We start from the raw sequence: 57,671 nt of genomic DNA, 5'->3' as shown, positions 1-57,671 counted from the left end.
GATACGCAAGAAGTGAAAGATCCTGTTCAAACAGATACGTATGAAGCTGTGCTCTTCAACCAGCAAGACCTAGGGGAGCACCTGCAAGATCAGGCGTTGTACAAGGCCTACCAGCAGCTCACAGACAAACAAAAAATGGTCTTAACCCATATTTATGTTGAAGGTCAAACAATGAAAGAAATAGCCGACCGGCTAGGCGAAACGAGACAAAACATCTCAAACATCCACAAAAAAGCGCTCAACAAAATAAAAGAAGAAACAGGGGGAGATGTCCGTGAACGAAGAAAAAATGACCAATGGGGAAATGGAAGAACTCATTGAAACCTTCACACCCATGATCAAAAAGAAACTACAAAACACGGCATATCAAGAAAGAGAAGACCTCGAACAAGAACTCTATATCAAACTCATCGAAAAAGTAGACTGGCTGATTTACCAAGAGGGACCTGGCTTTTGGGAGTTTATTGTGGAATATATGACGAAGTTGTAAGAGGAACTGATGGTGCGAATGTGAGGTGAACATAAAATCCCTGGAACATTCGCACCTTTTTATTCGACAAAACTGGGTAAAAATGTATATTTCGTGAAGAAGAAAACAAAATTCTTTATTGAAAGTTGAGGATTTTACCTATCATTTCCTAAAAAATGTTACAATTAGGGCAGAAATCGCAGTCGCACTCTACATGAGTGCGTGGATTGAAATTCGCCCTTTTTGTCGATCTTATAGCCTAAGTCTTGTCGCACTCTACATGAGTGCGTGGATTGAAATTTGAAAGCAACACTTCTAGTCTGTTTTGCTTTAAGGTCGCACTCTACATGAGTGCGTGGATTGAAATTTTACAAATAGTTTCTCCTGCAGCTTGTAAATATGTCGCACTCTACATGAGTGCGTGGATTGAAATTTGAAAGCAACACTTCTAGTCTGTTTTGCTTTAAGGTCGCACTCTATATGAGTGCGTGGATTGAAATAACGCTGAGGATGCACCAGAAGGAAAGAAAGACGCGTCGCACTCTACATGAGTGTGTGGATTGAAATACAGTAGCCGTATTAATTACAGGTCTTATATTTGTCGCACTCTATCTGAATGTGAGGAATAAAATTCTTGTCAGTAGGTAGCTTGAAAGATTTATTGACATTGCGCTTGAAATAGGTGTGAAAAACATAACTCTGTCTCAGCCATTTTATTAATGAATTCAAAGATGTTGATGAAGCAGCGAAATAAGTATGATTATCATCAGTAATAGTTTTTAATTAAATAGGATTAAGAGAGATTCGGTGCGAATGTCAGGTGAACATAAAATCCCTGGAACATTCGCACCTTTTTATTCGACAAAATGGGTAAAAATGTATATTTCGTGAAGGAGAAAACAAAATTCTTTATTGAAAGTTGAGGATTTTACCTATCATTTCCTAAAAAATGTTACAATTAGGGCAGAAATCGCAGTCGCACTCTATATGAGTGCGTGGATTGAAATCCCCAACTTTGTACACCGCCTATTGTTGGTAAGTGTCGCACTCTATATGAGTGCGTGGATTGAAATATGCTGTTTCCAAAGTCAATATTCATACGAGAAAGTCGCACTCTACATGAGTGCGCGATTTTAAATGATTGTCTCTTAAACGGTTATGGCCACCTCAAATCCATCTTCTTACAACATCCTCTTTCAAATAGCCATCAAATATACTGTTCATTTGTATAGTGAAAACATGACTCATTGCAGTCATGTTTTTTTCTTCTTTTTCCTAAATAAACCTAAAAAAATCTCAAAATAAGTCGAAATGAAAAGTAGTCATTTAGATTCAAATTTTATCCATTCGTAATGAATGATGAAGGAGGAATTGGTTTGGGTGAAACGGAGCGAACCAGTAAAGTGGAGCAGCTGATCTTAGAGAATTATCAAAGATTAAACAGCATGATATCAGAAGAAGTGGACTTTGCTTCTAACCATGGAGGGCTGACAGGGGATTCTAGAGAAGTGATGTGGATGGAGTTTTTTCGGAAAATCATTCCTAAAAAATATTCAATAGCACAAGGTGTCATCATTATTGACTCAGATGGAAATCATTCTAACGAAGTCGATATTGCCGTATTTGATGAGCAGTATACGCCGTATGTGTTCCAACACAATTCGTTGAAGTTTATACCGATTGAGGCGGTTGCGGTTGCTATTGAATGTAAAAGCTCTAATTTGAAAGAAAAAGGTTTAGAAGAATGGTCTGAAAAAATAAAACAGTTAACACCAAAAACAACAGGAATTGCTAGAATGGCTACAGGTTACTTTACAAGTGAAAGTAACACACAAAAGAGGACGCGTCCTTTGCTCATTTTAGCAAGTAACTTTAAAAGAGAAGGAGACCAAACAATTTCAAGTAAAGCAGCTAAATTAGCGGCGTCCTTTGATTTCATGCTCATGAAAAAAAGCAATGAATTTCAATTGAAAGTACCTAATGAACATGAACATCTAAGATGGTGGTCAAACGAATTAAATTGTTTCAAACAAGAAAAACGATATAAGGAAGAAGAAAAATTTTTAGATGAAAACAAACTCAGCGATTTACGTATTGATGGATACGATCTGTTAACGCTGAACTTCCAATTAAATCAATTGCTGATGCTCATTAACAATCCCATGTTTTTCCCTCACTATGCATATGCCAAGCTGTTTCAGAAACAGATAACAAAGTGAAGAAAGGAGAGCGACATGACAAGGGAATCTAGAAAACCCAAAACCAATTGGCATGATGTGAAACATGCGATTGATACGAAAATCCATGAAGACCAAAGACTTTTTAAAGAGCCGCTTACTATTCATTTGGTTACGCCAATGTTTGGGGGAGGGCCCCAATCAAACTCAATTGATCAAGACAGACCGATTCGAGAAAGTGCAATTCGTGGACATCTTCGTTTCTGGTGGCGTGCAACTCGAGGAGCTGCCTGCAAAAATGCGAATGAATTATTTAAAAGAGAAGCAGAGATATTTGGTCATACAGAACAAGCGAGTCAAATTCAAGTGGTAACGCATTATGAGAAAGACGAATTGAAAAGAAATTCAAAATCATTTTTAAATAAGAAAAATCATCCTTTTCCACGGTATGTTCTTTCAAATATGAAAGATCAAACACCATACCTCATGAAGGCGCAATTTTCTTTAAATATCCGGTTATCTAAAAAAACAACCCAATTTGAGTTAATCAAAAAAGAAGTTGAAGCAGCATTATGGGCTTGGATCAACTTCGGTGGACTTGGGTCAAGAACGAGACGTGGGTGTGGCAGTTTATATTGCAAGCAATTTTCACCATACAACAAGAGGACAAAAAGCCAATTGGAAAAATGGTTTGAGCAAAAACTTTTAGAATATGACATCCAATTGCCAGCATCAAGTCGAGAATGGCCGACGCTTAGTCGTGAATTCAAAGTACAGGCATTTCCATCATCAATTATCTCAAGCTGGCGATCCGTCATTCAGACATATGAAACATTTCGAAGAAGATCAAACCCGAATAAAAAAATGGGGAGAAGTTGTTGGCCGGAAGCAGATACTATTCGTCTGTTAACAGGTAAGGCTAAATCAGGTCATGAAACCCCATATCCAAAAGAGAAACCATTTGAATATCAAGCATTTCCTAGAGCTCAATTTGGTTTGCCTATTCAGTTTCGATTTGCTCCTAAAGATAAGGGGAAAGACCCAAAACCTACAACGCTCCTACCTAAAGGAAAGGATCGTTTGGCTTCACCACTCATCTTAAAACCGTTAGCTATTAATCAAAAGGAATCAGTGGGCATGGTGATGGTGTTGCAGCAACCAAAGATCGAATCTTTATCGCTTTTAGGAAAAGGAAAGCCTTTGCCCGATGTAACAGATGAACAAAGTATCTACCCAACAACCACCTACTCAAACAACCCATTACAAGACGAGAGTGGCCGGACGCACTCATCGGCGATTCAAGCCTTTTTACATAGCAAGGAGGTGCAAACATTTTGTCAGAAGAATCACAAAAACAAACATTAATGCTATTTTCGATAGGGCCTGTTCAAGAATTTATTGCGCAAGCACGGCGGACGCGTGATTTATGGTTTGGCTCTTTTCTTCTATCTGAATTAAGTAAAGCAGGTGCGAAGAAATTTCAGGAACTGGGTGGAACGATTATTTTCCCTGTGTTCAACGAATCCTCTGCAGAACCAAACGACGCAGAACCAAACAATGCACCAAATAAAATATTGGGAGAAATTTCACACGAACAGCCTTCATCCATTGCAAGACAAGTAAAAAAAGCAATATATGACAAATGGAAGGAATACGCAGACTTTGTTAGAGAAATAGTTGATCCTTATATTCAAATAGGCACATGGAATCGACAAGTAGATGATTTAATAGAATTTTATGCTGTGTGGACTGAGATGCAAAATCAAGACAAAGCGGCAAAGGCGTCCGCAAGTCCATATCATATGGCTCTTCAAGAAGTCGAAGGTTTAATGGCGGCAAGGAAGACTTTAAGAGATTTTAAACAAAATGAGCCAGGGGCGTTATTCGGTGAACCAAAATCATCACTTGATGGTGGCCGGGAATCAGTTTTCCAAAAGCAAAAAACACCACAGCAAGTGGCGCAACTTGCTAAATGGGGAATTGGTGAACATGAATCATTAGATGCGATTTCAGTGATCAAACGATTGTCCTTACATAAGCATCCGAGTATGACATTTCCATCTGTCTGCGATAAAGCGTTTGCTCCCTATCAAAACATGTTGCTAAAAAATGAACAGATGAAGAAAGCAGCCACACAATATGTGAGAGCTGTAGAAACGTATTTTGAGAATATGAATCTGACAGTAGCTCCTCTTGATTTGAGTGAGGCATCGCTTTTTTATGAAAGAAGAATAGAAGATTATCTTGAACAACGTGGACTTGTCGGGACCACACGAACAGAAGCGAAAAATGATATCACACAGCTGCTCGAAAAATATTTCAAAGGTGAATACAGCAAGCATCATGGCCGGCCGGTCAAACCACCAGCACCTTCACCTTACTATGCCTTTCTCATGGCGGATGGAGATAAAATGGGCAGCCAACTGCGAAATATACAACATGTAGAAAGTCATATTGCATTTTCTAAAACGCTCTCAACTTTTGCTTCAAAGGCAAGTGGAATTATTTCCGAATGTGAAGGTACATTGATTTATGGTGGTGGAGATGATGTCATGGCTTATGTACCGGTGCACCAATGCTTAGAAGCAGCTGGGAAATTACAAAGAGAATTTGTATCAACGATGAATGCTCATCAACATAGTGAGACACCTCCTTCGATTTCAATTGGAATCGCCATCGTTCATATGCTTGAGCCTCTCGAAGAAGTAAGGAGCATGGCACGTCAGGCTGAACAATATGCAAAACAAGAGCGAAATTCATTAGCGATTCATTTCCAAAAACGTGGCGGAGGAGACGCAATGAATATCTCAGTCTCATTTCAACTCGATCCAGTAGCGTCTATCCAAGAGATGACGACGTGGTTAAAGCAGTCTTATTTCACATCTGGCTTTGCATATGGCTTACGAGAGTTGTATCAAACATACGAACAGTCTTCATTTAAAAAACAGCCAGCAATTTTAGATGAACTCATTCCACTAGAGATAAGACGTCTTGCATTCAAAAAGAAAACGGAAGCAAAAACAGAGCAAGAAACGAAAGAGTGGATCGATCAATTGATTGCGAAGTATATACCGAAGAAGAATACATTAGAAGAATTACATACAATCGCTGAATGTATGATCATTGCTCTTCAACTAGAGGAGGTAAGTGGACATGCCTGAAAGATGGTTTCACATTCAACCGCTTGATCCGCTGCTTATTCGTGATGCACGCCCATTTCAAAGTGTACCGGGTATACGGGCGCGTTCATTAAACGATGTTCCCCCTAGTGTGGTCGCAGGAACACTTCGTACAGCACTAGCGAAGACACGACAATCAATGAAACACACCACGCCACTTTCTTATTATGCGAAATCTCTTGTGCGAGGTCCTTTATATCGCTGGCATGATCATTTATATGTGCCAATGCCTAATGACCTTGAGTTATTCGATGATGAGTATGGCATGTATCAAGTGAGACCGAAGCGAATGATGTCGAAAGGACAGGGCTTTTTTGGCACAGGAAAAACAGGCCGTTTTAGTGAGGCATTATGGCCGCCAATTGGAGCTGGTGCTCGTAAAAAAATGAAATCGCCGCCTGCTTTTGTATCACTAAAGTGGATGATGAACTGGCTGACAGACGCAGTGGATGAGAGTCAGGTGAAGGAAGCCTTGACTGAATACCAACACATGCAGAAGGAAAATCATTCGTTCAAAAATGATGCACCACCTGCATTTATTCCAGCATTACAGCGTCAGGAGCGAACACAAATTGAGGTGGAAACTGGCAGTAAAAGAGCAAAAGATCAGCATCTATTTTCAACTGAATCGCTCTTATTCCCAGATGACTTTAAACTGGAGGCAGGAATAGATTTATCTACTGAAGAGTCAGAAGAATTAAAGCCTTTCTCAGGGATTCACCCAATCGGTGGTGAACGGCGGCTGGCTCATATAGAAGACCGGCCACATGTATACCAACAAGATTGGACATGTCCGGATGCTATTAAAGAATCGCTCAAAAACAAGCCGTATGTTCGCATGATATTGGCGACACCTGCTTATTTCAGTAAAGGATGGCAGCCCGGCTGGCTGGATGAACAGCTCATGTCAAAACCACTATTTGATACAAATGTACGACTCAAATTGGTTTGGGCATCTGTTCCATATTGGCAGCCTATCTCTGGATGGAGTTTAGCAAATAAAGACAAAGGGCGTGAAAAAGCAATACGCCGCTTAGTCCCTGCGGGTAGCGTTTACTTCTTTACAGTAGAAGAAGGAGATCCAGCAGAACTGGCCGAAAAAATGTGGCTTCAATCAGTATCCGATCGTAACCGGCGCAAAGAAGCGTTTGATCGTGAAGATGGCTGCGGGTTAGCACTTTGGGGAACATGGAAGCCGAATGAATAAGAGGAGTGAGATGATGGAAGCAAGCCGTTGGTTTTGGATACATTGTTTATCCCCCCTTCATATTGGAGCGGGTGAAGGAGTTGGCGTGATTGATATGCCCATTCAACGAGAAAAAGTAACAGAATGGCCGATTATACCTGGAAGCAGTATCAAAGGCGTGCAGCGTGAACATTATCGCGCGAAAGGACAAGACACATTCGTACAAAAAGTATTTGGTACACAAGGAGATCAAGATGGAAGCGCAGGAGCAGTCGTCATGACAGATGGCCGGTTATTTTCATTCCCGGTGGCGAGTAGATACGGTACATTTGGATATGTGGCAAGTCCACTCATATTGAAAAGATTAGCCCGCGATGCAAAAGCATTAGGCGTATCGCTGGATATCCCTGATCTCATCGAAGAATCGAGCACGCTAGTCACCATGATTTCTAAATTAGTAGAGAATGACGAATTATATCTAGGTGAATTTCAAGGGGCTGCGAAAAAATCTCCACAACTAACCGATTTTGCTGAACAGATGGCCAAACTTTTATTCGACGATAAACAATCACAAACTCTTTGGATAGAACGATTTGTGATTGTAAGTGATGACGTTTTTCAATACATTGTCACCATGAATTCTGAAGTGACACCTCGTATTAGAATTGATCATGAAACCCAAACAGTTAGTAAAGGTGCTCTCTGGTATGAAGAGTATGTACCGGCAGAAGCCATATTTTATGGGCTCATGTGGTGTGATCGTGTCGATGGAAGCAATAATTTATCCGTTAGACATCAACTTTTAAATCAACTAGAAAAACAGATGTATCTTCAATTAGGTGGAAACACAAACGTAGGTAAAGGAAGAGTATCCTGGCGTATGACAGGAGGGGAGGGATCATGAAACTCATTCAACATCATTATGCTGAGAAAGCGTATCAACATGTGATGAATGCCAAAACGAATGAGGAGAATTTCTCAAATCAATATGGACAACTCTGTCACAGATTCGCCTCAATGATCTTAACAAATGGATTAAGGCTCACCATTACATTTTTTGAAGCAAAATCAAAAAAAGGAAATGCTTATCAACAATTCGTTCAGGATATAAAAGAAACATTGGATATACAAGGAGATTGGTCAGCTTCCAATCGAGATTACTTAATCAAATCAAGACAAGGTTTAAATGCATCTGTTTGGTTAAAAAGATATGCGGAATCTATTTTAAAGGTGGAACAAGGGGCGGAGAATGTGGAGGACATCCAATGAATCTGTCATTAACCTTAAACAAAAGCAAATGGGAGATTGATGGTTCTACATTGTCGGACATCATAAAGGACAGCTCGAAGAAGCAGTCATTTTATGAAAATGTGATTAGTTTGCATCAAGAACAGTGGGAAAAATACAATCACTTGCTGTATGAAAAATTTGTGGAGCGATATTATACCGATACGAACCTCACATGCTTAGTCAAGTCCATATCGCCGTTAGTCATTGGACATGGAGGAGAGGGTGTACTTGAAACGGGATTGTTATTACACCCGATATACGGCGTTCCTTATTTACCAGGAACAGCTTTAAAAGGTGTAGCCTCTCATTATGCCCACTCTGTATTAGGTGAAAACTTTCCTGAACTAAAACAAGGTGGTAGTGATTACAACACATTGTTTGGAACAAACGAACGTGCTGGCATCATCGAATTTCATGATGCGCTCATGATGCCTGAGACGGTAGGAGAAGCATTCAAAGTGGATGTGATGACACCACATCATTCAGACTACAACAGCGTCAAGCTAGATAAGATGAACAAAGGGGGAAGTGTTCCAGGCCCTCGAGACGATGACTCACCAACACCTATTCATTTCTTAACGGTGGTCAACGGCCGCTTTCAACTTCTATTGAAAACAAAAAAGAATCTACCAGAAGAATCGGAATGGCTCGAACTCGCCAAAACCATCTTACTAGGCGCTTTAGAACACGAAGGAATCGGTGCTAAAACAAATGCGGGTTATGGAAGACTTAAAATGGACGACGTCATCTAAGACTAAGTGCGAATGTGAGGTGAACATAAAATCCCTGGAACATTCGCACCGTTTCATTCGACGAAAATGGTAAATGATGTATATTTTTTAGAGAGGAAAACAAAATTCTATATAGAAACTTGAGGATTTTGACGATCATTTCCTAAAAAATGTTATAATTAGGGCGGAAATCGCAGTCGCACTCTATATGAGTGCGTGGATTGAAATAATTTCCTCCGGCCATTTTTTTGTTAGTGATGGTGTCGCACTCTATATGAGTGCGTGGATTGAAATTTGTAAGTAGCCGTGCTTTCACCATAGTTTTGCGTCGCACTCTATATGAGTGCGTGGATTGAAATCTCTCAATTTGATAGTTAACTTGTTGCTTAAAAGTCGATGGTTCAGCTTGATGTTTTTTTCAAATCGCACTCTATATGAGTATGAGGAGTAAAATTCTTATCAGAAGGTAGCTTGAAAGATATATTGACAATTGCGCTTGATATAGTTGTGAAAAACAAAACTCTGTCTCAGCCTTTTTATTAATGAATTCAAAGCTGTTGATGAAACAGCGAAATAAGTATGATTATCATCAGTAATAGTTTTTTTAAAATAGGATTAAGAAAGATTCGGTGCGAATGTGAGGTGAACATAAAATTCCTGGGACATTCGCACCTTTTTATTCGACAAAATTGAGAAAAAATGTATATTATTTAGAGGTGAAAACAAAATTCCATATAGAAAATTGAGGGTTTTAGCTATCATTACCTAAAAAATGTTATAATTAGGGCAGAAATCGCAGTCGCACTCTACATGAGTGCGTGGATTGAAATTCTAAGGGGGATAGCTGTTTTTTTGCCCTTATGTCGCACTCTACATGAGTGCGTGGATTGAAATCCATCGCTATTTGTGAAAGTCCTATCTCAAGACGGTCGCACTCTACATGAGTGCGTGGATTGAAATACACTTCAGCGTGCCGTCAGATTGATACTGAAAGTACGTCGCACTCTACATGAGTGCGTGGATTGAAATCTTCAGTGTATAGTTCGTTGTGTTGAAAAGGGTCGTCGCACTCTAAATGAGTGCGTGGATTGAAATTCTAACTTTTCGGGTTCTTTTACAGATGTCCCGGTCGCACTCTACATGAGTGCGTGGATTGAAATCTTGCTTGGATATGTCGGTTTATTTGGTGTTTCAGGTCGCACTCTACATGAGTGGATGGATTAATAATTGTGAAAACATAACTCTGCCTCCTGCCTCAGTAGTCATGAATCTAATTGGATTCAATTGTTGCTGAAATATAAAGAAGTTTGATTAACAAGTTTCAATATATTTCATACTAAGAAAAAGTCGGTGCGAATGTGAGGTGAACATAAAATTCCTGGGACATTCGCACCTTTTTATTCGACAAAATTGAGAAAAAATGTATATTATTTAGAGGTGAAAACAAAATTCCATATAGAAAATTGAGGGTTTTAGCTATCATTACCTAAAAAATGTTATAATTAGGGCAGAAATCGCAGTCGCACTCTACATGAGTGCGTGGATTGAAATTCTAAGGGGGATAGCTGTTTTTTTGCCCTTATGTCGCACTCTACATGAGTGCGTGGATTGAAATCCATCGCTATTTGTGAAAGTCCTATCTCAAGACGGTCGCACTCTACATGAGTGCGTGGATTGAAATACACTTCAGCGTGCCGTCAGATTGATACTGAAAGTACGTCGCACTCTACATGAGTGCGTGGATTGAAATCTTCAGTGTATAGTTCGTTGTGTTGAAAAGGGTCGTCGCACTCTAAATGAGTGCGTGGATTGAAATTCTAACTTTTCGGGTTCTTTTACAGATGTCCCGGTCGCACTCTACATGAGTGCGTGGATTGAAATCTTGCTTGGATATGTCGGTTTATTTGGTGTTTCAGGTCGCACTCTACATGAGTGGATGGATTAATAATTGTGAAAACATAACTCTGCCTCCTGCCTCAGTAGTCATGAATCTAATTGGATTCAATTGTTGCTGAAATATAAAGAAGTTTGATTAACAAGTTTCAATATATTTCATACTAAGAAAAAGTCGGTGCGAATGTGAGGTGAACATAAAATTCCTGGGACATTCGCACCTTTTTATTCGACAAAATTGAGAAAAAATGTATATTATTTAGAGGTGAAAACAAAATTCCATATAGAAAATTGAGGGTTTTAGCTATCATTACCTAAAAAATGTTATAATTAGGGCAGAAATCGCAGTCGCACTTTACATGAGTGCGTGGATTGAAATTCTTTTACATTATCGTCAACAATGAATGGAAGTTGTCGCACTTTACATGAGTGCGTGGATTGAAATATATATTGTTTCTGGGTTGTTAGTGATAAGTGAGTGTCGCACTTTACATGAGTGCGTGGATTGAAATCAGTTGTTGTTATTGTGGGTCTGGCAGTGCCTATTGTCGCACTCTATATGAGTACGTGGATTGAAATTTATGTATTTCCACTACTGTTCCTTCCCCATATAAGTCGCACTTAACATAAGTGCGTGGATTGAAATAATTGCAGAGTCTATACCTTGCACTTGTACTCTTGTCGCACTCTATATGAGTGCGTGGATTGAAATATTACAGTTTCATATCCCTCCATAGCTCCGTTGACGTCGCACTCTATATGAGTGCGTGGATTGAAATAACCTTTTTCAATCCATCAAGGATAGCCAGGATGGATTGAAAATGTCTTGGATATCGAGATAGCGCAGTAATTCGTCGTCACACTCAACATAAGTGCATAGTCCACAGTTTCTGCGAATTACATAAATTCAAATATCTATCCCCAAAAAATCCAAGCCCTACACAACAAAAAAAGACTCGCTCACACAGAGCCGAGTCTTAATTTTTTTTGCAGTTTTTCTTCACTGAAAATCCAGCCGGTATAGGAATTTTTGATTTGGTGGTCCATGTCGATATGGCAGATCGCGACGAAAGGATAGTGACCTTTGCTGCGGTAGCGTAAATCAATGAACCGCACCTCATAATGATCCTTGTATTTATCCACTTCCCACCGGTAGACAGGGGAGAAGGAGAGAAAAGCTGAAATGTTTTCGTCTTGTTTGGCAATTTTCATAATTTCAGTATCAGGGACCGGCACACGGTTAAAGGTGTCTAAAATGACGACTTCTCCATTCATGCTGCGCCCAACATGGAAAGAGGATTTACATTTCACGGCAATGCGCCATTGTCTGAACTTCATTGTAGGCGAAATAATAATCTCTTCAATTTCATCGAATCGTGCACGCAGCTGACGTTTAATCTGGAGCTGCATGATGACCCTGACGATATAGTAACAGAAAATCACGGCGTACAGCGTAATAAACGTATAGCCGGGATGTCCGCCAATCGCCCAAACGACAATGGCGACAAGGTGTGTAAAAAAGATAAACGGATCAAACGTGTTAATGATCCCAAGTGCTACCCATTTCTTTGAAAATGGACGAATGGCCTGTGTGCCGTATGCATTGAATATATCGACAAACACATGAAGCACAACGGCTAATAGGGTCCATAACCAGAGGTGAAGTAAATTCGCCCCTGGCACAAATGGGAAAATCACAGCCGGAATTAGCAATGACCAAAACAGTACAGCCGGAATGGAATGTGTAAATCCTCGGTGATTTCTTATATAAACCGCATTATTTTTAAGTTTTAGCACAGTATCAATGTCTGGTGCTTGGGAGCCGGCGATGGTCGCGATCATCACGGCGTGTGCCATGTGTGGATCTGCGCTGACGGCTGGATCTAAAAGTGCAAGTCCCCCAAGAGAAATGCCCATTACTACATGAGTACCAGTGTCCAATTGATTACCTCCTAGTTGTCATGCTTAGGAACAATCATACAAAGTATACGTCTCCAATCAAGACTATGTGCAAAATCACTTTTGCTTTATCCCGATTTAATGTAACATGTTAACGTATCTACAAACAGTATACAACAAATAAGGTTCTTTTCAGAACGTTAGCCCTCGGTCCAATGAGAAGGAGTATAGATATGAAAGACATTCAAGAAAAGCTGGACCGCAAAGATATTGCGGGCTTTCAGCATGATTTAATTGATTGGTACGAAAAAGAACAACGAACACTTCCGTGGCGTGAAAATCAAGATCCATACAGAGTCTGGGTATCAGAAGTGATGCTTCAGCAAACGAGAGTAGATACGGTCATTCCGTACTTCAACCGGTTTATGGAGCAATTCCCGACGGTGAAAGATCTCGCTTTAGCTGATGAAGAAAAGGTCATGAAAGCATGGGAAGGTCTTGGCTACTACTCAAGAGTGCGTAATTTACAGGCAGCTGTGAAAGAAGTCTATGAATCCTACGGGGGCGTTGTCCCTGATACGAAAGAGCAATTTTCAAAGCTCAAAGGTGTAGGTCCGTATACGAGCGGCGCAGTACTAAGTATCGCCTATAACAAGCCGTACCCTGCGGTAGACGGCAACGTTATGAGGGTCATTTCCCGTATTTTGTCCATATGGGATGATATTGCAAAACCAAAAACGAGAAATATTTTCGAGTTTGCGGTCGATCAGCTCATTTCCCGGGAAAAGCCATCAGAATTTAATCAAGGGCTGATGGAGCTTGGTGCGCTCATTTGTACCCCAACATCTCCTGCCTGCCTTATTTGCCCTGTGAACATGCATTGCTCGGCACTTGAGGAAGGCGTTCAGCATGAGCTCCCAGTGAAAAGCAAAAAGAAAAAACCGACTGCAAAATCAATGGCAGCAGTGGTGTTATTTGATGATGCAGGCAACCTCTATATTCATAAGCGGCCAAGTACAGGCCTGCTTGCGAATTTATGGGAATTCCCTAACTTGGAAACCATAAAGGGAAGAAAAACGGAAAAAGAGCAGCTAATGGATTTCTTAAAAGAGGAGGCAGGTGTACAAGCAGAGCTTGGTGATTTAGAAGGCACCATTCAGCATGTATTTACCCACCTCATCTGGAATATTTCTGTTTTCTTTGGACGTGTGACCTCTGTATCTGATGACACGATGCTGAAAAAAGTGACAACAGAAGAATTTAAGGCATATGCTTTGCCAGTTTCACATCAAAAAATTTGGATGATGGCACTTGAACAGCCTAGTCGTATTTAACCGTTGTACCGTGGGTATAATCGGCTTCATTTCGGTGCAGCCCCCCGCGGTTTTCAATTTCAGAAATGATTTCTCGATACTTAGATTGCCCTTCTTCGTTTAAATAAGGTAAAATTTGTTGGAAAGCATGATGAAAGTAAGCAAGCTCAGTATCTTTCCATTGATCCTTGGACATCATGCCAAGCTGGCTTAAATCGCGTCCGACATACATGAATGTAACCTCCTAATAGGAACTTTTCTATTAGTGTGAAGCGAATGGACGAAAACTATTCAAATCAGGAGATGAACCATAATGAATCAACGTAAATGTGCATTAATTACAGGCAGCAGCAGAGGTGTAGGGAAAGAAGTAGCCCTTCGCCTAGCTGAAAAAGGATATGACATTGTCATTAACTATGCGAGAAGCAAAAAAGCCGCACTTGAAACAGCGGAAGAAATTGAAGCGATGGGTGTAAAAACATTGGTTGTCAAAGCCAATGTAGGTCAGCCAGAGAAAATCAAAGACATGTTTCAGCAAATCGATGAAACCTTTGGCCGTTTAGATGTATTTGTAAACAATGCGGCTTCAGGTGTTCAGCGTCCCATTATGGACCTTGAAGAAAATCATTGGGACTGGACGATGAATATCAATGCGAAAGCCTTGTTATTCTGCGGACAAGAAGCGGCGAAACTAATGGAGAAAAACGGCGGCGGACATATCGTCAGCATTAGCTCACTTGGCTCTATTCGCTACCTTGAAAATTACACAGTAGTCGGCGTATCAAAAGCAGCATTAGAAGCATTGACGCGTTATCTATCCGTTGAGCTGTCACAAAAAAATATTGTCGTGAATGCTGTATCTGGCGGCGCGATTGATACAGATGCACTTAAGCACTTCCCGAACCGAGAAGAGCTTTTAGAAGACGCGAAGAAAAACACTCCTGCTGGCCGAATGGTAGAAATTAAAGACATGGTCGATAGCGTCGAATTCCTTGTGTCAGGCAAGGCAGACATGATTAGAGGACAGACGATTATTGTGGATGGCGGACGTTCTTTGCTTGTTTAAAAAAATCATGAATAGGAAGTACACCTTCTGCACAAATTAATGTGCGTGGAGGTGATAATGATGGATAAACAACAAAACAAAACAAACGCACAACAAGTGAAAAAACAAAACCAAGCTACTGCTCAAGGTCAATATGGTACTGAATTTGCTAGCGAGACTGACGCACAGCAAGTAAAAAAATACAACCAAAAAGCTGAGCAAAACAAACAACAAAACAGCTAATCACTGAAACAGAGGAAAGCACTTCATCTACGAATGAAGTGCTTTTCTTTTTGCCTCTCCCCCCACCATCCGACAAAACCTGTAAAGCCTCTACATAAACAGTCAAAGGATTTCTGTAATCTTTCAAGAAATGGTATACAGACAAAAAGTGGATGAAAATAAAAGGGAGGAGTTAGATGTCTGATTTCGATCAGCTTGTAAAAGAACAAATGCAGCTCATGGATCAACTGCTCAATGTACAGGGAGAACTCGATCTATGCTTAGAAACAGAAAAACAATTGCTGCAAGATGAAAAACAAGAAGAGTGGACTAGGCTTCATGATCAAATCAAACAGAAACGTAAGGAACTGCAAAAAATCCAAACCTTGTTTACAAAACAGACAGAAGAGGTCATCAATTCATATAAGCAGATGGAAAAGAGTTCAACCGTGATGTAAGACAGTGTGCCGTTCAATTGGGTTGAATGGCTTTTTCATTTCATTTTTTAATGATGTAACGGTATAATATGATAGAGACATGTTTAGTTGGGAAATTAGGTCTTTGGACTGTTAGGTTTGTTTGTTATAGAAAGTAGGGGAGAAAATATGGGCTATCCCAAGGAAGGAGAAAGCATCCAAATTCAAAGCTATAAACACAATGGCTTGATCCACAGGATTTGGAATGAAACCACCATTCTGAAAGCAACGGAATTGTGTATCATTGGTGCAAACGACCGGACAATGGTGACTGAATCCGACGGCCGTACTTGGATGACGAGAGAACCGGCTATTTGCTATTTCCATGCAAAACAATGGTTTAATGTGATTGGGATGCTTAGAGATGATGGGGTATATTATTACTGCAACATCAGCTCTCCTTTTGCAACAGATGAAGAAGCAATTAAGTATATTGATTACGACTTAGATGTCAAAGTCTTTCCAGACATGACGTATAATATTTTGGATGAGGATGAATATGCAGATCATAAGAGGCAGATGAATTATCCAAAGGAAATTGATAGTATCTTAAGAGAGCATCTGAATACATTATTGCATTGGATTCACCAGCGGAAAGGTCCGTTTGCTCCTGAATTTGTGGATATGTGGTATGAACGTTTTTTACATTATACAAAATAAGCAAGAGCATCAAAAAACCTGTTTGGCTTTTTAGGCTAACAGGTTTTTGATTGCGTACGGATAAGAGGCACTGATAGATTGGGAAGGAGATTTACATGGGGGTCATTAAACGCTACATGGCTTTTGTAACACCGTATAAGAAACAGATTGCATTGACAATGGTCATCGGGATGATCAAGTTCTCGATTCCCTTAACATTGCCTCTGCTTTTAAAGTATGTCATTGATGATGTCATTCAAGGCTCGGGGGCGGCTGAAGAAAAGACATCATCTCTACTGATCATTATGGGAATCATGCTCGTCTTATTTTTAGTGATGAGGCCGCCTGTTGAATACTATAGACAATACTATGCGCAGTGGACAGGCAGTAAGGTATTGTTTGATATTCGAGAAAAGCTGTTTTCGCATATTCAAAAGCTCAGCCTTCGTTATTATGCCAACACGAGAACAGGAGAAATCATTTCTAGAGTCATCAACGATGTGGAGCAGACAAAAGAGTTTGTCATCACAGGTCTTATGAACATTTGGCTAGATTTGATGACCGTGCTGATCGTGATCGCCATTATGTGTACACTGGACATCAAGCTCACCATCGTGTCTGTCATTATTTTTCCGTTATATGCGTTTGCAGTGAAGTATTTTTACGGACGGCTCCGCAAGCTGACAAAAGAGCGGTCACAGGCGCTGGCTGAAGTGCAAGGGCATTTACATGAGCGAGTACAAGGAATGCCAGTCATTCGGAGCTTTGCCATTGAAGAATATGAACAAGAGAATTTTCATGATGAAAATAAAAATTTCTTAAACAAAGCGATCAATCATACGAATTGGAACGCCAAAACATTTGCCGTCGTCAATACTATCACTGATATTGCACCGCTATTGATCATTGCATTTGCTGGCTACACCGTCATTAATGGATCACTTTCGATCGGGACCATGATTGCCTTTGTCGGTTATATTGACCGGATGTACAACCCGATTCGCCGCCTCATAAACTCATCCACGACATTAACTCAGTCAGTAGCGTCAATGGATCGTATCTTTGAATTTATTGATGAGCCATACGAGGTAACAGATCGGCCGAATGCGAAAGAAGCCGATCATTTAAAAGGAGAGGTCGAATTTAAAAATGTATCGTTTCGTTATGAACACACGCAGGAAGAGATTCTCCGCAATATCTCCTTGAAAGTAGAAAAAGGACAAACGGTTGCGCTTGTAGGAATGAGCGGTGGAGGGAAGTCGACTCTCGTCAGCTTAATTCCAAGGTTTTATGATGTGACAAACGGGTCACTTGAAATTGACGGCATTGATATAAAAGAGTACAGGGCAAGAAGCCTTCGAAATCAAGTCGGAATGGTGCTGCAGGATACATTCTTATTCAGTGACACGATTAAAGAAAACATTGCGGTTGGAGATCCAGAAGCCTCTTTTGAAAAAATCGTTTCGGCTGCAAAAGCGGCAAATGCCCATGATTTTATCATGTCTCTTCCTGAAGGATATGACACGAAGGTAGGAGAACGGGGCGTGAAGCTGTCAGGTGGTCAAAAACAACGGATTTCCATTGCAAGGGTCTTTCTTAAAAATCCACCACTGTTGATTTTAGATGAAGCAACGTCTGCACTAGATTTAGAAAGTGAACATTACATTCAAGAAGCGATGCAAAAGCTAGCAAAGGACCGCACAACCTTTATTGTCGCGCACCGCTTATCAACAATTACACATGCTGACCTTATTGTCGTCATGGAACAAGGTGAGATTGTGGAAAAAGGAACACACGAAGAATTAATGAACAGAGACAGCCACTATCGCCATCTTTTTACCATTCAAACATTAAATTAGTAGAAGCCTATCCGATTCTAGCGGATAGGCTTTTTTATGCTTGTCAAAAACATGACATATTTCCCAGCTTGTCTCAATACAATTTTAAAAAGTATGACGGGGTGGTGAATATGTGAAAGAACAAGACGTGCTGCTAGATGTCAAACAGCTGTCCATTGCATTTCAGCAAAAAAAGCAAAAAGTACCCATCGTCCATCACATATCGTTCTCGATTCAAAAAGGAGAAACATTAGGAATTGTTGGCGAATCTGGCTGCGGGAAAAGTATCACATCTATGTCATTAATGGGACTGAATCAGCAAACAGACACAACGGGAGAGATTCAATTCGAAGGGCAAAACCTGCTGTCGCTTTCAGAAAAACAGTGGCGAGAAATAAGAGGAAATGATATTTCGATGATTTTCCAAGAACCAATGACCTCTCTGAACCCATTAATGACCATCGGCAAACAAATGACGGAAGCCCTTTTCACACATCAAGCAATCGGTCAAAAAGAAGCAAAAGCGAAGGCGGTTGATCTGCTTCAGACAGTTGGATTGAAGCAAGCCGAATCGTTGCTTAAAAAATACCCGCATGAATTATCAGGTGGCATGCGCCAGCGTGTGATGATTGCGATGGCGATGCTTTGTCACCCAAAGCTCATGATCGCAGATGAACCAACAACTGCACTTGATGTGACCATCCAAGCGCAAATCCTTCGCCTGCTCAAAAAGCTGAATGAAGAGATGGACACCGCGATCTTATTTATTACCCATGATCTAGGTGTCGTGCGGCAAATATGCCAGCGAGTCATGATTATGTATGCCGGTCGAATCGTAGAAGAAGGAACCGTTGACCGTATTTTTCAAAAACCTCTGCATCCCTACACAAAAGGTCTTTTCGCCTCAGTTCCATCGTTTAAAGAGAAAAAAGAAAAGCTCATCTCCATTGCAGGTCATGTACCGAAGCCTGGGACCATTCGATCCGGCTGTCAATTTGCCGCGCGCTGCCCCTATCAAATGGAGCAATGTCTTGAAGAAGATCCAGTTTTACAATCCATTGAACAGGATCACCGCGTGGCATGCTTTCTAATGGAAGGAGGAGAAGACACTGAGTCACCCACTCTTGCAAGTGAATCAGCTGACAAAACGGTATGACACAGCCGCTTTTTTTTCTAAACACAAACATTCGACTCTGGCTTTAAATCAAGTGTCCTTTCACGTGAAGGAGGGGGAAACGCTTGGCATTGTTGGTGAATCGGGCTGCGGGAAATCAACACTTGGCAAAAGCTTAATGAGATTGACTGAACCGACGTCAGGCTCTATTCAACTGAAAGGGCAAGAGGTCACTCTTTTGAAAGAAAGAGAGATGCGTTCTTTAAGAAAAGACATTCAAATGATTTTCCAAGATCCATACGCTTCATTAAATCCACGAATGAAAATCAAAGATATTTTAGAGGAACCGCTCATTGTCCATCGACATGGAACGAAAGCAGAAAGACGGAAGCGGGTAAAAGAGATGCTGCATATTGTCGGATTTGACCCATCCTACGGAGAACGTTATGCGCACCAATTCAGCGGCGGACAAAGGCAGCGTATTGGTATCGCTAGAGCACTCATTACCCATCCAAGTCTTGTCATTGCCGATGAACCCGTTTCAGCTTTAGATGTATCCGTTCAAGCGCAAATTTTAAATTTGATGCTTGAATTGCAAAAGACGCTTTCTCTAACGTATCTATTTATTTCTCACGATCTTGGTGTTGTCAGATATATGAGCAACCGAATCGCAGTCATGTATGCAGGCCGCATTGTCGAAATGGGGCCTGCCGAAGACGTATTTCACAGCCCGCTTCATCCTTATACATCGCTGCTTCTGAAATCCATTCCACATATGGATCACGTGCTAGAGACGCAAGATGTGTCGGCAGAAGAGTCTGCCATGACGCCAAGCGGCGGTTGTCCTTTCTACAAAAGGTGTCCAAAAAGGTGGGAGAAATGCTTAAAAGCAGCACCTGCTTTGTATGAGGATGAAGCGGGGCACGCGGCGGCGTGTTACTTATATCAAAAGGAGGAACACAATGAAGAAGACATGGTTGTTCAGTAGTTTCATTTTTGTGCTGGCACTTGCACTGTTTTTAGGGGGATGCTCGTCCGCTCCGTCATCAGAAGAGAAGGCAACAAAAGACACCCTCGTATTTGGCAGAGGAGGAGACTCCACTTCGCTTGATCCAATCACAACAACAGAAGGCGAAACCTTCAAGGTCACAGAGAATATGTTTGAAAAGCTGCTGAATTACGGTGAGAAAGACACGACCATCCACCCAGGTCTCGCAACAGACTGGGATGTTGCAAAGGACGGAAAATCATATACATTCTACTTAAGAGAAGGTGTGAAATTTCACGATGGCACAGACTTTAACGCAGAAGCAGTGAAATTCAACTTTGACCGCTGGATGAATGGTGATGCAGAAAAATTCCCGTACTATGGCATGTTTGGCGGTTATAAAAAAGATAAAGGCCATGTGATTAAGGACATCATCGTCAAAGGTGAGCATGAAGTTGAATTTCAGCTAAAGCGCCCGCAGGCGACATTCCTTAAAAATATTGCCATGTCACCGTTTGGCATCGCGAGTCCTGCAGCTGTTGAAAAAAGCGGCGATTCCTTTCGCGAAAATCCAGTAGGAACAGGACCATTCAAATTTAAAGAGTGGAAACAAAACGACCGTATCGTGTTAGAAAAGAACGAAGATTACTGGCAGAAGGATAAACCAAAACTGAATCAAATCATCTTCCGCTCAATCCCAGAAAACTCGGCTCGTTTAAATGCCTTGAAAACAGGCGAGATCGATTTGATGGATGGCGTGAATCCGTCAGATTTAGATGGCATTAAAACGGATCAAGCACTCCAGCTCATTGAAAGACCATCAATGAATGTAGGTTATATCGGACTGACCGTCACAAGAAAGCCGCTCGATAACAAGCTCGTTCGTCAAGCGCTCAATTACGCGGTCGATAAAGAATCCATTATTAAGTCATTTTATGGAGGACTTGCCGAGCCAGCAAAAAACCCTCTTCCTCCAGCTTTAGAAGGTTACAATGACGACATTGATCCATATCCGTATGATCCTGAAAAAGCGAAGGAACTTTTAAAAGAAGCGGGTTTTCCTGACGGCTTTCGCATCAAGCTTTGGGCGATGCCTGTACCGCGTCCGTATATGCCAGATGGGATGAAGGTAGCAGAAGTCATTCAATCAAACTTTGAAAAGGTCGGCGTCAAAGCAGAAATTGTGACTTACGACTGGGCGACCTATTTAGATAAGGCAAGTAAAGGGGAGGCTGATGTGTTCTTATTAGGCTGGACAGGGGACAATGGCGATCCTGATAATTTCATCTACACACTTTTGGACAAAGACAGCATTGGCGGCAACAACTATACATTCTTCGAAAACGATAAAATGCACGACATCCTCATTGAAGCGCAAACAGACACAGATCAAAAGAAACGAAATGAGCTATATAAAAAAGCACAAGAAATCATTCATGATGAAGCACCTTGGATTCCATTGGTGCATTCCATCCCAATGCTTGCAGCATCTAGTGATTTAAAAGGCTACCAGCCGCATCCAACTGGTTCAGAAGCTTTGACTGACGTGTATTTCGAATAAGCAAATAAGGGAGATCTTGTATCTCCCTTATTCAAACAAAGAAAAGGCGGTGAAAGCTGTTTGTTTGCTTATTGTATGAAGCGGGCAGGAATGCTCATCCCAGTATTGATCGGAATGACATTGGTCGTGTTTTCAATTATACGGTTTATTCCAGGAAACCCAGCACAGGTCATCTTAGGACAGCGGGCAACGAAAGAAGCAGTAGAACAGTTAACCACCCAGCTCGGTTTAAATCAGCCTTGGTATGTTCAATACGGACATTACATGCTGGGCCTTTTAAAAGGGGATTTAGGGACTTCGATACGAACAGGAGCGGCTATTGCCCAGGAAATGAAGCCATACTTATTTGCGACGTTAGAATTGACCTTTTTTGCCATGGTGCTGGCGATCGTTGTGGGGGTTAATGCTGGAATCATCAGTGCTTGGTTTAAACATTCTTTCTTTGATTATGTCGCGATGTTTATTGCACTCATTGGAGTGTCCATGCCGATTTTCTGGTTAGGCTTAATGGGGCAGTGGCTGTTCTCGATTGAATTAGGTATTTTACCGACAACGGGACGTGAAAACGTCAGAAATCCAGTGGAATCAATCACCTATATTCATACGCTGGACACGCTTTTGCAAGGCCGGTTTGATCAATTCACTGACAGCATCAAGCATTTGATCTTACCAAGTACAGCACTTGCTACAATCCCTGCTGCGATTATTGCAAGGATAACAAGGGCAAGTATGCTGGAAGTGCTTCATTCAGACTTTATTCGAACAGCAAAAGCAAAAGGAGTACGTTCATTTTTCATCATTTATCAGCATGGGTTGAAAAATGCGCTTATTCCGATCTTGACGATTATTGGTCTTCAGACAGGCCTCTTGCTAGGCGGGGCCATTTTAACAGAGACCATTTTTGCATGGCCGGGCATTGGGCGGTATATATATGACGCCATCAGCTATCGTGATTACCCAGTCATTCAAACAGGCATTCTCGTCGTTGCGCTCATATTTGTCCTGATCAACTTCATTGTGGATATCTTGTATGCGGTCATTGATCCAAGGATTAAATATTAGGGAGGGAGAGTGATCACATGGAAGCACAAAAAGAGTTTGAACCACCTCAACCAAAAGAAGAACGCTCTCAATCATTGATTCTTGAATCGATGAAGCTGTTCTTTCAGCACAAGCTGGCGGTCATTGGCAGTGTGATTGTCTTTTTATTTCTCATTTTAGCGATATTTGCACCGCTCATTGCTCCTTTTGGAATCAATGAACAATCTCTCGGTGAGCGATTTAGTGCACCATCAGCTGCGCACTGGTTTGGTACAGATGATTTCGGCAGAGATATATTTTCAAGAGTTGTGCATGGCGCGCGGATTTCCTTATGGGTTGGTTTCTTCTCGGTTCTCGGGTCTGTCATTTTAGGCACACTGCTTGGATTGATTGCAGGCTATGGCGGAAGAGTGCTAGATGCTGTGATCTCGAGAGTGTTTGATATTTTACTCGCTTTTCCTAGTATTCTACTGGCGATTGCGATCGTCTCTATCTTAGGCCCCTCCTTACAAAATGCCCTTATTGCCATTGCGATTATTAATGTCCCAACCTTTGGACGGCTCGTTCGTTCAAAAGTGCTGAGTATTAAACAAGAAGAATACGTGCTAGCAGCAAAGGCGGTTGGGATGTCACACCGCCGCATCGTACTGCGTCACATTCTGCCAAACAGTATGGTGCCGGTCATCGTACAAGCGACGCTTGCGATCGGAACAGCGATTATCGAAGCAGCGGCTTTAGGCTTTTTAGGATTGGGTGCACAGGCACCAAGCCCAGAGTGGGGGAAAATGCTTGCCGATGCAAGACCTTATCTCGTTCAAGCCCCTTGGACATTAATTTTCCCAGGTGTAGCGATCATGCTGACAGTTTTGGGCTTTAACCTGATGGGAGATGGATTAAGAGACACACTGGATCCTAAAATGAAGAAAATAAAATAAGACCGATTCTTGGAATCGGTCTGGTCTTTTCTATTTATGCTTCTTTTTCATCTGTCTCAATTTCACTGTCTTTTGGGTGATACGTCTGGAAGCTTGTAATCAATGTATCTAAATGCTCTAGTTCATCACGGTATTCGATGATGCTGGACATGACATTCAGCATATTGTAATCGAGCAAGTCGTTTTCTTGGTTTTGCTGATGCTGGATAAATGATTTCGTTAACGTTTCAAGGCGAAGAGAGCATTCATTTTGAAATTCATCGTCCTGCGGCTTCATTTTACCGACGAATTTCATCAAGGTGCGCTCATGCCAATACAGTAAGTAATCAATTTCATCTGTTAAGCTTTCCTTGAAATGCTCTGGCATCAAATGAATTTCATTTTCTAATTTATGAAGCTTTTTCAGCAAGTACAGGGCACGATTCGATGTCATAATGGCCTGTCTGAACAAAACGAGCTTTCTTGATTTTACATAGGTTGTTTTCTTTAAATAGCTTCGTTCCTCTTTGTATAACAAGTAAATGTGATCTAATTTGATCATGCGTTCTTTTATTTGATCGATGTCATCCTTTAAAATGGAATGATCAGTAGACTGTCTGGAGCTCAGACGGATCCATTTTAAAATCTCCTCCGTATTTTCCATAATGTGATGAACAAGCTTTGTTTCATACTTTGGCGGCAGGAAGATTAAATTCACTAAAAATGAAGAAAGAACTCCTAACACCACAGTAGCTGTTCGAATTAAGGCAAAGGAAAGGAAATGATCCCCTGCACTTTCTAAAATCGCAATGACGGTTACAAGTGCAATTGGAATCGTGTGTTCAATCTTCAGCTTTAAATTAATGGCGATGACCATGACGGCGGTTAAACCGATAATGACTGGTCCAGTGCCAAAAAGCAGACCGAACGTAATGGCAAGTGCTGCTCCAATAATATTGGCTTGCACTTGATCAACAATCGTTAAAAAAGATCGATAAATAGATGGCTGGATAGCAAATACAGCTGCAATTCCCGCGAAGACGGGCGTTGGCAACCCAAGCCATGTTGCCAGGTAAAGCGCGAGTACAATGGCAATACCGGTTTTTAAAATACGGGCTCCAAGTTTCATTGGTTTTGTCCCTGCATTCCTTTCTTTTAGATAATAGATGATCACTCGTCATTTATTATAAATATTTTGATGAACAACTAAGTAATATACAGCGGTCTTCCGAAATATTCAAGTGATTTTTGAAAGTTCATGAAAACATCAAAAGAAGGTATTGAGAAGAAATGTAACAGATTCACACGCTTTTGACAAACAAGAGCTGATAAATAAAAAAACAGGCGCATTTTTTTACGCCTGTTTTTGACCCTATTATGATTGTTTCAACTGTTCAAACGCATGATCTACTGCTTGCAGCGTCTCGGAAATATCTTTTTCAGTATGTGCGATCGTTAAGAACCAAGCTTCATATTTAGAAGGAGCGAGGTTAATCCCTTGCGAAAGCATTAATTTAAAGAAGCGAGCGAACATTTCGCCATCCGTATTTTCAGCCTGTTCATAGTTCACAATGGTTTCTTTTGTGAAATAGACAGTGAGAGCACCTTTTAAGCGGTTCACTGTAATATCTACTTGATGTTTTTTTGCATGGGCTAAAATGCCTTCTTCTAGCATCGCGCCAAGCTGATCAAGATGCTCGTAAACACCATCTTGTTTTAACAATTCCAAGCAGGCAATACCAGAAAGAATGGATGCAGGATTTCCTGCCATCGTGCCAGCTTGATAGGCTGGTCCAAGAGGAGCGACTTGCTCCATAATTTCTTTTTTACCGCCATAAGCACCGATTGGAAGTCCGCCGCCAATGATTTTTCCTAATGCAGTGAGGTCAGGTTTTACTTGAAGTAAGTCCTGTGCGCCTCCGTACATAAAGCGGAAAGCTGTAATCACTTCATCATAGATCACAAGTGCGCCCTTTTCATGAGTGAGGTCATTGACCTGCTGCAGGAAACCGTCCATAGGCTCCACGATGCCGAAGTTCCCGACAATCGGTTCGACAAGGACAGCTGCGACTTCATCGCCCCATCGATTCAATGCTTCTTTGTAGCTGTCAATATCATTAAATGGAACGGTAATCACTTCATTGGCGATGCTCTTTGGAACGCCTGCTGAATCAGGGGTTCCTAAAGTGGATGGACCAGAGCCAGCTGCCACAAGTACAAGATCAGAGTGACCGTGATAGCATCCGGCAAACTTAATGATCTTTGTTCTGCCTGTATATGCACGTGCGACACGAATCGTTGTCATCACCGCTTCAGTACCTGAATTGACAAAGCGAACCTTGTCTAAAGCAGGCATGGCTTCCTTCAGCATTTTAGCAAAAGTGACTTCATGCTTCGTTGGCGTTCCGTAAAGGACACCTGATTCAGCCGCTTTTGTAATCGCTTTTGTAATATGAGGGTGGGCATGTCCTGTAATAATTGGGCCGTATGCTGCTAGATAATCGATATAGCGATTTCCGTCAACATCCCAAAAATAAGCGCCTTCTCCTTTTTCCATAGCCACCGGTGAACCGCCGCCTACTGCCTTATATGAACGAGACGGGCTGTTGACACCTCCAACAATATGCTCCAGCGCCTCTTGATGTAATTTTTCTGATTCTGTGAATTTCATAAATAGCCTCCTATCTCAACGTATCACGTCGTCTATCATTATTTTAACATGCCGATGCAAGCGTCCTTAGTTGAATATCCTTTCAAAATTGGATAGGCTATTAAAAAATAGGTTGGAGGGATTGTGTCATGACAATCGAAGTAGGCCAGCAAGTACCTGAAATCGAATTAACCGGTGACAACGGGGAGAAAGTAAAGCTTTCTGACTTTAAAGGAAAACATATTGTCCTTTATTTCTATCCAAAAGATATGACACCCGGCTGTACAACAGAAGCATGTGATTTCCGCGATCGCCATCAAAGCTTTGCAGAATTAGATGCTGTCATTATCGGCGTAAGCCCAGACAGTCAGGATAAGCATCAGAAGTTTAAAGAAAAACATGATTTACCGTTCTTACTTCTTGTAGACGATGAACAGAAATTGTCCGAAGCCTTTGGAGTATGGAAGCTGAAAAAGAACTTTGGCAAAGAATACATGGGCATCGAACGTTCAACGTTTCTTATTAATAAAGAAGGAACGCTGGTGAAAGAGTGGAGAAAAGTTAAGGTGAAAGACCACGTAGAAGAAGCGCTTGAGGAACTAAAATCTCACGCTTAATATCATCACAGGATAGGACCGGCAGACATGCCGGTCTTTTTTGTGAAGAAGAATAGGTAAAAAAGAGGATTGTAATTGACAAAGATTCGGCTCTGGGGGTACACTAATTATAAAGATTACAATATAAGAATATTTTTGAAGAGAGGTGCATGATGAAATGGCTGCTCACGAACTAAAAGACGCTTTAGATGCTTTAAAAGAAACCGGTGTTCGAATTACTCCGCAGCGCCATGCCATCTTGGAGTTTCTCGTAAATTCTATGACTCACCCAACCGCGGACGATATATATAAAGCACTTGAAGGGAAATTTCCAAATATGAGTGTCGCAACGGTTTACAACAATTTACGAGTCTTCCGGGAATCTGGATTAGTAAAGGAATTAACGTACGGTGATTCCTCAAGCCGATTTGATTTTGCGACATCTGACCATTACCATGCGATTTGTGAAAACTGCGGAAAAATAGTGGACTTTCATTATCCTGGCCTTGATGAAGTTGAACAGCTTGCATCCCATGTGACGGGCTTTACAGTCAGTCATCATCGCTTGGAGATCTATGGGACTTGTCAAGAATGTGCGAAAAAAGAAAATCATTAATGAAAAAGCTGACCGGTTAAATGGTCAGCTTTTTTTATGACTTTTTTCGATTGTAGGATTCATCAAACTCTTTGCCTTCTAATGCTGGATCGAGTGTAAGCGGCTCTCTGCAATGCATGCACATGTCCACCCGCCCAAGCACTTTTGTTTCCTTCTCACAGCCTGGACATACGACACGGACTGCCTTCGTAGAAAGCATACCGATCCAAAAGTAAACCACTGTACTCAATCCGATCGATAAGACGCCGAGCAGCATAAAGAAAGTCGACAGCCAAATCGATTCCTTGAAGAACACACCGATATACATGATCAGAAAGCCAACAAAAACCAAACTAAGTGCAAATGTTCTGATTTTATTAATCTTACTGGAGTATTTCGCCATCCCTAGCCCCCCTTGTCTCCAATATAGCACATTTTACCTTTCCGTTTGAATTAGTTATAGAGTTTTGTGAATAAATTGCTTATAATGATTCAATGATCTTTTTTCTTGAATTGAAGGAATTTTGATTCTATGAGGAGAAATACATAGCATTAGAGAAGAACTTTACACCCGAGTATTGGAGGAATCACTATGGAAAATCTTCTCCGTCCTATTTATCAAGAGAGAGCAAGTCACCCAGACACATTGGCTGTGATTATAGTAGAAAGAAGACACAAGGTATCTTCTGAGACGGATAACTTTGATGCAGCACTTCTAGTCATTGTAAAAGAAGCGGAAGAGCCGTTATTTATCAAGCACTATGAATCCGATCACCAAACAGCATCTTTAAATGTTGTCACAGATGAGCAGTTAAAGGAATGGATCACCCTTGGCACGAACCGCCGAATCATTGATTGGATTTTGAATGGGAAAGTCCTATTTGATCGAAATGAATATATTTTCAACTTAATTGATGACCTGAGTACATTCCCATTTTCAAACCGCAAACTTAAAATCGGTTTAGAATACGGCAAGCTTATTCGCAGATATATAGAAGGAAAAGCATTTTTTGAGTCAAATCAATTCCTTGATGCATATAATTCAATTGTGCATGCTCTGCATCATTTGGCACGTATTGAAGTGATCGATAAAGGTTTCCACCCAGAAGTGACAGTTTGGAATCAGGTGCGTCATATGGAACCGGAAGTATATAAACTTTATTCAGAACTCATTGAAAGCCACGAAAGCCTTCATAAACGTTTGGAACTTTTATTTTTAGCAAATGACTTTTTGATCCATTCAAAAGCAGAAATTGGCGCCGCTCATTTGCGTCATGTCATGGAACAGCAAGATATATGGCTTTTTGGAGAGCTTCTCGCGCATCCTGACCTCAAGTATTTCACGCCTGACCTTAGCGTCATGATTGATTTCTTTGTGGAAAAAGGAATTGTTCAGGTGGAGCCGATTGAGACAAAGGGGCAAAAAATCTATCATCGAGGATATTTTGTGAAAAAAGATATTGACGCCTGAATATTATGATGGTATATTATTATACGTCGCTAACGAGCAAACAAGTTGCTTTTGGAAGAAAAGCTGACAAAAAGAAATTCTAAAAAACACTTGACGCACACAGCGTCGAAATGTTATATTGAGAAAGTCGCCTCTGAGAGACGGCGAAGATGATCTTTGAAAACTAAACAAGACAAAACGTACCTGTTAATTCGAGTTTTTATAAAAAAATCCTATGAAACATCATAGGTAGTCAGTCAAACGCTGACGAGGCAGGAAATGATCACATGCTAAGTTCGCTACATCGTGTAGCAACGCATGTGTGATATGCATCCTGCATACCTCGGAGAGTTTGATCCTGGCTCAGGACGAACGCTGGCGGCGTGCCTAATACATGCAAGTCGAGCGGACAGAAGGGAGCTTGCTCCCGGATGTTAGCGGCGGACGGGTGAGTAACACGTGGGTAACCTGCCTGTAAGACTGGGATAACTCCGGGAAACCGGAGCTAATACCGGATAGTTCCTTGAACCGCATGGTTCAAGGATGAAAGACGGTTTCGGCTGTCACTTACAGATGGACCCGCGGCGCATTAGCTAGTTGGTGGGGTAATGGCTCACCAAGGCGACGATGCGTAGCCGACCTGAGAGGGTGATCGGCCACACTGGGACTGAGACACGGCCCAGACTCCTACGGGAGGCAGCAGTAGGGAATCTTCCGCAATGGACGAAAGTCTGACGGAGCAACGCCGCGTGAGTGATGAAGGTTTTCGGATCGTAAAGCTCTGTTGTTAGGGAAGAACAAGTGCGAGAGTAACTGCTCGCACCTTGACGGTACCTAACCAGAAAGCCACGGCTAACTACGTGCCAGCAGCCGCGGTAATACGTAGGTGGCAAGCGTTGTCCGGAATTATTGGGCGTAAAGGGCTCGCAGGCGGTTTCTTAAGTCTGATGTGAAAGCCCCCGGCTCAACCGGGGAGGGTCATTGGAAACTGGGAAACTTGAGTGCAGAAGAGGAGAGTGGAATTCCACGTGTAGCGGTGAAATGCGTAGAGATGTGGAGGAACACCAGTGGCGAAGGCGACTCTCTGGTCTGTAACTGACGCTGAGGAGCGAAAGCGTGGGGAGCGAACAGGATTAGATACCCTGGTAGTCCACGCCGTAAACGATGAGTGCTAAGTGTTAGGGGGTTTCCGCCCCTTAGTGCTGCAGCTAACGCATTAAGCACTCCGCCTGGGGAGTACGGTCGCAAGACTGAAACTCAAAGGAATTGACGGGGGCCCGCACAAGCGGTGGAGCATGTGGTTTAATTCGAAGCAACGCGAAGAACCTTACCAGGTCTTGACATCCTCTGACAACCCTAGAGATAGGGCTTTCCCTTCGGGGACAGAGTGACAGGTGGTGCATGGTTGTCGTCAGCTCGTGTCGTGAGATGTTGGGTTAAGTCCCGCAACGAGCGCAACCCTTGATCTTAGTTGCCAGCATTTAGTTGGGCACTCTAAGGTGACTGCCGGTGACAAACCGGAGGAAGGTGGGGATGACGTCAAATCATCATGCCCCTTATGACCTGGGCTACACACGTGCTACAATGGACAGAACAAAGGGCTGCGAGACCGCAAGGTTTAGCCAATCCCATAAATCTGTTCTCAGTTCGGATCGCAGTCTGCAACTCGACTGCGTGAAGCTGGAATCGCTAGTAATCGCGGATCAGCATGCCGCGGTGAATACGTTCCCGGGCCTTGTACACACCGCCCGTCACACCACGAGAGTTTGCAACACCCGAAGTCGGTGAGGTAACCTTTATGGAGCCAGCCGCCGAAGGTGGGGCAGATGATTGGGGTGAAGTCGTAACAAGGTAGCCGTATCGGAAGGTGCGGCTGGATCACCTCCTTTCTAAGGATATATGGAGCAGTGTGCGTTTTCGTCTTGTTTAGTTTTGAAGGATCATTCCTTCAAGACATGTCTCTAGCGAGACAGGATTGTTCTTTGAAAACTAGATAACAATAAGTAATACATTCACATTGAATGCAATGCAAAGTTCATCACACATAGTGATTCTTTCTAAAGTAAGAAATGGTTAAGTTAGAAAGGGCGCACGGTGGATGCCTTGGCACTAGGAGCCGATGAAGGACGGGACGAACACCGATATGCTTCGGGGAGCTGTAAGCAAGCTTTGATCCGGAGATTTCCGAATGGGGAAACCCACTGCTCGTAATGGAGTAGTATCCATACTTGAATACATAGAGTATGAGAAGGCATACCCGGGGAACTGAAACATCTAAGTACCCGGAGGAAGAGAAAGCAAATGCGATTCCCTGAGTAGCGGCGAGCGAAACGGGAACAGCCCAAACCAAGAGGCTTGCCTCTTGGGGTTGTAGGACACTCTATACGGAGTTACAAAGGAACGATATAAGCGAAGAGGTCTGGAAAGGCCCGCCAAAGAAGGTAACAGCCCTGTAACTGAAATGTTGTTCTCTCCAGAGTGGATCCTGAGTACGGCGGAACACGTGAAATTCCGTCGGAATCCGGGAGGACCATCTCCCAAGGCTAAATACTCCCTAGTGACCGATAGTGAACCAGTACCGTGAGGGAAAGGTGAAAAGCACCCCGGAAGGGGAGTGAAATAGATCCTGAAACCGTGTGCCTACAAGTAGTCAGAGCCCGTTAAAGGGTGATGGCGTGCCTTTTGTAGAATGAACCGGCGAGTTACGATCCCGTGCAAGGTTAAGCAGAAGATGCGGAGCCGCAGCGAAAGCGAGTCTGAATAGGGCGCATGAGTACGTGGTCGTAGACCCGAAACCAGGTGATCTACCCATGTCCAGGGTGAAGTTCAGGTAACACTGAATGGAGGCCCGAACCCACGCACGTTGAAAAGTGCGGGGATGAGGTGTGGGTAGGGGTGAAATGCCAATCGAACCTGGAGATAGCTGGTTCTCTCCGAAATAGCTTTAGGGCTAGCCTCAAGGTAAGAGTCTCGGAGGTAGAGCACTGATTGGACTAGGGGCCCCTACCGGGTTACCGAATTCAGTCAAACTCCGAATGCCGATGACTTATCCTTGGGAGTCAGACTGCGAGTGATAAGATCCGTAGTCGAAAGGGAAACAGCCCAGACCGCCAGCTAAGGTCCCAAAGTATACGTTAAGTGGAAAAGGATGTGGAGTTGCTTAGACAACCAGGATGTTGGCTTAGAAGCAGCCACCATTTAAAGAGTGCGTAATAGCTCACTGGTCGAGTGACTCTGCGCCGAAAATGTACCGGGGCTAAACGTATCACCGAAGCTGCGGACTGTTCTTACGAACAGTGGTAGGAGAGCGTTCTAAGTGCTGTGAAGTCAGACCGGAAGGACTGGTGGAGCGCTTAGAAGTGAGAATGCCGGTATGAGTAGCGAAAGACGGGTGAGAATCCCGTCCACCGAATGCCTAAGGTTTCCTGAGGAAGGCTCGTCCGCTCAGGGTTAGTCGGGACCTAAGCCGAGGCCGAAAGGCGTAGGCGATGGACAACAGGTTGATATTCCTGTACCACCTCCTCACCATTTGAGCAATGGGGGGACGCAGGAGGATAGGGTAAGCGCGGTATTGGATATCCGCGTCCAAGCAGTTAGGCTGGGAAATAGGCAAATCCGTTTCCCGTAAAGGCTGAGCTGTGATGGCGAGCGAAATTTAGTAGCGAAGTTCCTGATTCCACACTGCCAAGAAAAGCCTCTAGCGAGGTGAGAGGTGCCCGTACCGCAAACCGACACAGGTAGGCGAGGAGAGAATCCTAAGGTGATCGAGAGAACTCTCGTTAAGGAACTCGGCAAAATGACCCCGTAACTTCGGGAGAAGGGGTGCTTCTTAGGGTGTTAAAGCCCCGAGAAGCCGCAGTGAATAGGCCCAGGCGACTGTTTAGCAAAAACACAGGTCTCTGCGAAGCCGTAAGGCGAAGTATAGGGGCTGACGCCTGCCCGGTGCTGGAAGGTTAAGAGGAGCGCTTAGCGTAAGCGAAGGTGCGAATTGAAGCCCCAGTAAACGGCGGCCGTAACTATAACGGTCCTAAGGTAGCGAAATTCCTTGTCGGGTAAGTTCCGACCCGCACGAAAGGCGCAACGATCTGGGCACTGTCTCAACGAGAGACTCGGTGAAATTATAGTACCTGTGAAGATGCAGGTTACCCGCGACAGGACGGAAAGACCCCGTGGAGCTTTACTGCAGCCTGATATTGAATGTTGGTACAGCTTGTACAGGATAGGTAGGAGCCTTGGAAACCGGAGCGCTAGCTTCGGTGGAGGCATCGGTGGGATACTACCCTGGCTGTATTGACCTTCTAACCCGCTGCCCTTATCGGGCAGGGAGACAGTGTCAGGTGGGCAGTTTGACTGGGGCGGTCGCCTCCTAAAATGTAACGGAGGCGCCCAAAGGTTCCCTCAGAATGGTTGGAAATCATTCGCAGAGTGTAAAGGCACAAGGGAGCTTGACTGCGAGACCTACAAGTCGAGCAGGGACGAAAGTCGGGCTTAGTGATCCGGTGGTTCCGCATGGAAGGGCCATCGCTCAACGGATAAAAGCTACCCCGGGGATAACAGGCTTATCTCCCCCAAGAGTCCACATCGACGGGGAGGTTTGGCACCTCGATGTCGGCTCATCGCATCCTGGGGCTGTAGTCGGTCCCAAGGGTTGGGCTGTTCGCCCATTAAAGCGGTACGCGAGCTGGGTTCAGAACGTCGTGAGACAGTTCGGTCCCTATCCGTCGCGGGCGCAGGAAATTTGAGAGGAGCTGTCCTTAGTACGAGAGGACCGGGATGGACGCACCGCTGGTGTACCAGTTGTTCTGCCAAGGGCATCGCTGGGTAGCTATGTGCGGACGGGATAAGTGCTGAAAGCATCTAAGCATGAAGCCCCCCTCAAGATGAGATTTCCCATTCCGCAAGGAAGTAAGATCCCTGAAAGATGATCAGGTTGATAGGTCTGAGGTGGAAGCGTGGTGACACGTGGAGCTGACAGATACTAATAGATCGAGGACTTAACCTATATTCTAATGTGAAGTTTGAACATTGTTATCTAGTTTTGAGAGAACATTTTTTAAATATCTCTTGATTTATTTTCAATACATAGTATAATATCTTTTGTCACTAAATTGTCTGGTGATGATGGCGAAGAGGTCACACCCGTTCCCATACCGAACACGGAAGTTAAGCTCTTCAGCGCCGATGGTAGTTGGGGGTCTCCCCCTGTGAGAGTAGGACATCGCCAGGCTTTCTTCATTCCGCAGTAGCTCAGTGGTAGAGCTATCGGCTGTTAACCGATCGGTCGTAGGTTCGAATCCTACCTGCGGAGCCAATTTGGAGAGCTGTCCGAGTGGCCGAAGGAGCACGATTGGAAATCGTGTAGGCGGTAACCCCGTCTCAAGGGTTCGAATCCCTTGCTCTCCGCCACAATTTACATAATAAAGGGCCCGTTGGTCAAGCGGTTAAGACACCGCCCTTTCACGGCGGTAACACGGGTTCGAATCCCGTACGGGTCACCATTTTATAGAATATACACCAGTGTTTTTTATTCGGAGGATTAGCTCAGCTGGGAGAGCATCTGCCTTACAAGCAGAGGGTCGGCGGTTCGAGCCCGTCATCCTCCACCATATCTTTTATATCATCGCGGGGTGGAGCAGTTCGGTAGCTCGTCGGGCTCATAACCCGAAGGTCGCAGGTTCAAATCCTGCCCCCGCAACCAAATTATTTTATACACCAATGGGGAGTGCTCATTGAGTGCAACCAAAATGGTCCGGTAGTTCAGTTGGTTAGAATGCCTGCCTGTCACGCAGGAGGTCGCGGGTTCGAGTCCCGTCCGGACCGCCATTTTTAAAATAAATACTTGGCTCGGTAGCTCAGTTGGTAGAGCAACGGACTGAAAATCCGTGTGTCGGCGGTTCGATTCCGTCCCGAGCCACCACTATTTGCCGGTGTAGCTCAATTGGTAGAGCAACTGACTTGTAATCAGTAGGTTGGGGGTTCAAGTCCTCTTGCCGGCACTGTTTTTCAAATGTGGAGGGGTAGCGAAGTGGCTAAACGCGGCGGACTGTAAATCCGCTCCCTCCGGGTTCGGCGGTTCGAATCCGCCCCCCTCCACCATTTTTATTTTCATAGGGGCATAGTTTAAAGGTAGAACAGAGGTCTCCAAAACCTCCGGTGTGGGTTCGATTCCTACTGCCCCTGCCAATTTTCTTAATATGATTCATAACATCTATGGCGGTTGTGGCGAAGTGGTTAACGCACCAGATTGTGGCTCTGGCACTCGTGGGTTCGATTCCCATCAATCGCCCCATTTTATTATTGGGCTATAGCCAAGCGGTAAGGCAACGGACTTTGACTCCGTCATGCGTTGGTTCGAATCCAGCTAGCCCAGTTGATTCGCGGAAGTAGTTCAGTGGTAGAACACCACCTTGCCAAGGTGGGGGTCGCGGGTTCGAATCCCGTCTTCCGCTCCAATAATGGCGGCATAGCCAAGTGGTAAGGCAGAGGTCTGCAAAACCTTTATCCCCGGTTCAAATCCGGGTGTCGCCTTTTTGAAAAGACTGCCGGGGTGGTGGAATTGGCAGACACACAGGACTTAAAATCCTGCGGTAGGTGACTACCGTGCCGGTTCAAGTCCGGCCCTCGGCACCATGTTTTTTATCATAAGTTGCGCTCTTTAATGATCATGCCGGTGTGGCGGAATTGGCAGACGCGCACGACTCAAAATCGTGTTCCTCACGGAGTGCCGGTTCGACCCCGGCCACCGGTATCTATTAATAATTTCATGATCGGTTTTTACCGTCAACCTAACGTTTCACCCTTGTGGTGAAACGTTTTTTTGTGGTTTAAATGAGTTATTTAGATAAAAATAGAAACCTATTAGAAAATAATGAGCATGTACTTCTTTTAGCAGAATAATCTTTAGATGATTTGCAACATTTGATAAGATACATTTAACCATGTAAGGAAACAAAATGGGGTAGCGCATTCACATAAAACAGTGAAATACTTTTGTGTAACTAAATGAATATTTGTGGGTACATACACATCTTTAGCTAACATCATCATTGTGACCCAATTTGAGGGGAGAATTTATGAAAAAACAAAATGATCATGAAGAGTTATTGACAGGTGGCAATGTCTCGAACGTATATCGTTCTGGAGATACGGTTCGTCGAGAAGTAAAGTCAGACAATATCAATATACAAAAGCTGCTAAAGCATTTAGAAAAAAAGAATTTCTCCTATGCTCCAAAGTTTTTAGGGGTTGATGAAAAAGGTAGAGAGATATTGTCCTTCATTGAAGGCGTAGCCGGTCATGATCCCTTAAAAGAATACATGTGCTCTCACCATGCCTTAAAAGAAATAGCGAGAATGCTTAGACTGTATCATGATGCTGTTCGTGATTTTCCCATTTCAGACGATTGGGAACGAATGGACAATACGCCTAACAACATAGAGGTTGTGTGCCATAATGATTTTGCTATGTACAATATCATTTTCAATAATGAAAAACCAGTAGGAATCATTGATTTTGATGTAGCTGCTCCTGGTCCAAGGCTGTGGGATATCGCATATACTCTGTATACTTGTGTACCTCTCAGTAGGTTTTTTCGCACAGAAACAGGAGAGATCGTGAACTACCATTCATCAGAACATGCAGACCAGATAAAGCATAGAGTGAAACTGTTTTTTGAAGCTTATGGTGAGGAAATAGCAGAAGATTATGTGGATATGGTGCTGCTGCGTTTAAAAGGGTTATGTCAGTACATGAAACGAAAAGCGAGTGAAGGTGATATAGCTTTTCAAAAAATGATTCAGGAGGGGCACCTTGAACATTATCAAAAAGACATTCAATTCATTCATGAACACCGAAAAGAATGGATTTGAGGATGCCAAGGGCCTTCTAAAAGTCAAAGACCAATTAGGTGTTTATACCACTCTTATCACGCTTAAATAAGGAGGAGACATTTCCAGAAGCTGAAGGCGTATATTATGTTAAAGATAGTTGGGAGAACTACGATAAAATCAAAAAAGTGATTCAAAGGCGTTATTTAGAATGGGTGAATCAGTGTTAAGGAATCAGGTTTATGATTCAAAGATAAATGAGAAATAGAAAGAATGTAAAAAGGTGGAGTTGTTAACTTGCAAATGAAGACGATATTACAGACCATCATTGAAGACGAGGGATCACATGATTATCCGCTTTTTAGACAGTACTGTGTGAAGAAAGAACAGGGTCTGCGTAAAGATGCGTTAAAGGTTCTTCGGTTTTTTGTTGAAGAAATGAAGGAGAGCGAATTTGCAGCACGGCGTTCATTTGTTGCTTGGCTGTTTGAAAAGATTGAACGGTTTGAGGATGGTCATCATTTGCTTGTGTATCCATTGATCATTGGGGTGATTCAGCCTGTTATGCAAGAGTGGGAGAAGGTTGATCCTATGGATGTGAGACCGTATCGCTGGCAGGGCTTGTTTGTGCATCAGGGAGAAGGGCTGCCCTATTTATTGAAGGCACTAGAGCTTGGAGGTAGCAAGGAGCAGCGTGTCATTGTACAAATTTGCGAAACCTATTTATCGGCTTTGTGGTATTCGTTTCATCATATACATGAAGATCTTTATTTAAGCACCTATGAGAAAGATCAAGAGCGAATTCAAGGCATTGAAGATGTCATGATGCTGATCGAAGATAAAAGGATTCGTACCAATGTTGAAAAACAAGCAGCCTATTATGATCAGCTTTTATCGGACTGGAAGAAATTTCAGCAAACGGAGACAAGAGGATTCATGAAATGGTGTGCGGAGCGTAAGAAGCCGTATGAGTGGGTAGAGGCTTTTTATTATTAACAATAGATGAGGAAACGGCAGAATTCATTCTGCCGTTTATTTATGCCATATACGCTCTATTTCTATATGATCTGGTTTGAAATATTTCAGGACATAGACATCTGGATTACTTAGCTTCTCCCACTCTTTGAATCCAATCGTGGGATCGGCATGTTTAAGAAGCAGGCTCATAAGATTGCCATGTGTGACGAATAGAGTATGATTTTTTCCTAATTTTATTTGTTCATAGAGTGCCTCTACAATACGATTCATCGCTTCTTGGCTCGATTCTCCGCCTTCACAGGTCATATGCAAGTCCGTAAAACTGAGCTTTAGTTTCTCATACCAATCGTCCATTGGTCTGCTGCTTAACACACGTTCAGAGAGACGATGATCAATTTGTACCTCGAGCTGTTTTTCATGAGCAAGAGGCTCAATGGTTTGGATCGCTCGCTTATAGGGACTTGAGATGATCTTATTGAGGTGAATGCCGGAAAAGAACTGTGCTAGTGCATGAGATTGTGCGATGCCTTGTGGCGTTAAATACGCATCCTCGGATTGTTCAGTTGCTTGGCAGTGTCTGACGATATAATATGTTTTCATGTGACACACCTTTCATCGAGTATAAAAAAATCATCCAGGATTGGATGAGGATAGGTTCATTTGTTCGGATCTGTTTCTTTATAGGGATCTGTGAGCTTCGAGGTGAGGTCTAAGTTGAACAAAAAATCATCTACTGTGTCTGTACCAAAGGGAAGTGTGGAGAAGTTGATTGGGATGCTGTCTTCTTTCATTTCTGAGATGATCTGTTGTTTAGGCTGCTTTTTTCTCCAGTACTTAAACAAGCGCATGTAAAGCCCCCTTTTCTATGAAAAAGATGGATTTATACATAATATACGGGGAGAGTTGTCCAGGCGTCAAATGTTTTCTTAGAGAACGATGAAAAGAGCCATAGGAAAGCAAGGCCCTTTTGTCCATTTACTTGGCACGACGTAATGCTTTCAGCACTTTACGTTCACATTTTAAGTTGTATCGCTTCTGATGAAGTTTATCTGTGTTACATCTGCCAATGACTTGGCGGACATCTGGATGATAAATGATGAGATGCCTGTAAGCTGGATCATTTAATAACTCATGAAACCAGCTATATTTTTTGAGATGGGCTGCGTTTCTAGAGATATCCTCTTCATCTACCTGTAGAAAAGGGATATATACAGCAAGTGACAAGATATCGAAAATGAATCCCATGTTGGTTCCTCCTTCCATATTATTTCCTACGCTTAGAAGGAGGAAAGGTTTCATTCAATAAAACTTTAAAAACAATCCCAATGCATAAACCATTCTTTTGTGTCTTTGTCGTAATAGAAATACATCGTGCCATTATCACCAATCATGAACCGAGGTTTTTCTTCTGAGGCGATTTGCAGCATGAATTCGCCTTGTTGTTGATGGGGTGGGGATTGAATATACGCCCCATATCCACCGATTTTTGTGAACGAATAATTGGTGTATTGATCAAAGAAGTGTTCTGTCGCTTCATCACTTTCATTTACTTCTGATAAATCGACGTATGACCACGCTTCTTCCCAGCAAGGGTAGTCTTCTTGCTCACTTTCCTTCCATTGGATTTGAAAGGGTTTGAGTCCTCTCACTTCTTCAGGAGTTTCAACTACTTCTAATCCTTCCATATCTGCATATTCAATGAGCTTCCAGCCCTCGCCGTTTTTGGTAATATCCATCGGAAGTGCTTTCTGGTTGAGAAAGATTTGAATCATTTTACATTCATTGAATTCGTTCAATCCTCCTGGCACTTCAGGTAAATAAATTTGTAAGATCGGAATCATGACGCCATCTTGATCTATGGGCCAGCCTTGATCGGGGTGGATGAAGAAATGACCGGCAAACCAGCTGTGTGTTGCTGGATCAGGACGAAAGCCGCCAATCTTAGCCACGACGGGTGTTTTTCCAATTTGCTTTAATTCATGAAAAGCCTTGATCTCCATTATTTATCCCGCCAATCTTTAGCCTGCAATGTGGGCATCTTGAAACGTGCCATTGATATTGCCTGAGACAATGATGACATGTCCCCAAAATAAATCACCGTCATGACAGTAGACTTCAAACTCTCCATCTGGGTAAGCATGCAGACTTTCAAGGGAGATGCGGCTTATAAAGTGATCCAGCGTAAGCTCTTCTTGTGTTTCAGCGGAGTCATCTTGCTCCTGCCAGTCTTTAGCTAATTCAAGCAGCTGATTTGCTGCAAATGATTTAATAGAAGCATCCCATGTGGTCTTCTCTTTCATGAGTTGTCTAGCGGTTCGAAGTGAGTCGTTTACTTTTTCATCTTCTTCGAGGTTGAAGTAGAGCAGGCATTCTTGATTACTCCACTGGATCGTTGTTTCAAATAAGTCTAGTCCTTTCACTAATTCAAAGGTGCCCAGCAGGTCATCATGATAAAAGACAGGTTTTTGGGCTTCTTCTAGTATCTCTTGCAGCTCTTCATCCTGTGTATCTGTATCGATGAGTGATACAAGCATGAACTCACCTTCACCTTTTCGGACCTGAAGTGTCACGATTGATTCTTTATGTAATTGTGCCTGCTTTTCCCTTAATCCCTCTTCATCTGTTAACCAGCAGAGTCTTATGTTTTCTGTTGTAACGAAGTCTTTTTCCTTCCATGCAATCAGTGGAATAGAAGCAGTCCAAAGAGCTTCCTGTCCGGCTTTTCCTGCACCTACTCCTGAAGGTCCTGTGACAGCAATGATGTGGTCTATTTCTTCTGAAAATCGTTCTTCAAATGCGTTAATTTGTTTGTTATGTTTCATGTGATGTCCTCCAGCCTGATTTGTTGAAAATCTATATCTTTATCACACCGCACATCAGGAGGAGAAATCAAGCTTTTTTTGCTTGAAACTTTTTTAGATTGTCAGAAGGAGAGAAAATACATGGATGATTGGAGGTTGAGTCACAATAAATACGAATATGTTATGTATCGAATTTTGTATATATTTGGGTAAATAAGTCGAAAAGCCTAGGTGATTCTTCCTTTTCTTTATAATTACTTTGACACGAATAGATGAAAAAAGTAAAGTAGTACTGAGTGATTTACAAACCCTTCTTCATCTATTGAATTGCAAAGTGTGTGTAAATGAAATGTAAATGGATATTTTTCCTTTTATTTACTCGTATTTTTTTTGAAACCTATGATGCTTCTCATACGTTATATTAACGGAGCACACATATCCGGCGGAAACAGAGCATCGGGAATGCTTGGTGAAGAAGATTTACATTTGCAAAATCAATGTAAATTTTTTATGATTTCATTTATATCAGAACGATAATAAGAAAGAAGAGGTTTTATGAAAAAAATATTTGCGAACAAATATAGCTTTTTTGTATTGGCTGTCCTTTTATTTTGGGCGAAATCGTATGCAGCCTACAAAATGGACTTTAATTTAGGAGTGAAAGGTTCTTTTCAAGAGGGTCTTCTCTTATTAAATCCATTTAGTTCAGCCATTGTGTTTTTGGGACTGGCTCTCTTTTTGAAGGGTCGTAAATCTGCCATAGTATTAATTGTGATTGACTTTATTATGACCGCACTTTTATATGCGAATGTAGCTTACTACCGTTTCTTTGATGACTTTTTGACTTTCTCCACAATGAAGCAAGCAGGCAATCTTGGAGGAGGCATGACTGGCGGTGTGTTATCTAGTATTAAGCCGCATGACCTTTTATATTTCCTTGATATCATTATCTTGATTGCGATTGTGATCTGGAGACCAGAAGTGAAGAAATTCCAAATGAAAAAGACATTTGCACTGTTGATTGTGGCTGCAGGTGTAGGACTGTTCTTTGTAAACCTTCATTTAGCTGAAAAGGACCGTCCAGAATTATTAACTAGAACATTTGATCATAAGTATGTTGTCAAATATTTAGGTGTTTATAATTATACGATTTATGACGGAGTACAATCAGCACAAAATGCAACACAGGTAGCAAATGCGAGCAGTGAAGATTTAACGGATGTTGTAAACTATACAGCTTCTCACTATGCGAAGCCAAACGCAGAGTATTTCGGTAAAGCAAAAGGGAAAAACATCATTAAAATCCATTTAGAAAGCTTCCAGTCTTTCTTAATTGACTACAAACTAAATGGAGAAGAAGTGACACCGTTTTTAAACAAGCTGGCTCATGGGAAAGAGGACTTTACGTATTTTGATAACTTCTTCCATCAGACAGGTCAAGGAAAGACAGCTGATGCTGAACTGATGATGGATAATAGTATGTTCGGCTTGCCAGAGGGAGCAGCGTTTGTGACAAAAGGTGAAAATACTTACCAATCACTCCCTGCTATCCTAGATCAAAAAGCAGGCTATACGAGCGCAGTGCTTCATGGCGACTATAAATCTTTCTGGAACCGTGACACGATTTATAAACATATGGGATATGATCAATTCTTCGATGCTTCACATTACAACATGGATGAAGAAAATCTTGTGAATATGGGTCTGAAGGATAAACCATTCTTCAAAGAATCAATCCCGATGCTAGAATCAATGAAAAAGCCATTTTATGCACATTTAATGACATTGACTAATCACTATCCATTTAATTTAGATGAAAAAGATGCGACGATTGCTAAGGCAACAACTGGTGACAAAACAGTAGATAACTACTTCCAAACAGCAAGGTATCTAGATGAGTCATTAGAGCAATTCTTTAAAGACTTGAAAAAATCAGGTATGTATAAAGACTCGGTCATTTTATTATATGGTGATCACAACGGTATTTCTGAAAACCATAACCGTGCAATGAGCGAAATTCAAGGGAAAGAAATTACACCTTATCAAAATGCTCAAAACCAGCGTGTACCACTCATGATTCGTATTCCTGGCAAACAGGGCGGCGTGAACCATACGTATGGTGGTGAAGTAGACGTGATGCCTACGCTTCTTCACTTACAAGGTATTGATTCAAATGAGTATGTGAATTTTGGAACAGATCTATTCTCTAAGAAACATGATCAAACTGTTGCATTCCGTAACGGAAACTATGTGACACCAAAATATACACTTGTAGATAACACTGTCTATGATACAAAAACAGGTAAAGTTGTGAAACAAAATAAAAAGACAGAGGCGATTAAAGCCCGTGTCGATAATCAGTTAAGCCTTTCAGATAAAGTGCTTTATAGGGATCTTCTTCGATTCCATAAGCTGTCTGATTTTAAACCAGTGAATCCATCTGATTATTTCTATGGTAAATCAAAAGAAAAAGAAGAGGATTCTTCTACTAAGTAACTGAGTTTTGGGCAAGCACAGAAGGGTGCTTGCCTTTTTCTCTCTCATCGCTTGATTTGTTGGCAAATTATGTTTATATTTAGGGTGATACAAGCGTGATGCTGGCGTGCAGCTAGCGGAACTCATTTCGTCCTAGGGGATTTCAGGAGGAGCTTATGACAACAAATACAAAAACACAAAAAAAGAAATCAGAAGTATGGGGCTGGCTCAAAGCGATCTTAATCGCATTCATTGCCGTTTTTATCATTCGTAACTTTTTATTCGCACCGTATATTGTAAAAGGGACCTCTATGGATCCAACATTGCATAATACAGAGCGGGTTTTTGTGAATAAGACGGTTGATTATTTCGGTGATTATAAGCGGGGACAGATCATTGTTCTTGATGGGGAAGACCGCAGTACTCATTATGTTAAACGGTTGATTGGTTTACCTGGTGATAAAATTGAAATGAAAAATGACCAGCTGTATGTCAATGGTCAAAAGGTGGCAGAGCCTTACTTAGCGTCAAACAAAAAGAAAGCAGCCGCAGATGGCATCTTGCTGACACCTGATTTTGGTCCTCTTACCGTTCCAAAAGGCAAGTATTTTGTCATGGGTGACAACCGTCAAAACTCAATGGACAGTCGTAATGGCTTAGGTCTTTTTACAAAGAGTGATATTCAAGGAACGACATCATTTGTGTTCTATCCTTTCCAAGACGTTCGACTACTCAATAATGAATGAAACATAAAAAAGCACACAGAGGTGTGCTTTTTCTATTTCATTCAGCCTGGCTCTTTTTGATCGCCTGTTCAAGATCTGCAATAATGTCTTCAATCGCTTCTGTTCCAACAGATAAACGAATGAGCTCAGGTGTGACGCCTGTCGCTTTTTGTTCTGCTTCACTTAATTGCTGATGCGTTGTGCTGGCAGGATGAATGATCAATGATTTAGAATCGCCCACATTTGCGAGATGTGAGAAAAGTTTAACTGAATCAATAAGCTTTTTACCTGCTTCTCGTCCACCTTTAATACCGAATGTGAGAATGGCGCCTTGTCCTTTTGGTAAATAGGTTTGAGCAAGCTCATAAGATTCATGGCTTTCAAGACCTGGGTAGCTTACCCAATCTACAAGAGGGTGATCTTGTAAGAATTGCGCTGTTTTTAACGCATTTTCACTATGTCGCTCGAGACGCAGATGCAAAGTTTCTAGGCCTTGCAGAAGTAAAAATGAGTTGAAAGGTGACAAGGCTGCTCCTAAATCCCGTAAGAGCTGCACACGTGCTTTTGTGATATAAGCCGCTTCTCCAATTGCGTCGGTATACGTCAGGCCGTGATAACTTGGATCTGGTTCAGTCAGCCCTTTGAACTTATCACTGTCGGCCCAAGGAAACTTGCCGCTATCGACAATGACACCGCCAATTGATGTACCATGACCGCCAATGAATTTTGTAGCGGAATGGACGACAATGTCTGCGCCAAACTCAATCGGTCTTAATAAATATGGGCTTGCGAGCGTATTGTCCACAATAAGCGGAATGTGGTGCTTGTGTGCAATGGCTGAGATGGCTTCAATATGTAGAATGTCGCCTTTAGGATTCCCAATACTCTCTGCATACACTGCCTTCGTTTTGTCTGTAATCGCTGCTTCGAGTTCTTCAAGGTTGGATGAATCGACAAATTTCACTGTAATGCCGAGCTTTTTAAGCGTATGAGCAAACAGATTGTAGGTGCCTCCATAAAGGCTGCTGGAGGAGACAATTTCGTCACCAGCTCCTGCAATGTTTAAAATAGAATAAGTGGTCGCTGCTTGTCCAGAAGAGACAGCAAGTGCACCAATGCCGCCCTCAAGCTCGGCGATCCGTTTTTCAAAGACGTCATTTGTGGGATTCATAATGCGAGAGTAAATATTTCCGGGTTCCTGCAGTCCGAATAAATTCGCCGCATGCTCACTATCTCTAAAACCGAAAGAGCTTGTTTGGTAAATAGGCACGGCTCTTGAATAGGTTGCTGAATCAAGCTCCTGACCTGCGTGAATGGCTTTTGTTTCTAAACGGAATGGACGTTCTTCTGACATGTGTGTATCCTCCTTTTGTTAGATAAAACCAACTACTTTGATAAGAAATATTTAATAAGACTATAAATCTTGTTTCGAGCTTGGTCAATCATTTTTTAGATAAATCTGAAAAAATAATAAATAAAGTTGATGGGCTTTTTTAATTTCAATGAGGAAGGGTGTGGATACGCTGGATGAAAAGAGGGATTGTTGCATTAGAGAGTACGGATCAGTTTTTTTGAAAGCAATCAATCATTGCCAACTAGTGAAATCATGGGAATGTCTATGCTGTAAGTTGTTTTTTCATAAAAAGAAGCGAATCATATGTTGGATGTTACTCAAGAAAAGAAAGGGCTTTTTTCCCAATGGACTTTCTTGTATATACATATTTTAAGTGACAAGAGAAGAAGGGAAATAGACTCACTCTTTTATCGGAATTATCAGTAAATATTTCGTAAATGGTGTGTTAACGACATATAATTAGGACCTTTTTATCTGATATATCGGGGGAATTCTTGCTATTTCACAAAAAAGAAAGAATATATAAAGGGATTGATAAAAATGGACTATTTCAAAAAAAGAAGAAAAAAGATGGTTTAATTGCCATTATATGGGTTTTGTGGTTCTTAAGGAGTGAAAAAATCTAGCTAATAAGATAGGGGTTCTGTACTTGAAAGTGAAGAATTGAATAAAAAGTCACATTTTATCCGAAAGTATGTTCGGTCAAAAATGGGATCTTCTGTTGATGTTTGGAGAGTAGAGCCTATGATACGATCATCATAAGCTGGGAGGTGAAAAGTATGACTTATGCAGCGCCGCAAGTTGACTATTCCACTATGGAACCTGCTATTATGGACCAAGCTTGGTTCTTAGTATTTGTTGCTGTCCTTCTTGGATTGGGAGCAACAGTTGTTCTAGGAGCAGCAGTTTGGTGTTTAGCAAACGGCAAGGGTAGCTTTACAGGAGCCGTTCAGTGGGAAAGTGGCTTAAAAGTCCAAATTGAATGTAAGTAGCTATACTTAGGATTCATCTTTTTACTTCTATGAAATGACACCAAGGCTAAACCGTCTGTGGCGGGCGGTTTAGCCTGATCTGTTTTTAAAGAATATGCAGACACTTGGAGGTTATATGTTTACGATCGAGAAATTAACCAAGACGTATAAAAATAACGTGACTGCTGTCAATGATTTTCATTTAAAAATCGACCCTCATCAAATCGTTGCTGTTGCTGGACCGAATGGTTCTGGTAAAACAACGATGATTAACTGTATACTCGGCATCATTAAGCATACAGAAGGAACGATTCTGTTGCAGGATGTCACAAATGACGAACCATCCTTTAAAAAACAAGTAGCCTATGTTCCAGATGATCTGCTGCTCCCTGAAGCATTGACTGGGGCTGAATATTTAGATTTTGTTTCTTCTATGTATGAATGTAAAACAATTCATAGAAGAAATCAACTAATTGAACTGTTTGATATGGACTCGGCTTTATCAAGACCGATTGAAACCTATTCACATGGTATGAAAAAAAAGACACAGCTGATTGCCGCCTTTATGCTTGATAGTCAATTGGTGATCATGGATGAGCCCTTTAGAGGACTTGATATTGAAGCGGTTATAAACACAAAGAAACTGATGAAGCGTTATGCCGAGCACCATGGTGCGATCTTGCTTTCAACGCATGATATGCTTTCAGCGGAAGAGCTGTGCCACAAAATCGCCATTATTTCTAAGGGAAATAAAATGGATGAAGGAACGGTCTCAGCCTTAAAAGAGAAGTATCAATCAAGCACATTGGAACAGGTGTTTCTGAAAGCTTCAATGTTAAGTGATAGGGGTGCACATTTTGATGAAATCATTAATCATTTCTAGAATGATGCTTAAAATGTGGCAGCAGGAGATGTATAAGCTCTTTGATACTCAGACGAAGCGGATCATTGTGATCTTATTCTTTTTATTTGCCGTCACAATGGGCGCCATCATCGGATACAGTTTTACGGGTGTCTTTATGAAGGCTTTCTTAAATGGCGATGAGCGCTCACTAGGATTACTCGTTGTGTCAATGGCGATCAATGCATCCATCTTTACTAGCCTGTTATTCATTTTGATCAAGGTCAGAACGCCAGAGCAAGACCGTTTTTCTATGCAGCTCAGCTGGTTCCCGCTTTCTACCTTTCAGAAAAGCCTTGGTTACTTTATTCCGATGGTGACAGTGGTGGCAGGACTTGTTTTATTTTTTATCGGTATTCTGCTTTTACCTAATTTTATTGCCCAGGGAATAGGTATTTTCTTTATCTTTACGTTCTTTTTGATGGTGATTTTGCAATCGCTTTTTGTCTTAATGCTTTTGCAACTCATTTATAATATGACGTATTTGGTCATTCTGAAATTAAAATTACCGTTGCAAAAATTTGCAGCGATCTTTGTTTTATTAGCACTGGTTGTAGCGTATGGAATGACGCATTTTGATATCAGTCAAATTCAGCAATCATATATACAGTTTGATTATCATTTGATGTATTTTACAGCACCGTTTTTCTTAGCGGCTCAAGGAATGTCTCCTGAAGGGGTAAACTATGCAATTTTGATTCTGTTTATCCTTTTATCGGCGAGCGGTGCATTTCTTTCCCTTGCGATGATGCCGATTATGGCAGAGAAAAAAGCGTTAACCTTCTTAAACAAACTGCCGTTCTCTTCTTCAAAAAAATGGTCACTTATTGTAAAGGAAATGAAATCACAGGTGCGAAATGAAGAAAACATTTTAAACTTTCTCATTCTCCTCATTGTGATCTTATTCGTCCGTTATCAATTTGGATTCCGTTTTGAAGAAGAAGCATTTTTTGTTCTCTGTGCTCTTGCTGGATTAACCGCCTTCAATTCATTTGGCAATGATAAACGAATGCTGGGGATGTACAAAACATTTGGTCTAAGATCGTGGGAAGTGGCTCTGTATAAGTTTATCGGGCTTTTGCTTGTTGGTGTACTGCAAATTGCAATCTTCATGCTGACAACGCTGACGCTTCCTGATCAGGTTTGGAACGTATTGATTGGGGCCGCTGTCTTATGCAATGCCACTGCGCTCTTTTATGTGGTAGGTATTTTACTTCCGCTTGATCGGAACAATCCTTACACAGGCATTTTTTCATTTGGAGCACTTATTTTACTCATGATTCCGATTGTTTTTATTGGAAACTATGTCATAGGGGAGTCGAGTCAAACACTTCAGTGGCTGCTTGTAGCTGCATTTGAAGGTCTGCTCATCTTTGCCATATACAAAGGTTTTTCATGGAGGTATTCACATGATTCAACTTCTTAAAAATAAGCTAAAGATTGAGCGGGTACCGGCACTTGCGCCGTATGTGACCTTACAAAAGAGACATCTCACGGATACGCAGTATGGAAGCACACTCCCGATTAATGAAAGTGCCTATCATATGTTAACGAAAGTAGATGGCAAAAGGACAGAAGCGAGTATTACCGCAGAGCTCGCCGATTTGTTTCAGGTCGATGAGTCTGTGATTTCTCGTGACTTTTATCAACTGATAATGGGGTTGAATCAGCACCACTTACTGTCTATTCATTATCAATCACCATATCGAATTGTGACAGCCTGCTGTCAATTTTTCAAGCAGTATCAAGTGAAAATGAAGGAACGATTTGATTGCACTGGTCACTCGTTCTTTCATATTTTTGGGACAGCATTACTCATGGTGACGCGTAAAATCATCTTTTTCTGGATGCTTTTTATGGTCATGGCAGGGATCGCTTTTTTATTCATTCCTGACCGGTCGATTGCAGCCATTGCGATTTATTTTACAATTATATATTTTGGATTAATTACCGGGACCGCATTACATGAGGCAGCACACGGCTATGCTCATCGAAAATTTGCGGGAAGGGATGGTCCACAAGGCTTTTTTGCGAGTGATATGATGTCTGTGAAATTTGTAAGACCAGTATTAGATCCGTTTCAGAAAAAGCAGGTATGGATTACCCTGCTTGGGCCGCTTGTCCCAGGTGTGATCGGAGCAGCAGGGATCATTGTGACCGTATTATGTCTAAAAGAAAATCCAATTTCAACAGGTTTCTTTATTTTTTCAATCACGTATTTTATTCAATTACTCTATCTTCTTCCGTTTATGGGGGATGGTAAATCCATTATGAAGCAGCTATTGCTTGGGGGAATGGGAGGACAACGATCATGAACGTACAGGCGATGAAACAAGGTGCTATTGTTGGTGGTTTTCTGGGGTTTTTAGGCTTTCCGATGCTGACAATCGGTGTATTGTTCTATCATTTATTTCAATCAAAAACGAATGATGCTTTATTATTTAACAGTCTCGCTTTTGAGATGGAAGGTTCATCCGCATTTACTTTTCAAATCAAGCCAAACTTTTTTATTTATATGATTGTGATTTTTGCCGCGAGTTTTCTCATTGTGGCTATCTTATCAGCCATGAAGCAGAAAAAAGCGAAAGGTTAGGAGAATTCTCCTAATCTTTTTTTTGTATGTCCAACCAAATTTTAGTATAATAGAAAATAAAAAACATCAAAGGGGATCTCAATGTTAAAAAAATGGAGTGTTCTTATATTCACTGTTTTTCTATTAGCAGGATGCGGCGAGAAGGCTGAAGAAACCACGCAAACCGAGAAGACGGTATCGACAATAAACACGGAGTCTGCTACTAAGAAGCAAGTAACCATCGAACAAATGAAACTGACAAAAAAAGAAAAAAACTTACTAGAAGCATCAACTACTAATGAAATGGTGGCTTTAACATTAAAAGGATTAACGAAGAAGGATAAGAGTATTACGTTTATCGGGAGTCATTATAAAAATGGGCGATTAGCTAATAAGGAAGCGTCATCTGCCACCTTTACTTTACATCAGGATGGAACCGACCAAACGATGAATGTGCTCTTACAATTAAGGCATGAGAAAGATACATATGAATCACAATTTAGTATGTGGTCAGACAACAAGAACGAGGGAATGACGAAAGCAACAGCAAGCTTTCCGTTCAAGATAAGTGACTATGTTTTTTCTGCACAATCTGAAACTGTCAAAGTCTCTTCTGGAGGAAAGGCACTGATTGCGTATACAGCGGCAATGGGGAAAGACGGAAATTCACCGATGCTTGAAGAGATTGAGAAAAATCCTAAGCAAGCGCTGAAGAATAAGTCACATGCCTACTTATTTTATATTCAGCTCGATAAATAACTATCGTAATATATACGGAGAATATGAAGTTTTTTGACGAAAAATCTTCATATTCTCTTGACGAATTGTTTAGGAAGTTGTAACATAATAAAGGTCAACGCGATGACGTTGCTTTTGAAAAATTGATGCGGGTGTAGTTTAGTGGTAAAACCTCAGCCTTCCAAGCTGATGTCGTGAGTTCGATTCTCATCACCCGCTCCAATACATAATTTTTGTTAATAACGCAGTATTTCGTTTCTTAGATAAACGAAGTGTTGCGTTTTTTATTATGTCAGTATAATGTGAAAAAGCACTGTCAAGCTACAGTGCTTTTTCAATAAGTTCATATTTACTTTCTCCACCATGTATTTGTACAAACATCTTCGTCAAGGATTGGATGAGAGCTTCACTCTTTTCCCGGGAAATAGATGGCGGAAACAGAATGATTTGCACAATGTTTTTTGTGTCTTGAGAAATGTGTGCTTTACTTGGTTGAGAAAATAATCCCTTAAGTCCTGCGTTGTCCTGCCATTCAATGTAACCACTCTCATGTTTTGCTAGTGAAAGCGGCTCTTCTATGCGATCAGCATCGAATGTCAGGATAGGCAAGAAATATTTTAAAGAGAAAAAGATCGACAAATCCTGTACGGAATTGGTCGAGTCAATAAATTGTTCCTTTTGGATATCAGCAAGAATTGGCAGGAAAGGAACGTCTTTTAAAAGGTCCGTCCATTCTTTGATTGCTGGTACTTCTTCTAAGACTTTATCTTCGTATTCAAAGAATAAAGATTCTTGAAACAGGCGTAGCCGGCCTTTTAACATTTGAGGGGATGTGCCAACTTCAATATGCGAATATTCAATCTGTCCAACATGGATAGACGGGTTGTCAGGATGAGAAATTTCCATATGTATCTTCACAGTGACTCACTCCAATCGGTCATGATACACTCGTATTATACTGAAAACAACAGAAGAAACAAAGAAAGGAGGTTTGCAAGGTGATTCATGTTGGAGAATTAAAAGAAGAATTGATTCAATATGCGAAAGAAATTGGTGTCGATAAAATCCGATTTGCAAGTGCTGATACATTTGATTCATTAAAAGATCGCCTCATCTTACATGAATCGTTAGGGTATTTGTCAGGCTTTGAAGAGCCTGATATCGAAAAACGAACAAACCCTTCTTTGCTGCTTCCGAAGGCCAAATCAATTGTTGCGATAGCGCTCGCGTATCCTTCCAAAATGAAAGATGCTCCTCGAAGTACAAAGGATGCAAGAAGAGGGATCTTTTGCCGTGCTTCTTGGGGAACAGACTATCATGTTGTGCTGAAAAAAAAGCTCGATATGCTCGAGGAATTCTTGCGAAGCAAACATGTCGATATACGAACAAAATCAATGGTGGATACAGGGGAGCTGTCCGATCGTGCAGTAGCGGAACGTGCTGGCATAGGTTTTAGTGCGAAGAACTGTATGATTATCACGCCAGAGTTTGGGTCTTACGTGTATTTGGCTGAAATGATCACAAATGTCCCATTTGAACCGGATGAAAAAATTGAAGACCAGTGCGGAACGTGTAATAAATGTGTTGATTCGTGTCCAACTGGTGCACTTGTAAATCCAGGACAGCTGAATTCCCAGCGATGTATTTCCTTTTTAACGCAAACGAAAGGATTTTTGCCTGACGAATTTCGTTCGAAAATAGGAAATCGATTGTACGGGTGTGATACGTGCCAAATTGTCTGCCCGATCAATAAAGGGAAGGACTTTCACCTGCATCCTGAAATGGAGCCGGACCCTGAAATTGCGAAGCCGCTCTTAAAGCCGCTTCTTACGATCAGTAATCGTGAGTTTAAGGAAAAATACGGTCATGTTTCAGGTTCATGGCGGGGGAAAAAGCCAATTCAGCGAAATGCGATTTTGGCACTTGCTCACTTTAAAGATACATCTGCCTTACCCGTGTTGATTGATTTGATGCACAAGGATCCAAGGCCTGTTATTCGAGGCACGGCTGCTTGGGCAATAGGGAAAATTGGCGATGAGCAGCTGCTCCCAGAGCTGGAAAAAGCCCTTGAGCGGGAAAGTGATGAGGAAGCGAAGCAAGAAATCATCAAAGGGATTGAGTTTTTACAGACACCTTTAAATACTAAATAACATCTCTGTGAACATAGAATGAACCAAACAGAGATTTTAAAAAAAGTTTGGCGGTGTCTGTGTGAAACAATTATTAGAGCAAACATTAGAAGACAGGCTTGGTTATTTATTAAATGGAAGTGCAATCAAACAGCCGCAGCTCATGTCTGATGTGGAAGCAGTCGAACGGAAAAAAGAGCTTTTTGCTAGAAGACAGGTGGAGATTGTCAAGGCGAAGGCGAAAGCAACACTCCTAGATTCAACGATTCAGGATGATGGGGCTCAGCATGTGCAGTATCTTGCTCATCTCACTTATGTATGCAAGGATGTAGACGATTCTTTTTATTTAGAGGAACAAGTAGAAAAAAGAGAAGCGTTCCTTTACAACGACATGCTTGTGAAAGATCGGATAATGTTAGAAAAGCGGCAAATGGAAGAGCAGGTGGATGAGCGCTTTCAGACAGAAGAACAGTTTGGGAGAGCCTTTCACTATGACCGGCGGGCAGCCGTACAATATGCGGAGACGTACTGGAATAAACGAAATCCCGCCTATAAAAACTTCGAAGATAACTGCACAAATTTTATTTCACAATGCTTGAAGGCAGGGAATGCGCCAACGAGAGGGTATCCGAACCGCGGATCTGGCTGGTGGGTGCGGTCGCACACGTGGAGCTATAGCTGGACGGTGGCTCATTCGATGAAAAATTATTTAGCGAATTCGAAAGCGGGTTTAAGAGCAAAGAAACTCAAGGAAGCGCAGGAGCTTCAAATTGGTGATGTCATTTGCTACGATTTTGAGGGAGATGGCAGGTATAATCATACAACCATTGTCGTCGATCACGATAAAGGCGGAATGCCTCTTGTGAATGCTCAGACATATGACAGCCGAATGCGTTATTGGTCGTATGAGGATTCGACCGCCTATACACCAGCTATTCGTTATACGTTTTTTCACATTTTGGACGATGCCGCGAAGGATAGTTAATGGTATAATGTTGAGCGGAAAAGAAAATTAGAGGTGAACTTTTTTGGGACTTCATGTCGTTTTATATCAACCAGAGATTCCAGCTAATACTGGAAATATTGCGCGTACATGTGCAGCAACAAATACAACCCTTCATCTGATTCGTCCGCTTGGTTTTTCGACAGATGATAAAATGCTGAAGCGTGCAGGACTCGATTATTGGAAATATGCCAATGTCGTCTATCATGACTCGCTTGATGAATTGTTTGAGGCTCATCCGAAGGGACAATTCTTCTATATCACAAAATTTGGCCAAAAGCCGCATACGACATTTGATTACTCTCAGTTAGATGAAGATTACTTCTTCGTTTTTGGCAGAGAGACAAGTGGATTGCCGAAAGATTTGATCGAGCGGAATATGGACCGCTGCCTTCGTTTACCGATGACAGAACATGTTCGTTCTCTGAATCTATCGAATACGGCAGCAATTCTTGTGTATGAGGCACTTCGACAGCAGCAATATCGAGATCTGATATAAGGTCAAGAAGAAAGCTGGGATACCAATCTCGGCTTTTTTTATATGAGATAAGGAACAAAATATGATTTGTTCAGTCTATTTTTTGACATATTGAAAAAATCGAAGCACAGTGAATATGCAAGTGCTAAAAACAACGAACTAAATGAAAAAAGGATGTTCCGCTCATGGAACATCCTTTTTTTCATTTACCAGGCTTGCCTTCGTAGCCAGCTGTGAAAATGGATACTAAAAACGTAATGATGACGCCCATCATAATGACCGTTCTCATATAAGCTCCCCCTTATCCCTTTGTTTCTATCGCTGCCTGTTTCATATGATGTGAAGTTCGCCTTGAAAAGCAGGAGAAGAAGATCATTTTTCTCCTGTTTTTCCTTTATTATGAAGGGTCTTGCGGATGGTTGTCAATTCAGTTTGCCAATTCGTCATTTTGAAGAACGAAAGCATGTAATAGGACGCCTCCGCATAGATTGTAAAACAGTATCTGATTACTTGCTTCAATCTTGAAAGAGGAGGTTCATATGGATATTTTAAAGAAAATTGAACAGCACAGAGAAGAAGAGCAGCGTCTTAAATGGGAAGGCACATTTGGCGAGTATTTAGACATTATAAAGGAAAATCCACTTGTCGCTCAATCTGCTCATTCTCGCGTTTATCATATGATTAAAGACAGCGGGATTGAAGAGGAGAATGGGGTCAGAACGTACAAATTTTTTGATCAGGAGCTTTTTGGATTAGAGGAATCATTGGAAAGATTAGTGGAGGAATACTTTCACCCTGCTGCCAAGCGCCTCGATGTGAGGAAGCGTATTTTGTTATTGATGGGACCAGTGAGCGGGGGGAAATCTACGCTTGTTACTAGGCTGAAAAGAGGACTAGAGGAATATTCACTGACAGATCATGGCGCAGTCTATGCGATCAAAGGCTGCCCGATGCATGAAGATCCGCTTCATCTTATTCCGCAAAATCTGCGGGAGGATTTTTATAGAGAATATGGCATTCGTGTGCAGGGGAATTTGTCTCCTCTGAATATGATGAGGCTGGAAGAGGAATATGGCGGACGAATTGAGGATGTAAGGGTTGAACGGATCTTCTTCTCAGAGGATAAACGGACCGGTATTGGTACCTTTAGTCCGTCTGATCCGAAATCTCAGGACATTGCTGATTTAACAGGAAGCATCGATTTTTCAACCATTGCTGAATTTGGCTCAGAGTCAGATCCAAGGGCCTACCGCTTTGATGGAGAACTCAATAAAGCAAACCGAGGGATGATGGAGTTTCAGGAGATGTTAAAGTGTGATGAGAAGTTTCTATGGCATCTTCTGTCATTAACGCAGGAAGGAAATTTTAAAGCAGGCCGTTTTGCCTTGATTAGTGCAGATGAATTGATCGTTGCTCATACGAATGAAACCGAGTACCGGTCGTTTATTTCAAATAAAAAGAACGAGGCCTTGCATTCAAGAATTATTGTGATGCCGATTCCTTATAACTTGAAGGTGACAGAGGAGGAACGCATTTATCATAAAATGATTTCAGAAAGTGATGTTTCTGATGTGCATATTGCCCCGCATACGCTGAAAGTAGCAGCGATGTTCTCCATTTTGACAAGACTCAAAGAGCCGAAGCGTTCTGATATTGATTTGGTGAAAAAAATGCGTCTGTATGACGGAGAAAGTGTCGAAGGCTTCCAATCTGCTGATATTGATGAGATGAAAAAGGAATTTCATGATGAAGGGATGAGCGGAATTGATCCGCGATATGTGATTAACCGCATTTCCTCCACTATCATCCGGAAGAATATGGAGTCGATCAATGCGCTGGATGTTCTTCGTTCGTTAAAAGAAGGACTCGATCAGCATCCGTCTATCTCAAGCGAGGACCGGGAGCGCTATTTGAATTTTATTTCTGTTGCGCGAAAAGAGTACGACGATATTGCCAAGAAGGAAGTACAAAAGGCATTTGTGTATTCCTATGAGGAGTCTGCGAAAACACTGATGGATAATTACTTAGATAATGTCGAGGCCTATTGCAACAAAAACAAGCTGCGTGATCCGTTAACCGGTGAAGAAATGAATCCTGATGAAAAGCTTATGCGTTCAATTGAAGAGCAGATCGGAATTTCTGAAAATGCGAAAAAGGCATTTAGAGAAGAAATTCTGATTCGTATTTCGGCTTATGCGAGAAAGGGCAAACGCTTTGATTATAATTCTCATGAGAGATTGCGTGAGGCGATTCAGAAGAAGCTGTTTGCTGATTTAAAAGATGTGGTGAAAATCACGACGTCAACGAAGACACCGGATGAACAGCAGCTGAAGAAAGTGAATGAAGTAGTGGCTAGATTAATTGATGAACATGGCTATAATTCAACAAGTGCAAATGAACTTTTAAAATATGTAGGCAGTCTTCTTAATCGTTAATAAAGGAAGGAGGCATTATTGGCGCACCTGCACCGGTAATGTCTTTTTTAGAAATGACCGTCAACTTGGGTGACGAGCAGCATAAGATAAAGGAATCGGTGGTTATAAGAATTGTGCAAACAGGTGAGGAGGGGGATGGATGTCCCGGCAAGAAAAAAGTCAGTTTATTGTATCTCAGGAAGACTGGTCCCTCCATCGAAAAGGCTATGACGACCAGCAGCGTCATCAGAAAAAGGTCAAAGAAGCGATTAAAAACAATTTGCCGGATCTTGTCACAGAAGAAAGCATTATCATGTCTAACGGAAAAGATGTTGTGAAAATTCCAATTCGTTCGTTAGATGAATATAAAATTCGGTACAACTACGATAAAAATAAGCATGTGGGTCAAGGTGATGGAGATAGCGAGGTAGGCGATATTGTCGCACGTGATGGATCAGACAGTAAGCAAGGGCAAGGAAAGGGGCAGAGCGCAGGAGATCAGGCTGGAGAGGATTATTACGAAGCAGAGGTCTCATTAATGGATCTTGAGGAAGCGCTGTTTCGGGAATTAGAGCTACCAAACCTTAAACAAAAGGAGCTTGACGACATTATTGTCGAGCAAATTGAGTTTAACGATATTCGCAAAACCGGGTTAACAGGGAATATTCATAAAAAACGAACGATGCTCTCAGCATTTAAACGAAATGCAATGACAGGCAGTCCTTCCTTTTATCCAATCTACCCAGAGGATATCAAATATAAGACGTGGAATGAAGTGACCAAACCAGAGTCGAAAGCCGTCGTTTTGGCAATGATGGATACGAGCGGAAGTATGGGACTTTGGGAAAAATATATGGCGAGAAGTTTTTTCTTTTGGATGACACGTTTCTTACGGACAAAGTATGAGACGGTCGATATTGAATTTATTGCCCATCATACAGAGGCGAAGGTTGTGGATGAAGAGCATTTCTTCTCGCGCGGTGAGAGCGGGGGGACGATTTGCTCCTCTGTCTATCGAAAAGCACTAGAGCTCATAGACG

General features: G+C 41.9%; 49 protein-coding genes, 17 tRNA genes, 3 rRNA genes, 1 pseudogene and 4 CRISPR repeat arrays (2 of these 74 only partly in view). Of the genes and pseudogenes, 58 read left to right on the top strand and 12 right to left on the bottom strand.

Annotated elements, in window-relative coordinates; genetic code table 11:
* The 9 genes from MHH40_RS06200 to cmr6 all read left to right on the top strand — a co-directional run.
* On the top strand, positions 1 to 321 hold the 3' portion of the coding sequence (locus MHH40_RS06200; protein WP_050944738.1) for a sigma-70 family RNA polymerase sigma factor. 282 nt of this gene lie to the left of the window's left edge; only the last 321 of its 603 coding nucleotides appear in the window; its start codon lies beyond the left edge, outside the window; the stop codon is at positions 319 to 321.
* Positions 269 to 490: a sigma-O factor regulator RsoA gene (rsoA, locus tag MHH40_RS06195; protein WP_034620885.1), complete on the top strand. Its 222-nt coding sequence runs from the start codon at positions 269 to 271 to the stop codon at positions 488 to 490. Before MHH40_RS06200 ends, rsoA begins: the two co-directional genes overlap by 53 nt.
* A gap of 181 nt (positions 491 to 671) precedes the next feature.
* Positions 672 to 1,101: a CRISPR direct-repeat array (repeat unit 32 nt; unit sequence GTCGCACTCTATATGAGTGCGTGGATTGAAAT).
* 744 nt (positions 1,102 to 1,845) lie between these two features.
* Complete coding sequence (locus MHH40_RS06190) at positions 1,846 to 2,688, top strand: DUF6602 domain-containing protein (protein WP_050944737.1); 843 nt, start codon at positions 1,846 to 1,848, stop codon at positions 2,686 to 2,688.
* A gap of 57 nt (positions 2,689 to 2,745) precedes the next feature.
* Positions 2,746 to 4,011 carry a type III-B CRISPR module RAMP protein Cmr1 gene (cmr1, locus tag MHH40_RS06185; protein ID WP_340900770.1) on the top strand — a complete coding sequence of 422 codons (1,266 nt, stop codon included), beginning with the start codon at positions 2,746 to 2,748 and terminating at the stop codon, positions 4,009 to 4,011.
* Positions 3,981 to 5,807 (top strand): type III-B CRISPR-associated protein Cas10/Cmr2, encoded by a 1,827-nt coding sequence (gene cas10, locus MHH40_RS06180; RefSeq protein ID WP_050944735.1) that lies wholly within the window; start codon positions 3,981 to 3,983, stop codon positions 5,805 to 5,807. Before cmr1 ends, cas10 begins: the two co-directional genes overlap by 31 nt.
* Positions 5,800 to 7,032: a type III-B CRISPR module-associated protein Cmr3 gene (gene cmr3 / locus MHH40_RS06175; RefSeq protein WP_050944734.1), complete on the top strand. Its 1,233-nt coding sequence runs from the start codon at positions 5,800 to 5,802 to the stop codon at positions 7,030 to 7,032. The genes cas10 and cmr3 overlap by 8 nt, the downstream gene beginning before the upstream one ends.
* Before the next feature lie 13 nt (positions 7,033 to 7,045).
* Entirely contained in the window at positions 7,046 to 7,915 is an 870-nt protein-coding gene (gene cmr4 / locus MHH40_RS06170) for a type III-B CRISPR module RAMP protein Cmr4 (RefSeq protein ID WP_233421727.1), read from the top strand.
* Entirely contained in the window at positions 7,912 to 8,280 is a 369-nt protein-coding gene (cmr5, locus tag MHH40_RS06165) for a type III-B CRISPR module-associated protein Cmr5 (RefSeq protein ID WP_050944732.1), read from the top strand. The genes cmr4 and cmr5 overlap by 4 nt, the downstream gene beginning before the upstream one ends.
* Positions 8,277 to 9,053: a type III-B CRISPR module RAMP protein Cmr6 gene (gene cmr6 / locus MHH40_RS06160; protein WP_233421726.1), complete on the top strand. Its 777-nt coding sequence runs from the start codon at positions 8,277 to 8,279 to the stop codon at positions 9,051 to 9,053. Before cmr5 ends, cmr6 begins: the two co-directional genes overlap by 4 nt.
* 776 nt (positions 9,054 to 9,829) lie before the next feature.
* A CRISPR array of direct repeats spans positions 9,830 to 10,259; the repeat unit is 32 nt; unit sequence GTCGCACTCTACATGAGTGCGTGGATTGAAAT.
* 291 nt (positions 10,260 to 10,550) lie between these two features.
* Positions 10,551 to 10,980: direct repeats of the CRISPR family, unit length 32 nt; unit sequence GTCGCACTCTACATGAGTGCGTGGATTGAAAT.
* Positions 10,981 to 11,271: 291 nt separating this feature from the next.
* Positions 11,272 to 11,704: direct repeats of the CRISPR family, unit length 32 nt.
* A gap of 181 nt (positions 11,705 to 11,885) precedes the next feature.
* Here the strand turns inward: cmr6 and MHH40_RS06155 are convergent.
* Positions 11,886 to 12,866 (bottom strand): metal-dependent hydrolase, encoded by a 981-nt coding sequence (locus MHH40_RS06155; protein WP_034623275.1) that lies wholly within the window; start codon positions 12,864 to 12,866, stop codon positions 11,886 to 11,888.
* 191 nt (positions 12,867 to 13,057) lie between these two features.
* Between MHH40_RS06155 and mutY the strand changes: the two genes are divergently transcribed.
* Positions 13,058 to 14,158, top strand: coding sequence for an A/G-specific adenine glycosylase (mutY, locus tag MHH40_RS06150; RefSeq protein WP_050944730.1), 1,101 nt, complete (start codon positions 13,058 to 13,060; stop codon positions 14,156 to 14,158).
* Here mutY and MHH40_RS06145 read toward each other — a convergent pair.
* Positions 14,145 to 14,369, bottom strand: coding sequence for a hypothetical protein (locus MHH40_RS06145; protein WP_044139672.1), 225 nt, complete (start codon positions 14,367 to 14,369; stop codon positions 14,145 to 14,147). The genes mutY and MHH40_RS06145 overlap by 14 nt on opposite strands.
* An 81-nt stretch (positions 14,370 to 14,450) precedes the next feature.
* On the opposite strand from MHH40_RS06145, the gene fabL reads away from it, so the two are divergent.
* From fabL to MHH40_RS06095, 10 genes and pseudogenes are all read left to right on the top strand, one after another.
* Positions 14,451 to 15,203 carry an enoyl-[acyl-carrier-protein] reductase FabL gene (gene fabL, locus MHH40_RS06140; RefSeq protein WP_050944729.1) on the top strand — a complete coding sequence of 251 codons (753 nt, stop codon included), beginning with the start codon at positions 14,451 to 14,453 and terminating at the stop codon, positions 15,201 to 15,203.
* Between the two features lie 75 nt (positions 15,204 to 15,278).
* Positions 15,279 to 15,425, top strand: a pseudogene (locus MHH40_RS06135) (gamma-type small acid-soluble spore protein); the annotation flags it as partial.
* A gap of 176 nt (positions 15,426 to 15,601) precedes the next feature.
* Positions 15,602 to 15,862 carry a YgaB family protein gene (locus tag MHH40_RS06130; RefSeq protein WP_050944727.1) on the top strand — a complete coding sequence of 87 codons (261 nt, stop codon included), beginning with the start codon at positions 15,602 to 15,604 and terminating at the stop codon, positions 15,860 to 15,862.
* 147 nt (positions 15,863 to 16,009) lie between these two features.
* Positions 16,010 to 16,540 (top strand): nucleoside tri-diphosphate phosphatase, encoded by a 531-nt coding sequence (ntdP, locus tag MHH40_RS06125; RefSeq protein ID WP_003217818.1) that lies wholly within the window; start codon positions 16,010 to 16,012, stop codon positions 16,538 to 16,540.
* Between the two features lie 95 nt (positions 16,541 to 16,635).
* On the top strand, positions 16,636 to 18,378 hold the full coding sequence (locus MHH40_RS06120; RefSeq protein WP_050944726.1) for an ABC transporter ATP-binding protein: 1,743 nt from the start codon (positions 16,636 to 16,638) through the stop codon (positions 18,376 to 18,378).
* Between the two features lie 112 nt (positions 18,379 to 18,490).
* Positions 18,491 to 19,513 (top strand): ABC transporter ATP-binding protein, encoded by a 1,023-nt coding sequence (locus MHH40_RS06115; RefSeq protein WP_050944725.1) that lies wholly within the window; start codon positions 18,491 to 18,493, stop codon positions 19,511 to 19,513.
* A complete protein-coding gene (locus MHH40_RS06110) occupies positions 19,482 to 20,459 on the top strand; it encodes an ABC transporter ATP-binding protein (protein ID WP_050944724.1) in 978 nt (325 codons plus the stop codon). Before MHH40_RS06115 ends, MHH40_RS06110 begins: the two co-directional genes overlap by 32 nt.
* The gene (locus tag MHH40_RS06105; RefSeq protein ID WP_044139669.1) at positions 20,434 to 22,020 is read left to right on the top strand and encodes an ABC transporter substrate-binding protein; all 1,587 of its coding nucleotides are present in this window, start codon (positions 20,434 to 20,436) and stop codon (positions 22,018 to 22,020) included. Before MHH40_RS06110 ends, MHH40_RS06105 begins: the two co-directional genes overlap by 26 nt.
* Before the next feature lie 60 nt (positions 22,021 to 22,080).
* The gene (locus tag MHH40_RS06100) at positions 22,081 to 23,082 is read left to right on the top strand and encodes an ABC transporter permease (protein ID WP_050944723.1); all 1,002 of its coding nucleotides are present in this window, start codon (positions 22,081 to 22,083) and stop codon (positions 23,080 to 23,082) included.
* 17 nt (positions 23,083 to 23,099) lie between these two features.
* Positions 23,100 to 23,996: an ABC transporter permease gene (locus tag MHH40_RS06095; RefSeq protein ID WP_050944722.1), complete on the top strand. Its 897-nt coding sequence runs from the start codon at positions 23,100 to 23,102 to the stop codon at positions 23,994 to 23,996.
* 34 nt (positions 23,997 to 24,030) lie between these two features.
* On the opposite strand, the gene MHH40_RS06090 is transcribed toward MHH40_RS06095, so the two are convergent.
* Positions 24,031 to 25,104 (bottom strand): FUSC family protein, encoded by a 1,074-nt coding sequence (locus tag MHH40_RS06090; RefSeq protein ID WP_050944721.1) that lies wholly within the window; start codon positions 25,102 to 25,104, stop codon positions 24,031 to 24,033.
* Positions 25,105 to 25,350: 246 nt separating this feature from the next.
* Positions 25,351 to 26,646, bottom strand: coding sequence for a glutamate-1-semialdehyde 2,1-aminomutase (locus tag MHH40_RS06085; protein WP_050944720.1), 1,296 nt, complete (start codon positions 26,644 to 26,646; stop codon positions 25,351 to 25,353).
* A gap of 128 nt (positions 26,647 to 26,774) precedes the next feature.
* On the opposite strand from MHH40_RS06085, the gene bcp reads away from it, so the two are divergent.
* Positions 26,775 to 27,242 carry a thioredoxin-dependent thiol peroxidase gene (gene bcp / locus MHH40_RS06080; RefSeq protein WP_003217794.1) on the top strand — a complete coding sequence of 156 codons (468 nt, stop codon included), beginning with the start codon at positions 26,775 to 26,777 and terminating at the stop codon, positions 27,240 to 27,242.
* A gap of 157 nt (positions 27,243 to 27,399) precedes the next feature.
* Positions 27,400 to 27,837, top strand: coding sequence for a peroxide-responsive transcriptional repressor PerR (gene perR / locus MHH40_RS06075; protein WP_003217782.1), 438 nt, complete (start codon positions 27,400 to 27,402; stop codon positions 27,835 to 27,837).
* A gap of 34 nt (positions 27,838 to 27,871) precedes the next feature.
* Here perR and MHH40_RS06070 read toward each other — a convergent pair whose 3' ends face one another.
* On the bottom strand, positions 27,872 to 28,219 hold the full coding sequence (locus tag MHH40_RS06070) for a YgzB family protein (RefSeq protein ID WP_003217804.1): 348 nt from the start codon (positions 28,217 to 28,219) through the stop codon (positions 27,872 to 27,874).
* Between the two features lie 189 nt (positions 28,220 to 28,408).
* Here MHH40_RS06070 and MHH40_RS06065 point away from each other — a divergent pair, with 189 nt between their 5' ends.
* From MHH40_RS06065 to MHH40_RS05960, 22 genes are all read left to right on the top strand, one after another.
* Complete coding sequence (locus MHH40_RS06065; protein WP_003217861.1) at positions 28,409 to 29,287, top strand: nucleotidyltransferase-like protein; 879 nt, start codon at positions 28,409 to 28,411, stop codon at positions 29,285 to 29,287.
* A gap of 319 nt (positions 29,288 to 29,606) precedes the next feature.
* Positions 29,607 to 31,155 (top strand): 16S ribosomal RNA (locus MHH40_RS06060).
* 182 nt (positions 31,156 to 31,337) lie between these two features.
* Positions 31,338 to 34,268: ribosomal RNA gene (locus MHH40_RS06055) — 23S ribosomal RNA — on the top strand.
* 109 nt (positions 34,269 to 34,377) lie between these two features.
* Positions 34,378 to 34,493 (top strand): 5S ribosomal RNA (rrf, locus tag MHH40_RS06050).
* The 16S, 23S and 5S rRNA genes sit together here with 16 tRNA genes alongside, the layout of an rRNA operon.
* A gap of 9 nt (positions 34,494 to 34,502) precedes the next feature.
* Positions 34,503 to 34,577 (top strand) — tRNA-Asn (locus MHH40_RS06045).
* Positions 34,578 to 34,581: 4 nt separating this feature from the next.
* Positions 34,582 to 34,672, top strand: a tRNA-Ser gene (locus MHH40_RS06040).
* A 17-nt stretch (positions 34,673 to 34,689) separates the two neighbouring features.
* A tRNA-Glu gene (locus tag MHH40_RS06035) sits at positions 34,690 to 34,764 on the top strand.
* A gap of 32 nt (positions 34,765 to 34,796) precedes the next feature.
* Positions 34,797 to 34,872, top strand: a tRNA-Val gene (locus MHH40_RS06030).
* A 15-nt stretch (positions 34,873 to 34,887) separates the two neighbouring features.
* Positions 34,888 to 34,964: transfer RNA gene (locus MHH40_RS06025), tRNA-Met, on the top strand.
* A gap of 48 nt (positions 34,965 to 35,012) precedes the next feature.
* Positions 35,013 to 35,089, top strand: a tRNA-Asp gene (locus tag MHH40_RS06020).
* A gap of 18 nt (positions 35,090 to 35,107) precedes the next feature.
* Positions 35,108 to 35,183, top strand: a tRNA-Phe gene (locus tag MHH40_RS06015).
* 6 nt (positions 35,184 to 35,189) lie between these two features.
* A tRNA-Thr gene (locus MHH40_RS06010) sits at positions 35,190 to 35,262 on the top strand.
* A 15-nt stretch (positions 35,263 to 35,277) separates the two neighbouring features.
* Positions 35,278 to 35,362, top strand: a tRNA-Tyr gene (locus MHH40_RS06005).
* 13 nt (positions 35,363 to 35,375) lie between these two features.
* Positions 35,376 to 35,449 (top strand) — tRNA-Trp (locus tag MHH40_RS06000).
* 30 nt (positions 35,450 to 35,479) lie between these two features.
* Positions 35,480 to 35,555 (top strand) — tRNA-His (locus MHH40_RS05995).
* 9 nt (positions 35,556 to 35,564) lie between these two features.
* A tRNA-Gln gene (locus tag MHH40_RS05990) sits at positions 35,565 to 35,636 on the top strand.
* A 7-nt stretch (positions 35,637 to 35,643) separates the two neighbouring features.
* A tRNA-Gly gene (locus tag MHH40_RS05985) sits at positions 35,644 to 35,718 on the top strand.
* Positions 35,719 to 35,723: 5 nt separating this feature from the next.
* Positions 35,724 to 35,794: transfer RNA gene (locus MHH40_RS05980), tRNA-Cys, on the top strand.
* A 13-nt stretch (positions 35,795 to 35,807) separates the two neighbouring features.
* Positions 35,808 to 35,896: transfer RNA gene (locus MHH40_RS05975), tRNA-Leu, on the top strand.
* 36 nt (positions 35,897 to 35,932) lie between these two features.
* Positions 35,933 to 36,014, top strand: a tRNA-Leu gene (locus MHH40_RS05970).
* Between the two features lie 325 nt (positions 36,015 to 36,339).
* Positions 36,340 to 37,134, top strand: coding sequence for a phosphotransferase (locus tag MHH40_RS05965; RefSeq protein ID WP_050945454.1), 795 nt, complete (start codon positions 36,340 to 36,342; stop codon positions 37,132 to 37,134).
* Positions 37,135 to 37,389: 255 nt separating this feature from the next.
* Positions 37,390 to 38,088 carry a hypothetical protein gene (locus MHH40_RS05960; protein WP_050945453.1) on the top strand — a complete coding sequence of 233 codons (699 nt, stop codon included), beginning with the start codon at positions 37,390 to 37,392 and terminating at the stop codon, positions 38,086 to 38,088.
* A gap of 36 nt (positions 38,089 to 38,124) precedes the next feature.
* Here the strand turns inward: MHH40_RS05960 and MHH40_RS05955 are convergent, their stop codons facing one another.
* The 5 genes from MHH40_RS05955 to MHH40_RS05935 all read right to left on the bottom strand — a co-directional run bounded on the left by MHH40_RS05955 (position 38,125) and on the right by MHH40_RS05935 (position 40,892).
* Positions 38,125 to 38,670 carry a histidine phosphatase family protein gene (locus MHH40_RS05955; protein WP_050945452.1) on the bottom strand — a complete coding sequence of 182 codons (546 nt, stop codon included), beginning with the start codon at positions 38,668 to 38,670 and terminating at the stop codon, positions 38,125 to 38,127.
* Positions 38,671 to 38,726: 56 nt separating this feature from the next.
* Entirely contained in the window at positions 38,727 to 38,918 is a 192-nt protein-coding gene (locus tag MHH40_RS05950; RefSeq protein WP_003212265.1) for a hypothetical protein, read from the bottom strand.
* 127 nt (positions 38,919 to 39,045) lie between these two features.
* Complete coding sequence (locus tag MHH40_RS05945) at positions 39,046 to 39,315, bottom strand: hypothetical protein (RefSeq protein ID WP_050945451.1); 270 nt, start codon at positions 39,313 to 39,315, stop codon at positions 39,046 to 39,048.
* A 65-nt stretch (positions 39,316 to 39,380) separates the two neighbouring features.
* Positions 39,381 to 40,070, bottom strand: a complete 690-nt coding sequence (locus MHH40_RS05940; protein ID WP_050945450.1) for a DUF1963 domain-containing protein — start codon at positions 40,068 to 40,070, stop codon at positions 39,381 to 39,383.
* A gap of 18 nt (positions 40,071 to 40,088) precedes the next feature.
* Positions 40,089 to 40,892: a DUF2262 domain-containing protein gene (locus MHH40_RS05935; RefSeq protein ID WP_050945449.1), complete on the bottom strand. Its 804-nt coding sequence runs from the start codon at positions 40,890 to 40,892 to the stop codon at positions 40,089 to 40,091.
* Positions 40,893 to 41,426: 534 nt separating this feature from the next.
* Here MHH40_RS05935 and MHH40_RS05930 point away from each other — a divergent pair.
* Both MHH40_RS05930 and lepB read left to right on the top strand, forming a co-directional pair.
* Positions 41,427 to 43,367, top strand: coding sequence for an LTA synthase family protein (locus MHH40_RS05930; protein WP_003210978.1), 1,941 nt, complete (start codon positions 41,427 to 41,429; stop codon positions 43,365 to 43,367).
* A gap of 155 nt (positions 43,368 to 43,522) precedes the next feature.
* Positions 43,523 to 44,092: a signal peptidase I gene (gene lepB, locus MHH40_RS05925; protein ID WP_003211638.1), complete on the top strand. Its 570-nt coding sequence runs from the start codon at positions 43,523 to 43,525 to the stop codon at positions 44,090 to 44,092.
* A 37-nt stretch (positions 44,093 to 44,129) separates the two neighbouring features.
* On the opposite strand, the gene MHH40_RS05920 is transcribed toward lepB, so the two are convergent.
* Positions 44,130 to 45,425 (bottom strand): homocysteine synthase, encoded by a 1,296-nt coding sequence (locus MHH40_RS05920; protein WP_050945448.1) that lies wholly within the window; start codon positions 45,423 to 45,425, stop codon positions 44,130 to 44,132.
* A 779-nt stretch (positions 45,426 to 46,204) separates the two neighbouring features.
* On the opposite strand from MHH40_RS05920, the gene MHH40_RS05915 reads away from it, so the two are divergent.
* The 7 genes from MHH40_RS05915 to MHH40_RS05885 all read left to right on the top strand — a co-directional run bounded on the left by MHH40_RS05915 (position 46,205) and on the right by MHH40_RS05885 (position 50,829).
* Complete coding sequence (locus MHH40_RS05915) at positions 46,205 to 46,417, top strand: hypothetical protein (protein WP_003211695.1); 213 nt, start codon at positions 46,205 to 46,207, stop codon at positions 46,415 to 46,417.
* 115 nt (positions 46,418 to 46,532) lie between these two features.
* Complete coding sequence (locus MHH40_RS05910; protein WP_050945447.1) at positions 46,533 to 47,279, top strand: ABC transporter ATP-binding protein; 747 nt, start codon at positions 46,533 to 46,535, stop codon at positions 47,277 to 47,279.
* Positions 47,257 to 48,723, top strand: a complete 1,467-nt coding sequence (locus tag MHH40_RS05905; protein ID WP_050945446.1) for a hypothetical protein — start codon at positions 47,257 to 47,259, stop codon at positions 48,721 to 48,723. Before MHH40_RS05910 ends, MHH40_RS05905 begins: the two co-directional genes overlap by 23 nt.
* A complete protein-coding gene (locus MHH40_RS05900; RefSeq protein ID WP_050945445.1) occupies positions 48,707 to 49,612 on the top strand; it encodes a PqqD family protein in 906 nt (301 codons plus the stop codon). Before MHH40_RS05905 ends, MHH40_RS05900 begins: the two co-directional genes overlap by 17 nt.
* Positions 49,609 to 49,890, top strand: a complete 282-nt coding sequence (locus tag MHH40_RS05895; RefSeq protein WP_050945444.1) for a hypothetical protein — start codon at positions 49,609 to 49,611, stop codon at positions 49,888 to 49,890. Before MHH40_RS05900 ends, MHH40_RS05895 begins: the two co-directional genes overlap by 4 nt.
* A gap of 81 nt (positions 49,891 to 49,971) precedes the next feature.
* Positions 49,972 to 50,628, top strand: coding sequence for a hypothetical protein (locus MHH40_RS05890; RefSeq protein WP_050945443.1), 657 nt, complete (start codon positions 49,972 to 49,974; stop codon positions 50,626 to 50,628).
* A 127-nt stretch (positions 50,629 to 50,755) separates the two neighbouring features.
* Positions 50,756 to 50,829 (top strand) — tRNA-Gly (locus tag MHH40_RS05885).
* Between the two features lie 99 nt (positions 50,830 to 50,928).
* Here MHH40_RS05885 and MHH40_RS05880 read toward each other — a convergent pair.
* Positions 50,929 to 51,525, bottom strand: a complete 597-nt coding sequence (locus MHH40_RS05880; RefSeq protein WP_233421736.1) for a hypothetical protein — start codon at positions 51,523 to 51,525, stop codon at positions 50,929 to 50,931.
* Positions 51,526 to 51,608: 83 nt separating this feature from the next.
* Here MHH40_RS05880 and queG point away from each other — a divergent pair, with 83 nt between their 5' ends.
* The 5 genes from queG to yhbH all read left to right on the top strand — a co-directional run.
* Positions 51,609 to 52,757, top strand: coding sequence for a tRNA epoxyqueuosine(34) reductase QueG (queG, locus tag MHH40_RS05875; protein ID WP_050945476.1), 1,149 nt, complete (start codon positions 51,609 to 51,611; stop codon positions 52,755 to 52,757).
* A gap of 61 nt (positions 52,758 to 52,818) precedes the next feature.
* Positions 52,819 to 53,721, top strand: coding sequence for an amidase domain-containing protein (locus MHH40_RS05870; protein WP_050945442.1), 903 nt, complete (start codon positions 52,819 to 52,821; stop codon positions 53,719 to 53,721).
* Positions 53,722 to 53,764: 43 nt separating this feature from the next.
* Positions 53,765 to 54,238 carry a tRNA (uridine(34)/cytosine(34)/5-carboxymethylaminomethyluridine(34)-2'-O)-methyltransferase TrmL gene (gene trmL / locus MHH40_RS05865; protein ID WP_003211950.1) on the top strand — a complete coding sequence of 158 codons (474 nt, stop codon included), beginning with the start codon at positions 53,765 to 53,767 and terminating at the stop codon, positions 54,236 to 54,238.
* Between the two features lie 518 nt (positions 54,239 to 54,756).
* Positions 54,757 to 56,652, top strand: a complete 1,896-nt coding sequence (locus MHH40_RS05860) for a PrkA family serine protein kinase (protein WP_003211752.1) — start codon at positions 54,757 to 54,759, stop codon at positions 56,650 to 56,652.
* A gap of 139 nt (positions 56,653 to 56,791) precedes the next feature.
* Positions 56,792 to 57,671: the 5' portion of a sporulation protein YhbH gene (gene yhbH, locus MHH40_RS05855; RefSeq protein ID WP_003211440.1), read on the top strand. Its footprint extends 284 nt past the window's final position; only the first 880 of its 1,164 coding nucleotides appear in the window; it begins with the start codon at positions 56,792 to 56,794; the stop codon falls past the right edge of the window.

It is taken from the genome of Bacillus sp. FSL K6-2431 (assembly GCF_038005165.1).
GTDB classification, from domain to species: domain Bacteria; phylum Bacillota; class Bacilli; order Bacillales; family Bacillaceae; genus Bacillus; species Bacillus pumilus.
The sequence above is the reverse complement of the archived record's forward strand: the minus strand, read 5'-3'. Positions and strand labels throughout refer to the sequence as shown.

Bases quoted from the DNA above. Each gene is read 5' to 3' on its own strand.
- MHH40_RS06085 (WP_050944720.1), bottom strand. From the start codon at position 26,646: ATGAAATTCACAGAATCAGAAAAATTACATCAAGAGGCGCTGGAGCAT.
- MHH40_RS05900 (WP_050945445.1), top strand. From the start codon at position 48,707: ATGATTCAACTTCTTAAAAATAAGCTAAAGATTGAGCGGGTACCGGCA.
- mutY (WP_050944730.1), top strand. From the start codon at position 13,058: ATGAAAGACATTCAAGAAAAGCTGGACCGCAAAGATATTGCGGGCTTT.
- MHH40_RS06130 (WP_050944727.1), top strand. From the start codon at position 15,602: ATGTCTGATTTCGATCAGCTTGTAAAAGAACAAATGCAGCTCATGGAT.
- MHH40_RS05935 (WP_050945449.1), bottom strand. From the start codon at position 40,892: ATGAAACATAACAAACAAATTAACGCATTTGAAGAACGATTTTCAGAA.
- MHH40_RS05945 (WP_050945451.1), bottom strand. From the start codon at position 39,315: ATGGGATTCATTTTCGATATCTTGTCACTTGCTGTATATATCCCTTTT.
- cmr3 (WP_050944734.1), top strand. From the start codon at position 5,800: ATGCCTGAAAGATGGTTTCACATTCAACCGCTTGATCCGCTGCTTATT.
- MHH40_RS06065 (WP_003217861.1), top strand. From the start codon at position 28,409: ATGGAAAATCTTCTCCGTCCTATTTATCAAGAGAGAGCAAGTCACCCA.
- MHH40_RS06095 (WP_050944722.1), top strand. From the start codon at position 23,100: ATGGAAGCACAAAAAGAGTTTGAACCACCTCAACCAAAAGAAGAACGC.
- ntdP (WP_003217818.1), top strand. From the start codon at position 16,010: ATGGGCTATCCCAAGGAAGGAGAAAGCATCCAAATTCAAAGCTATAAA.
- MHH40_RS05910 (WP_050945447.1), top strand. From the start codon at position 46,533: ATGTTTACGATCGAGAAATTAACCAAGACGTATAAAAATAACGTGACT.
- MHH40_RS05940 (WP_050945450.1), bottom strand. From the start codon at position 40,070: ATGGAGATCAAGGCTTTTCATGAATTAAAGCAAATTGGAAAAACACCC.
- lepB (WP_003211638.1), top strand. From the start codon at position 43,523: ATGACAACAAATACAAAAACACAAAAAAAGAAATCAGAAGTATGGGGC.
- cmr5 (WP_050944732.1), top strand. From the start codon at position 7,912: ATGAAACTCATTCAACATCATTATGCTGAGAAAGCGTATCAACATGTG.
- MHH40_RS06145 (WP_044139672.1), bottom strand. From the start codon at position 14,369: ATGTATGTCGGACGCGATTTAAGCCAGCTTGGCATGATGTCCAAGGAT.
- MHH40_RS05890 (WP_050945443.1), top strand. From the start codon at position 49,972: ATGTTAAAAAAATGGAGTGTTCTTATATTCACTGTTTTTCTATTAGCA.
- MHH40_RS05955 (WP_050945452.1), bottom strand. From the start codon at position 38,670: ATGAAAACATATTATATCGTCAGACACTGCCAAGCAACTGAACAATCC.
- MHH40_RS06105 (WP_044139669.1), top strand. From the start codon at position 20,434: ATGAAGAAGACATGGTTGTTCAGTAGTTTCATTTTTGTGCTGGCACTT.
- MHH40_RS05905 (WP_050945446.1), top strand. From the start codon at position 47,257: ATGAAATCATTAATCATTTCTAGAATGATGCTTAAAATGTGGCAGCAG.
- cmr6 (WP_233421726.1), top strand. From the start codon at position 8,277: ATGAATCTGTCATTAACCTTAAACAAAAGCAAATGGGAGATTGATGGT.
- rsoA (WP_034620885.1), top strand. From the start codon at position 269: ATGTCCGTGAACGAAGAAAAAATGACCAATGGGGAAATGGAAGAACTC.
- MHH40_RS05930 (WP_003210978.1), top strand. From the start codon at position 41,427: ATGAAAAAAATATTTGCGAACAAATATAGCTTTTTTGTATTGGCTGTC.
- MHH40_RS05860 (WP_003211752.1), top strand. From the start codon at position 54,757: ATGGATATTTTAAAGAAAATTGAACAGCACAGAGAAGAAGAGCAGCGT.
- fabL (WP_050944729.1), top strand. From the start codon at position 14,451: ATGAATCAACGTAAATGTGCATTAATTACAGGCAGCAGCAGAGGTGTA.
- MHH40_RS05915 (WP_003211695.1), top strand. From the start codon at position 46,205: ATGACTTATGCAGCGCCGCAAGTTGACTATTCCACTATGGAACCTGCT.
- MHH40_RS05920 (WP_050945448.1), bottom strand. From the start codon at position 45,425: ATGTCAGAAGAACGTCCATTCCGTTTAGAAACAAAAGCCATTCACGCA.
- MHH40_RS05965 (WP_050945454.1), top strand. From the start codon at position 36,340: ATGAAAAAACAAAATGATCATGAAGAGTTATTGACAGGTGGCAATGTC.
- MHH40_RS05895 (WP_050945444.1), top strand. From the start codon at position 49,609: ATGAACGTACAGGCGATGAAACAAGGTGCTATTGTTGGTGGTTTTCTG.
- MHH40_RS05950 (WP_003212265.1), bottom strand. From the start codon at position 38,918: ATGCGCTTGTTTAAGTACTGGAGAAAAAAGCAGCCTAAACAACAGATC.
- MHH40_RS06090 (WP_050944721.1), bottom strand. From the start codon at position 25,104: ATGAAACTTGGAGCCCGTATTTTAAAAACCGGTATTGCCATTGTACTC.
- MHH40_RS06120 (WP_050944726.1), top strand. From the start codon at position 16,636: ATGGGGGTCATTAAACGCTACATGGCTTTTGTAACACCGTATAAGAAA.
- cmr4 (WP_233421727.1), top strand. From the start codon at position 7,046: ATGGAAGCAAGCCGTTGGTTTTGGATACATTGTTTATCCCCCCTTCAT.
- bcp (WP_003217794.1), top strand. From the start codon at position 26,775: ATGACAATCGAAGTAGGCCAGCAAGTACCTGAAATCGAATTAACCGGT.
- MHH40_RS06070 (WP_003217804.1), bottom strand. From the start codon at position 28,219: ATGGCGAAATACTCCAGTAAGATTAATAAAATCAGAACATTTGCACTT.
- perR (WP_003217782.1), top strand. From the start codon at position 27,400: ATGGCTGCTCACGAACTAAAAGACGCTTTAGATGCTTTAAAAGAAACC.